Source organism: Olleya sp. AS48, from assembly GCF_038900355.1.
In the GTDB taxonomy this organism is placed as follows: domain Bacteria; phylum Bacteroidota; class Bacteroidia; order Flavobacteriales; family Flavobacteriaceae; genus Olleya.
This window is the reverse complement of the sequence record NZ_JBBMRD010000001.1, coordinates 1-57,671: the sequence shown is the minus strand read 5'-3', so window position 1 is coordinate 57,671 and position 57,671 is coordinate 1. Positions and strand designations below refer to the sequence as shown.

Below are 57,671 nucleotides of genomic sequence, written 5' to 3'. Positions count from 1 at the left end.
CTTAAGTGACCGTAATAAATTACTTCGCAATCAATAAGTTACTTCTATTTAAGGATAATTAAATTTAATATGTTAAATATTGTTTAACGTTAACTTAAAAAGGTTAAACATTTTGTATATTTGAGTATAATTAATCAGAAAACAACTTTTGTTACTAAATACAACACATACTAATAAGGAGAACAACAAACTAATTGATGACATCGTTGGTAAACCTTTTAGTCTTATACAATCTATTAAGATGAGAGGTGTAGGATCAAAAAGAATGATTGTTGACGAAGTTAGTCCTAATATGGCATCAATTTTGAATACAGTTAGTGATACTAATTATGGGAATATAGAGTTAAGACCAATTGGTATATTAATACACATAACAAAAGGCTTGAAAAATTTTACTTGGGCCATACCATATTACCAACTAGTAGTTTACAAAACAAATGGGTCTAGTATTCACTCAAACGGAAAATTTATTCATTTTAGAAATAATAAAACCTTTAAAGAGAATAAAAAGTTTTTTGATAAATTAATGAATGAGAAGATAAAATATGACGAACAATTTAATTTTTCGCCACTTTAAATGACAAAAGAATTTACAATTGAAGAATTAGATCGCATTATTGAAATGGCATGGGAAGATCGCACACCTTTTGATGCTATAACATTTCAATTTGGGTTAAAAGAGCAAGACGTTATTACATTAATGCGTCGTGAAATGAAACCTAGTAGTTTTAGATTATGGAGAGCCAGAGTGCAAGGTAGAAATACAAAACACAGCAAAAAAAGAGTGTTTGAGGATGGACGCTTTAAATGCTCAAGACAAAAACAAATTACTCACAATAAAATATCTAAACGTTAGATATTTACAAAAACTGCTTTGATTTGGCTTGATTGACCAAATACAGCATATAAAAAGATAAAATGATTAAACAAGACATAATGCCAGCCCTAAACCATCAAGACCTTAATGGTATTGACTATCAAGACATTGGAGACGATCACATGTATACAGGTCTTGAAACACCTATGAAGCGTGACGCTTTCAAGTTTTCTGATGAAGTAAAGAAAGAAAAAATTGCTATACTTTTTGAAGAAATAATGGATGTTATGGGTTTAGATTTAACAGATGATTCATTAAAAGGCACTCCAAAAAGAGTGGCAAAAATGTACATTGATGAAATATTTTCTGGATTAAACCCTCAAAATAAGCCAAAAATTGCGTTATTTGACAATAAATACAAATACAATCAAATGTTGGTGGAGAAAAACATTACCTTCTACTCCAATTGCGAGCATCACTTTGTACCCATTATAGGTAAAGCTCATGTAGCTTATATTTCTTCAGGGAAAGTTATAGGCTTATCAAAATTAAACAGAATTGTACAGTATTTCGCTAAACGTCCTCAGGTACAAGAACGCTTAACAAACCAAATAGCAGAAGAGCTAAAAGCCGCATTGCAAACTGATGATGTTGCTGTTATAATTGATGCCAAACACTTGTGTGTATCGTCACGAGGCATTAAAGATGAAACTTCTGCAACAGTGACGACTTTTTATGGTGGAAAATTTAATACGCCAGAAAAAATAGCCGAATTACAAAATTATTTAAAAGAGTAGCATTATGAGTATCGTAGAAAAAGCAATAGAGTTTACAGAAAAAAAACACAAGTTTATTACAACAAGTGATCGTATTCTTGCGTCAAGAGAAGCTAAAGATTTAATACTTGGTGTGAATGAGCTTTACAAAGAAAACAAAGATCCTAAGTTAATGGATATTATGAAAGATTTGACTGCTATCAAACAAAAGATTGAAAAACGATTAAAAGGAAGACCATCTGCTGCATAGGCACTAGATTATAATCCAAATGACATATTAAGTGGTATTAATTAATAAGAGAAATCTTATTGATACCACTTTTTTTATACCTAAAAATCAAAAAAACCATGAAAAATTTAGTAATTATAGGAGGAAGTAAAGGTATAGGTAAAGCCATTACACAAACTTTTTTAAACACGCACAAGGTAATAAACATAAGTCGCACTAAACCTGACTTTGAGCATGATAACCTTACACATCATAATTGTGACATACTAACTGAAGTATTACCTGATATAGAAGCAGTGGACACACTAATTTATTGTCCAGGAAGTATTAATCTTAAACCTATAGGTAGATTAAAATTAGATGATTTTAGAGCAGATTTTGAAATTAACGTCATTGGCGCAGTTAAAGCAATACAAAAGTACATTGACCCTTTAAAAAAAGGAAACAATCCGTCCATTGTATTATTTAGTACTGTCGCTGCAAAATTAGGTATGCCTTTTCATGCTAGCGTTGCTGCCTCTAAAAGCGCAATAGAAGGACTAGTTAAATCTGTAGGAGCAGAAATGGCTCCAACTATTAGGATTAACGCTATTGCACCAACAGTTACAGACACTGAATTAGCCTCTAAACTATTACGTAATGAGAAAATGATTGAGAACATAACAGATAGACATCCTCTTAAAAAGTTTTTAAATCCTCAAGAAGTAGCAGATATGGCCCAGTTTTTAACCTCAGACAAAGCTTTGTCACTCTCTGGTCAAGTCTTTGAAATGGATTGCGGTATAGTAAGTTTTAAAATCTAATAGCATGAATCCATTTAAAGCATTTGTTGCTACTTTTTTTTCTAGAAGTAATCCTAAAATTGATTTAAAAAATCTACCAAGCATCTACGATATTAAAATTAATAGTTTGCAAGGACAACCAATTAATTTAAGTGCTTTTAAAGGCAAGCACATCTTATTTGTTAACGTTGCTTCCAAATGTGGTTTTACACCACAATACAAAGATTTACAAATCTTACACGATACATATAAAGATAAATTACAAATTATAGGAGTGCCATGTAATCAATTTGGAAATCAAGAACCTGGAGATGCTAATGCGATAGAAGAATTTTGTGAAGTAAATTACGGAGTTTCATTTTTAATTACCGAAAAAATAGATGTTAAAGGACACAATCAACATCCTTTATATGCTTGGCTTACACAACAACAAAAAAACGGTAAAAGTAATTCATCAGTAAAGTGGAATTTTCAAAAATACATTGTTAGTCCAGAGGGTCAATTATTAGACTACCTATACTCTACTTCTAATCCAAATAGTTCAAAAATCACTAAATATTTAAAATGAAACAACTTTTACTTTTCTTAATATTTAGCGTCATTAATTTTGGTGGATTAGCCTTTGGAAGCTGGTTAATGGATAATGGTCCTTTATCAGATTGGTACACTAATTTAAATCAGGCACCTTGGACACCACCAAGATGGGTTTTTGGTGTAGCATGGACGTTAATAATGCTGTGTTTTTCGATTTACCTATCCAAATTATTTTCACTTGTAAAAAGTAAAAAATTAATTTTAGTTTATGTTTTACAAGTATTTTTAAATGTTAGTTGGAATTATATTTTTTTCAATTTACATCAAGTGTTTCTAGCTTTAATAGTCATTGTAGCATTAACTATTGTCATTTTATATCTATTTGTTAAGTATAAACAAACACTCAAAAATCTAAGTTATTTATTGTTTCCATATATCATATGGCTAATAATTGCTACTTCATTAAACGCTTATATTTTAATATATAATTAGACTAATTATTATGAAAATTTATAGATTACATAAAAAACAAAACTTACCAATTACAAAAGCGCAAGCTTGGGATTTTTTATCAGACCCAAAAAACCTAAAAACAATAACTCCAGATTACATGGGATTTAATATCTTGTCTGGAGCAGATAGACCCATGTTTGCAGGACAAATTATACAATACATTGTGACACCTGTTTTAGGTATAAAAACAAAATGGGTAACAGAAATAACACACGTTAAAGAGGGTGAATATTTTGTAGATGAACAGCGTTTTGGACCTTATGCCTTATGGCATCATAAACATTTTATTAAAGAAATTGATGGTGGTGTAGAAATGGAAGACATCATAGACTATAAAGTCCCTTTTGGCATTCTAGGACAGCTAGTACATCCCATAATAGTTAAACCTAAACTAGAAGAAATTTTTAATCACAGAACGAAAAAATTGGAAGCACTTTTTGGAAAATATTAATACATGAAAACACCTATAAACATTTTTTGGTTTAGACGCGATTTAAGGTTAGATGACAACGTTGGTTTTTTTAACGCGTTACAATCTGACCATCCTGTTTTACCAATTTTTATATTTGATAAATCTATATTAGATCAATTACCTAAAGACGATGCACGTGTAAGTTTTATATATAATACTTTACAAAACATGCGTGACACATTACAAGCAGAACACCAAAGTAGTATTGCAATGTATTATGATAATCCAAAAGATGTTTTTAAAACTTTGATGGATGAGTATACTATCGATACTGTTTTTACAAATCACGATTACGAGCCTTATGCTACAAAAAGAGATAAAGAAATAGAAAATTTATTATCAAAAAACGAGATTAAATTTAAGACCTATAAAGATCAAGTTATTTTTGAGAAAGATGAAGTTGTAAAAAAAGATGGTGACCCTTATGTTGTCTACACACCTTATATGCGTGTATGGAAAGAAAACTTTAAATCTTATAATCTAGAAATTTTTTATACAAATTCCTACCTAAACAATTTAGTAGAACATACAAGATTGCCAAACTTAAGCTTGTCCGATATTGGTTTTAAACAGTCATCACAAAAAATAGAAGACTACACAGTTACACCAACATTGATTCAAAATTACGAAGCTACTAGAAACTTTCCTGCTAAAGATACCACCTCTAAATTGGGTCCTCATTTACGTTTTGGAACAGTAAGTGTCAGAAAAATGATAAAAAAAGCTATTGCAGAAAACAATGAAATTTTCTGGCAAGAATTAATTTGGAGAGAATTTTTTATGCAAATATTGTGGCATTTCCCTCAAACACATAAAGATGCCTTCAAAGCAAAATATGATCGTATAGAATGGCGTAATAATGAAACCGAATTTAAAGCATGGTGTGAGGGTAAAACAGGTTATCCATTAGTAGATGCTGGCATGCGCCAACTAAACCAAACAGGTTTTATGCATAATCGCGTACGTATGTTAGTGGGTAGTTTTTTATGCAAGCATCTTTTAATTGATTGGCGTTGGGGTGAAGCTTATTTTGCCGAAAAACTACATGATTATGATATGTCTAGTAATGTTGGTAATTGGCAATGGGTAGCTGGATCAGGAGTCGATGCCTCTCCTTATTTTAGAATATTTAATCCAACAACTCAAATTGATAAATTTGATAAACAACATGACTATATTAAACAATGGGTTCCGGACTATCAGGAGCTTACCTACCCAAAACCCATTGTTGACCATAAAGAAGCAAGAGAGCGTTGTTTAAAAGTTTATAAGGAAGCGGTTAGCTAATATGTGTATAGGAGGTCAAAACCTAGACTGTGTAGAACAACTGTATGCAGACAATGTGGTTTGTAAAGAAATGCCAAGAATGCCAGGAGAAATAACCTCTGGAAAACAAAATATTTGGAATAAAAGTAAACAATGGCTAGAAAATCTGGAAGCGTTTCATGCCATTCCTATTAGCGATCTAGTTGTCGTACAAATTTTTTTTACTGCAAAAATGACTTTTGATTGCACATTTAAAGACAGAGGAAGATAACAAATGGAAGAAGTTTGTGTCTATGAAGTAAAGGATGGTAAAATTACTAGTGAGCAGTATTTTTATAATATATAATAAGTCTAATGCCTATTTAAAACTAAAAAAAGCTTCAATTTTTAATCGAAGCTTTTTTTAATAATTTTATTTTCTTTTGAAATAAATTTCAATAACAACGTCCTCTTCTTTATTTACTGATTTCATAATAAGATTTTCGTTATCTAATTGTACTACTTTGTATTGTTCTTCAGGAACATATTCTTCTTTTATTGTCAGTGTTTTTTCATCTTCATTATATATCCAAGTACCAGAATGTTCAGTATCAATAGTGCCTTCATTAGTTATATACGAATTGACTATACCATTTTCCAAAAATTCAATATAATTCCTGTCTTCTTCTTTTTCTTGCTCAATTGAATTGACCGTTACTTTATCAATTTCCCATTTACCTAATATCTTATCTATTGATTGAAAAGATAATAATGTAAATACTAATACTAAAATTAATGGTGTTTTCAAGCTTTTCATAGGTACTAATTTCCTTCTAAACGTTCTATTTTGGCTCCAATAGCTTGTAAACGTTCTACAATTTTTTGGTAACCTCTATCAATCTGTTCAATATTATGAATTGTTGATGTTCCTTTGGCAGATAATGCAGCTATTAATAATGATATACCTGCTCTAATATCTGGAGACACCATTGTTGTTGCTTTTAACTGAGACTTGAAGTCATGACCCATTACTGTTGCTCTGTGTGGATCGCAAAGTATAATTTTTGCTCCCATATCGATAAGTTTATCTACAAAAAACAGACGACTTTCAAACATTTTTTGATGTACTAAAACTTCACCTTTTGCTTGAGTAGCTACTACTAATACAATACTAAGCAAATCTGGTGTAAATCCAGGCCAAGGTGCATCTGCAATTGTTAATATAGAACCATCAATGTAATTTTGTATTTGGTAACCATCTTTATGTGCAGGAATGTAAATATCATCCCCTTTTCTTTCAACAGTAATTCCTAATTTTCTAAACACATTAGGTATTTGTCCTAAATCATCCCAACTTACATTTTTAATAGTCAGTTCACTTTTAGTCATTGCTGCTAAACCAATCCAACTCCCAATTTCAATCATATCTGGTAGCATGGTATGCTCTGTTCCGCCTAAGCTATCAACACCTTCAATAGTTAATAAGTTAGAACCAACACCTGATATTTTTGCTCCCATACGGTTAAGCATTTTGCACAGTTGTTGCAAATAAGGCTCACATGCAGCGTTGTAAATGGTTGTTGTACCTTGTGCTAATACAGCTGCCATAACTATATTTGCTGTTCCAGTTACAGAGGCTTCGTCTAAAAGCATGTCTGTCCCAATTAATTTATCTGCTTCTACACCGTAAAAATAGTCTTCACGATTATATCTAAATTTAGCTCCTAAATTAATAAATCCCTCAAAATGAGTATCTAAACGACGACGTCCAATTTTATCGCCTCCTGGTTTTGGGATATACCCTTTACCAAAACGTGCTAATAAAGGTCCAACCATCATGATTGACCCTCTAAGTCCACTACCCTCTTTTTTAAAATCGGCAGTTTGCATGTAGTCTAAATTAACTTCGTCTGCTTGAAACGTATAAGTTTCGTCTTTTATCTTGTTAACTTTAACGCCTAAATTACCTAATAGGGTAATTAATTTATTAATGTCAATAATATCAGGAATATTATTTATGGTTACTTTTTCTGGAGTTAATAAAACTGCACATAATATTTGTAATGCTTCGTTTTTTGCGCCTTGAGGCTGAATATCTCCTTTTAGTTGGTGACCACCTTCAATTTTAAATGTTCCCATAAATAGTATTAGTATCTTTTTCTGTTTCTGTTTTGATTATTGTTTTTCTTTTGTCCTGTTTTTTTATTAGAACTGTTAGAATACTTTTTGCCACTAGAGGCTTTCATTAATCTAGTAGAGTCTGTTAAATCTTCGTCTGTATTTTTTAAATTAATTTTACCATCAGACAATTCATATAAATGATCATAAATCACATCATCCTCTACTGTATCTTTATTCCAATTTAAAAAACACTTTTTCATGTGATTAGCAATGGTATATGTCAATGCTTCTTTCATTTCGCCATCTTCCCAAGTGTTTGCGACGTCAATCATGGTTTTTATATTATTACCATAAAATCTATATTTTGGAAAATTTTGAGGATACTTTAAAGGTTGTGGACGCTCTGACAGTTCTTCTTTTGAAGGAGCACCATAAGGTGAATCTGCATCTAGCTCAAAATTTGACATTATAAATAACTGATCCCATAATTTGTGCTGAAAATCGGCTACATCGCGCAAATGTGGTTGCATGTTTCCCATTACAGCTATTATAGATTTAGCTAGTTTATTACGCTCTTCTTTGGTCTCTTGTGCTTTAGCATGATTAATCATTTTTTGAATATGGCGTCCATACTCTGGAATAATTAAATGTTCACGCTCTGTGTTATACTCTATATCGTCTATCAAAATAAAAAAAGTGTAGAAAGTTATATGTGTTGCATTGAAGTCTCTAATGCTTGTGCAAAATACAAAAAAAAATTAAAGACTTATCACGCCTTCAACTTTTTCTGTAACTTCAAGATACTTTTCTATAACATGATCAGGGTTTTTCATTGTTACATTAATAGATACGCTTGTATATTTACCGTTACTAGACTCTTTTGTTCTAATTACTGATCCCATATTATCAAAGATAGCTTCAATTTCGGCTATTTTTTGTAAATCGGATAATACAATAAATTTATATAAATATTCATTTGGCCACATCGCTGTGTCCTGTAATTGCGCCTTTAATTTTGCGTAAAATTCTTCTGGATTTGGTGTCTTATTCATACCTTTTTAATGAGCAACAAATATACCATTTTGTTTATATTTTTTTTTAAAGAATATATTTCGGATTTTTACAAATAAATTATTTCCCTTTGAAAGCAAAAAAAATAGTAATTACAGGAGGTCCAAGCACAGGAAAATCGGCAATTATAAACGAATTAACTAAGCGTGGCTATACTTGCTACGAAGAAATTTCTCGTCAAGTGACGCTTGAAGCAAGAGAAAAAGGTATTGATCAAATGTTTTTAACGCAACCGTTATTGTTTAGCGAGCTATTATTAAAAGGTCGCGAGCAACAGTATAAAGACGCTGAAAATAGCGATAGTGAATTTGTTTTTTTAGACAGAGGTGTTCCTGACGTTGTGGCATACATGGATTATGCAAACGAAGATTATCCTGATGCTTTTATAAAATCGTGCCAAGATAATGTGTACGACTACGTATTTATATTAGCACCTTGGCAGGAAATTTACCAAAGTGATGCTGTGCGTTACGAAAGTTTTGAAGACGCCAAAATTATTCATGAAAACCTTTTAAAAACTTATAATAAATACGATTACCACTTACAAGATGTTCCGTTTGGTAGTATAGAGACTAGAGCGCAACATATAATTGATGTTGTTAAAGCATTGTAATGGCGCATCCAATAAACATATTAGAACGTTATTGGAAATTTACGGATTTTAGACCATTACAGGAAGATATTATTAATGCTGTAATTAATAACGAAGACACTTTTGCATTGCTACCAACAGGTGGCGGAAAAAGTGTTTGTTTTCAAATACCTGCTTTAGCTAAAGAGGGTATTTGTATTGTAATATCTCCATTAGTTGCATTAATGAAGGATCAAGTTAATGCCCTTTTAAATAAAGGGATTAAAGCTATTGCATTAACTAGCGGAATCCCAAATAAAGAAATAGACACCCTTTTAGATAATTGTATCTACGGAAACTATAAGTTTTTATATTTATCACCAGAGCGTTTACAGCAAGAGCTAGTGCAAGATCGTATTAGACAGATGAATGTTAATCTTATTGCTGTGGATGAAGCCCATTGCATTAGTCAATGGGGAAACGATTTTAGACCAGCTTATAAAAACATAAATATATTACGACAATTACATCCAACAGTTAACGTTATTGCCTTAACAGCAAGTGCAACACCAGAAGTGGTGGAGGATATTATAACCGAATTGGACTTTATTAGTCCTAAAGTTTTTAAACAATCTTTTTACAGACCTAATATTGCTTATATGGTTTTTGAAGAAGAGGATAAGTACTTTAGACTTGAAGCCATATTGCTTAAAAACAAACAACCCTCAATTATATATGTTAGAAACAGACGTCTAACATTAGAAATAACCCAATACCTAGAAAGTAAAAACATAAGCAGCACTTACTATCATGGAGGATTAAACAATACTATGAAAGACCTACATTTAAACGATTGGTTAAGTAGTAAAAAACAAGTTATGGTTGCCACCAATGCTTTTGGAATGGGAATTGATAAATCTGATGTAAAAACAGTAATACATATTAACTTACCTGATAGTATAGAAAGTTATTTTCAAGAAGCGGGACGTGCTGGTCGTGATGAAGCTAAAGCTTATGCTGTAATTTTAAAAAACAACAATGATAATACCACTTTAAACAATCAGTTTTTAAAAGTTTTACCAACGGTAGATTTTGTAAAAATTGTTTACAGAAAACTATTTAGCTATTTTCAAATATCCTATGGTGAAGGTGCATATCAAACCTTTGATTTTAATTTTAATGAGTTTTGCAAAACTTATAAATTTAACACTGTAACTACTTACAACGCCTTAAACATATTGGACAATACCAGTATAATAACGCTTAGTAAGCAATTTAATAAACGGATTGAGGTCCAATTTTTAATTAGTAGTCACGCCTTATTTAAATACTTGGACGCACATAAAGATTTTGAAATTATTATAAAGTCTATATTAAGAACTTATGGCGGAATTTTTGAGCATAGTACAAAAATAAATAGCAGTCTTATTTCTGATAAAGCAGGAATTAAAGAAATGAGACTTGTATATGTTTTAGAACAATTAGCTAAAGATGAAGTTATTACATTACTTATTAATAAAACAGATGCTCAAATTACCTTTATAGAACCTCGTGAAGACGAAAAAACCATAAATCGTATTGCATCAATAATTAAACAACAAAACACATTAAAACAAAAACAAGTACAAGCAGTATTGGATTATATTAATAATGACCAACTTTGCAAAAGCATACAACTACTAACTTATTTTGGTGAAAAAGATGTACAACCTTGTGGGATTTGCAGTGTTTGTATTTCCGCGAAAGCGAAACCTAAAACAGATATTAAAACAGTTAAAAATAAAATAATTGAATGCTTAGAATTTGGAGACAAAAACTCTAAAACATTATTTAAAACGTTACCTTTTACAGAAGAGGATATAAACAATACACTAAAAAAACTATTAGAAGATGACATTGTAGAACTTACAAAAACTAATAGTTATAAATTAAAACATATATGAATAAAGACATAAAAATTGTATTTATGGGTACACCAGAATTTGCGGTAACGACCCTTAAAACTATTTTAGATCAAGACTATAATGTAGTTGGTGTTATTACAGCACCAGATAAACCTGCTGGACGTGGACGTAAAATACACGAGTCTGCAGTAAAAGTATTTGCAAAACAAAATGGCTTAAATATTTTACAACCTACCAATTTAAAAAGTGACGATTTTTTAAACGAATTAAAAGCTTTGGAGGCAAACCTTCAAATAATAGTCGCTTTTAGGATGTTACCTAAAGTTGTTTGGGATATGCCAAAGTATGGCACCTTTAATTTGCATGCCTCATTACTACCAAACTATCGAGGTGCAGCGCCAATAAACTGGGCTATAATTAATGGTGAAACAAAAACAGGTGTATCCACCTTTTTTATTGACGAAAAAATTGATACTGGCGAAATGATTTTGCAAAAGGACATTGCAATCGATCCTTCTGAAAACGCAGGAAGCCTACATGATAAATTAATGATGTTAGGTAGTGACTTAATAATAGACACTATAAAACTTATTGAAAAAGGTGATGTTACAACTACACCACAGTCCGAAGATGCCATTTCTAGAACAGCATATAAGCTTAACAGAGATAACTGCAAAATAGACTTTACACAACCTATCGAAGCTATTTACAATAAAATAAGAGGATTAAGCCCATATCCTGCTGCTTGGTGCGAATTGCATAATAATGACGACGTTTTAGATATCAAAATTTATAAAGCTGAAAAAGAATTTGAAGACCATAATATAGAAGTAGGTACAATTATTAGCAATAAATCTACACTTAAAGTAGCTGTTAAAGAGGGTTTTATAACTATATTAGAATTAAAATTACCTGGAAAACGAAATATGGAAGTAAAATCTCTTTTAAATGGTTATAATTTTGACGAAGACGCAAAACTTCGCTAAACCCTTAGTATCATTGATATAACTATAAACCATTAAAAAAACGTCCTCTTTATTAACAAATGCTATAAGTTATTAACAAATGTGCGCATTTCCCTTGCTATTACTTGCATAGTAGCATAATCCGTATAAATTTGTAAAAGGATTTAACAAAAACTGTTAATCAACTATTTATTAATAATTAAAATTAAAATTATGAACAAAACAGATTTAATCGATGCTATGGCAGAACACGCAGGAATTACTAAAGCAGCTGCAAAGAAAGCTTTAGAGTGTGCGTTAATCGAAATTGAAGGATCTTTACAAAAAGGTAATAGAGTTTCTTTAGTAGGTTTTGGTTCTTGGTCAGTATCTAAAAGAGCTGCAAGAGACGGAAGAAACCCACAAACTGGAAAAACTATCAAAATCAAAGCTAAAAACGTAGTTAAGTTTAAAGCTGGTTCTGATTTAGCAAATGCTGTTAACTAGTATTTGTTTAAAATATTTCAAAAAGCCTTCAATATTGAAGGCTTTTTTTATTTTATATACATCATATACTTTGTTTATTAAATAAATAATGCTACATTTAAGAAACAAATCCTTTTAAAATGACTACAACCAAACCAGAAAAGGGTGACTTATTAATCGCAGAGCCTTCTATAATAGGAGATATGTCTTTTAATAGATCTATAGTACTGCTTACTGATTATAATAAAGAAGGCGCTATAGGTTTTATTTTAAACAAGCCCTTAAATTATACTATCAGTGATTTAATACCAGAATTAGATGCTTCTTTTAAAGTCTACAATGGTGGCCCTGTGGAACAAGATAATTTATATTTTATACATAAGCGTCCAGACTTAATCCCTAATAGTGTAGAGATTTCTTTAGGAATTTTTTGGGGAGGAGATTTTAATATTGTCGCTAATTTAATTGCTGAACAAAAAATCACAGCAAATGATATCAAATTCTTTTTAGGCTACTCTGGATGGGAAAGCAACCAATTGGAAACTGAACTTAAATCCAATGCATGGGTTGTTACAAAAAATACCTACAAGAAAGATATTATTGAAAAAAGCTATGAAACCCTTTGGAAAGAAAAAATGGTCGAGTTAGGTGGTGACTACTCCATTTGGTCTAATGCACCTGAAAACCCAAGTTATAATTAGCCTAATCTAACTTTCACATTTAGCTTTTGTAACAACATTTTTGTTGTATCATTTTTAAATACCTTTTTTCTATATTTTGTAATAGGCTGGATACCTTGTATAACGTTTGTTAGAAATAACTCATCTGCTTTTTGAAGCTCAAAAGGAGATATTGATGTTTCTTCGATGGTGTAATCTGGCAAAAGTTTAATAATATCAATTAATTGTTTTCTTAAAACACCTTTTAAACAACCATCAGATAATGGAGCTGTTTTTATGGTATTACCTTTTACTAAAAATAAATTTCCATTTAAGGCCTCTACGACACTTTTATTAGTATTTATTAATAAACAATTGTCTAATCTGTTTTCTTTTGCAAAAATGCTTCCTATTACATTTAACGCTTTATTATTTGATTTGAGTGTTGTCAATAAACTTGGAGACAAATAATGATCTTTAAACAAATCTACCTCATAATTTTCTTCGTTTAAAAGATAAAAATCACTGTCTATTTTTTTTACACTTATTACAAAGTTAATCGTATTGTTTTCAGGTAAATATAACCCACCTTCCACTCTATCAACCTGAATTTTCACACGTGCAGATTGTGTATTTAAATCGTTAGCCTTTAAGGTATTTATAATTTGCTCTTCTATAAACTCCATTGTAAAATCCATTGGTATTTGCATTCGCATAATACGCATGGATGCCATTAATCTAAAGTAATGATCTTCAAAAAACAATAATTTACCATGTACCGCTTTTATAGTTTCAAAAAGCCCATCTCCATAGGAATAGCCACGATTATTATTAGAAATTACTAAATTATTTTCTTGAATTTTACCGTTAAAATTTATCATAAAAAAAGTCCCATTTTTCAATGGGACAAATATACTTTAAATGTATTTATTTTTAGGCAGAACCTAATACTTGTTTTAAATCAGAAATTTGATTAGTCCAAAGCATTTTAGCTTCATCAACTTCATCTTCTTCAGCAAAATCAGTAATAATTATTGATACATCTTTTGTTATTTCGTCTACTTGAATTTTTATTTCGAAAAAATATGGTTCATCCTCATCCGCTAACCATTTAAACTTAATACGCTCGCCAGATTTTTTTGTAATTAATTTAGCCTGCTCCTCAGAACCATCCCAAATAAATTTATATAATTCTCCTCTAGAATTTACGTTATCAGCAAACCACTCTGACAATCCTGAAGGTGTCGATATATATTGGTATAGTAATGATGGTGAAGCATGTACAACAAACTCCATCTCGTACTTTATTTTATCTTCCATTTAATTGTAGTCTTGTAAATTTTATTTTGTCCAATATATACATTAATTAATAAGTTTAGAAAATATTTCAAATAAAAATTTTTATTTAAAATAATGTTTGCCAACAAGAATAATGTTTATATATTTGCACTCTCAAAATTATGGCGAGGTAGCTCAGTTGGTTAGAGCGTTGGATTCATAACCCAGAGGTCAGGGGATCGTGCCCCCTTCTCGCTACAAATGTAAAACGATTGTAAATAAGCGGTTTAGTCTTCTAAACCGTTTTTTTTATGCTTAATTTTAAACAGATTATTACATTTGCGTACGAAAGTGAATACGATAATGCATACGATTTGAATACTAAAAATTAAACATCTAAAATTTACGACGCTAACTATACGCTTCTAGAATCTTTAAGTATTGCTAGCTTTTTACTCCAAACTACACTCATACTGTAAAAACCAAATCTATCTGTTATTTTTCCATAACATCTATAAACACCTAGACCGTTAACAGGAAACTGATTAACAACATCTGTAAAATGTACTGCATCAAAATAGGCACCTTTTTGGTCAACAAATGTACTAAGTCGCATTAGTTTGCCTTGTGACGTTTTGTTAAAACGTGTGGTCACTAAATTTCCGTAAATAAGCATGTTTTTGCCAATAAATTGATTCATTTGATCTGCAAAAAATCCATCATTCTTAGTTTCACTTATTAAATCAAAATAATTACATAACGGAAATCCAAGTAACTCCATTTGGTCATAAGCATTTTCAATCCAATTATTATCTAGTTTGGGTAATGTAAATTGCTTATGATCTGTTTTAAATAATCTGGATTGTATGGTCTCTTTTTCTTTAGCGTTCAATTTAAAAATAGCTTCCCACAGTAATTTTACTTTAGATTTATTAGTAAACCTAAATGCATCAATCCTTATTAGAATGGTTAATTGTTCAATAGTAATCAAAATCCTATCGATAAAATCATCTAAAGATTTAAATGGACCATGTAATTGTCTTTCAGTTAAAACCCTATTAACAGTATAATCTTCTAAGTTTTTTAAATATCCAAATCCTAAGTAAATTGAGGTACCAATTAATCTATTTGGATGATCGCTTTTATTAATACATGGTAAGCAAATCGTAGCACCTTGTTGCCTAGCTTCATGAAAATAATGTTCTGCGCTATAAAAACCACCTCCATTATTAAGTACAGCAGTCATAAACTCCAACGGGAAATAGCATTTTAAATATAAACTTTGATAACTTTCTACTGCGTAAGATGCCGAGTGTCCTTTCGCGAAAGCGTAACCAGCAAAACTTTTAATTTGATTCCAAACTTCAAAAATTAAGTTGTCAGCATACCCTTTGTTTCTGCAATTAGCAATAAACTTTTCCTCGACTGCTTCAAATTCTTTTCTTGACCTAAACTTACCACTCATCCCTCGCCTAAGTACATCTGCTTCGCCTAAAGTTAAATCTGCAAACTGATTTGCCACTTTTAATACATCCTCTTGATATACCATTACACCATAGGTTTCTGGCATAATATTATATAATATTTGATGTGCCTCTTTGCGTTTTTCTGGATGACGATGTCTTTTAATAAACTCTTCTTTCATACCAGAACCCGATACGCCTGGTCTAATAATTGAACTAGCTGCGACTAAACCTAAATAATCTTGAGTTTGTAATTGTTGCATCAAGCCACGCATAGCAGGAGACTCGACATAATAAGCACCAATTGCACCACCAGATTTTAATAAATTATTAATTTTGGGATCTTTTTTAAAAGCCTCCACATTTGTAATATCTATTGGTGGTATTTCTGGTCTATTTTCTGCAATAATTTCTAGTGCTTCTTTAATTTTTGCCAAACCACGTTGTCCCAAAATATCAAATTTAAACACGCCAACATCTTCTGCAATAATCATATCAAATTGTACCGTAGAAAACCCTTTTGGAGGTAAATCTGTCGCAGAATAATAATGCACAGGCTTATCTAATATTAATATTCCTGCGGAATGCACGCTTAAATGATTTGGAAAACCTTCAATTAATTTACCATATTTTAAAACCAGTTTTGAAATATCATCCAAATCAGAGACATCATAATTATTCTTACTAAGCTTATCTATTTCTTCTTTTGGCAAACCAAAAACCTTACCTAACTCTCTAACAACTGCTCTATATTTAAACGTATTGTAGGTTGCTAATAATGCTGTGTGCTTAAATCTTCTAAAAATATAATCTGTCACATCCTCACGATCCTTCCATGAAAAATCAATATCAAAATCTGGTGGAGATGCCCTGTATGGATTTATAAAACGTTCAAAATACAAATCTAACTCGATTGGATCTACGTCTGTAATCCCAATAATATAAGCAACTATACTATTGGCACCACTACCACGTCCAACATGAAAATAACCTTTACTTTTAGCATAAGACACGATATCGTTATTGATAAGAAAAAAGGACACAAAATTCATGGATTTTATAGTCTCTAATTCGGTTTTTAAACGCGTAAATACTTTTGATGTTGGATTAGCATAGCGTTTTGGCAAACCTTGATCACATAATTTTTCTAGTAGTAAACAATCATTTTCAAACGAGTCTGTGTATAGTTTTTGATTTTGAGATTCTCTCTCATCACCAAAGCCAAAATTGATATCGCATTGCTTAATTAGGTTTTTTGTGTTTTCTATTATAAAAGGAAATTCAGCTAAAGCTGTATTTAATTCGTCCAAAGACAACATTTTATCCAATGGGTTACACTCTTCCGTTTTTTCAAGTTTACTTAATAATGTATTATTATCTATGGCTCTTAATAATCTGTGTGCATTAAAATCTTTTTTATCTCTAACGGTTACTGGTTGTAATAAAACAATTTTACTTTGTTGTTGTTTTATTTTTGAAAACCTAAGCTTACGCAAATCGTTAATTGACACGCCTACAAACTCGTTTTTAGCAAAAGTATTTTTATTTTGCTGCAATACTTTTTCAAAAGGGTAGATTATAAAAGCATTATCAAATGTTGGTGCAATATCAGGTAGTTTTATTTTTTGCTCGGAATGCTTAGACAAAAATTGGTTTAAGGCTTTAAAACCCTCATTATTTTTTGCTAAGCCTACATAATTTTGCTGTGCTCCAACCCTAAAATCGATACCAATTATTGCTTTAATTTTGCGTTTTTTTGCGTGACGTACAAAATTTAAACAAGCAGATGTATTGTTAATATCTGTCAACGCTACAGCATCCAAAGCATTAGCTTGTGCTAAATCTAAAAGGTCGGTTTCAGAAAAAGTTCCAAAACGTAAGGAGTAATATGTGTGACAGTTTAAATACATTATTGGTTACGATGTGCTAGTAAAATTGGTGGTTCGCCATTAAAAGGGTTATCAAATCTACCAATGGTTTTTGCTCCCATTGCAGACGCTCTCATGATGCTTAAGTCACCATATCTGTTTCTTATGGTATCCATAGCATTGTAAAGACTTAGCATTTCTTCGGTATCATCAAAAAGGTCAATTTGATAACTTCCTGTTACGATATCACTAATTTTTACACCAACTAATCGGATTAATAATCTACGTTGGTATAGTTTTTCAAACAGCTCTAAAACCTTAGGAATTATAACATGGTCTGCACTAGAATATGATATTTTAATTTGTTTAGAATAGGTATTAAAATCTGAATATCTAATTTTTACACTTAGTGTTCCTGCTAGTTTATTACCCTTTCTTAATTGAAATGCTAAATTTTCTGCCATAGCAAAAATGGTGGTTCTAAGCTTGACCATGTCAATGGTATCTTTTCCAAAAGTACGCTCTGTAGACAGTGATTTACGCTCATAAAAAGGAACTAAAGGTGGATTATCAATACCATGTGCACGCTTCCAAATAGTACGTCCATTTTTGCCCAATGCGCTAATCATCATCTCTAGTGGCATTTGTTGGATGACGCTAATTTTATCCACTCCTAAACCTCTTAACACCTGATAGGTTTTTTCTCCTACAGATGGTATTTTACGAATGGATAATGGTGCCAAAAAATCTTTTTCAAAACCAGAATCTATCTGTAATTGGTTATTTGGTTTAGCTTCACCAGTTGCTACTTTAGATACAATTTTATTGGCAGACAATCCAAACGAAATGGGTAATCCAGAGTCTTTAATTATTTTTTGTCTAAGCTCTGACGCGTATTTATAACAGCCATAAAACTTATCCATTCCTGATAAATCTGCGTAAAACTCGTCCACACTTGCTTTTTCAAATACAGGTACTTTTTCTTTTATAATCTCTGTAACTTGATGCGAAAATTTTGTGTAAATCGAAGCATTTCCTCTAATTACTGTAGCTTCTGGACATAAGCGTCTAGCAACTTTCATGGACATACCAGAATGTATACCAAACACTCTAGTCTCATAACTACAAGCTGCCACTACACCTCTATCTCCTGTACCTCCAACTAATAAAGGTTTTTTTTGTAAACGACTATCTATTAGTCGCTCGCATGAGACAAAAAAAGTGTCTAAATCTAGATGTAAAATATTATTTTGCATGCTACAAAATTAGCTACATATTTAAGTAATTATTGCTTATATTTGTAGTATTATGAATTATATATCTAAAAACATAAAACATTTAAGAAATCTCAAAAAGCTATCTCAAGAGGGAATTGCCGAAGAGTTAAATGTTACCAGATCGCGAATTGGCTCTTACGAAGAGAACCGATCTGCACCTACATTAGAGTTTTTAATTGCGTTTTCAGATTACTTTAAAATACCCATAGATATTTTACTGCGCAACGACTTAACTAAAGCTAAAGATTTCTCTTTTATAGAGTTAAATAATCAACGTGTCCTATTTCCAATTACTGTTGATGATGATAATGAAAATTTAATTGAAGTCGTGCCTGTTAAAGCTTCGGCTGGATATTTAGCAGGTTATGACGATCCTGAATATATTGAGCAACTTCAAAAAATAAAACTGCCTTTTCTTCCTACAGGAAAACATCGTGCATTTCCTATAAAAGGAGACTCGATGTTACCAATGAAGGATGGCTCGTTTGTTATTGGTCGTTTTGTAGAAAATAGAAGCGAAATTAAAAGTGGCAGAACCTATGTTTTAGTTACTTTAAATGACGGTATGGTTTATAAACGTGTGTATAATAATATTGATTTAAACAACTCATTATTACTAATATCAGACAATAAAACCTATAATGACTATAGTGTACCAATTAATGAAGTATTAGAAATTTGGGAATTTACATGCAGTATTAATACACAAGAATACACACAAGAAGAGTTAAAAATTAGCAGTATTCTAGGTATGTTTAACGAGTTAGGTGTCGAATTAAAAGCTTTAGAGAAGTCTATAAAATGATATATACAATTATTGATGTTGAAACCAGTGGGTCTAAAAATAAGATTACTGAAATTTCAATTTTTAAATATGATGGCAAACAGGTTATTGACGAGTTTACCTCTTTAGTTAATCCAGAGGTTTACATCCCAGATTTTATTACATCTTTAACAGGTATTGACAATGCTACTGTTGCAGACGCACCTACGTTTGCAGAAGTAGCAAATGCTATTTTAGCAATAACTGAAGGCACTACTTTTGTTGCACATAATGTTAACTTTGACTATAATGTTATTAGAAATGAATTTAAAGCTTTAGGTATTGAATTTAACAGAAAAAAACTATGCACAGTCCGCTTATCTCGAAAGCTATTACCAGGTCATAAATCGTATAGCCTAGGAAAATTATGCAAGTCACTAAATATTAATATTGTAGACAGACATAGAGCAAGAGGTGACGCAGAGGCAACCGTTGTTTTATTTGAAATGTTACTTAATCAAGAAGAAACCGAAAAGGTCTTTGCTGAATTTTTAAAAAAATCGTCTAAAGAAGCCACATTACCTTCTCACTTACCAACCACTGTTTTTAATAATTTACCAAATTCAGCAGGTATTTACTATTTTAAAAATAAAAAAGGACAGATTATATATATTGGTAAAGCAAAAGACATTAAAAAACGTGTTTTAAGTCACTTTTACAGTAAAGCACAAAAGTCCTTAGACTTATGTCGTAATACTGCAGATATAGACTTTGAGTTGTCAGGAAGCGAGATTATTGCTTTACTAATGGAAGACGCAGCAATCAAGCAGCACTACCCAGAATACAACGTCGTATCCAAACGCACTCCAAAAGCGTATGCTATTTTTAGTTATGAAGACAGACAAGGCATCACGCATTTAGCATTTAACACACTAAAAGCTACACCAAATCCAATAGAAACGTTTTCTAATATTACAGACTGTAGACAATATCTAGAGCTACTCTGTACTAAGTTTTCGTTATGCCCTAAATTTTGTCATTTACAAGATGGTGTTGCACAATGTTCGCATTACAAAATAACAACCTGTAAAGGTGTTTGCGCAAACGAAGAAAGTGTAACAAATTACAATTTACGAGTAACCTCAGCAATTGATTACATTAATAACAACAAAGAAAACGTAGTATTAAAACAACAAGGAAGACATAGTCAAGAGGAAGCTTTTGTGCTAATTAAAAATGGTATATACTTGGGATATGGCTTTATAGACAAGTCTGAACAAGTCAATAATCCAGAAGATCTAGAAACCTTTTTGATACCACAAAAAGATAATCTAGATGTTTGGAAAATATTACGAACGGTTTTGAAGTGATAATAATTAAAACAAAAAAATATCACCAAATACAGTGATTAAAAAAAGTTGAATTCCATTTATATTGCAGTCAATAATTAAGCTTTTATTTAATAAAAGCAAATAGTTAATATTAAACACTGACGTAAAGGATTACAACATATGGTTCCAATAGAAGAAGCTAATAAATACATTAAAAAACATCAAAAACCAGAAGTTGATCGTTTTGACTTTAGATTATTCTCTACACCTTATAGGATACTAGCTAAAATTTTAGGAGGTATTGAAAAAGACAAACGCATAAGATATAATGTCACAGATTTTATAGAGGCTTTTGACAATCCTATCACTGTTAATCCTTGGGCAAATCAGGAAGGCATGCGTTTAGGAATACAACTTTATGGAGTCGTACAAGCACCATATTTGTCTGCCATGTGGGATTTTATGAACACCCTTCCTTATCAAACAGATTACAAGCGTAAAGCTTTTAGATCTAAACCATCTAAAGATATTTTAATTAACAAACTAAATCATTTTACTAGGTTTTTACAGCATAGTCGTATGGGTTTTGGTGGACTATCGTTACAAGAACATTTTCAATATAGCGTGTATTATCCTAATGCCAACAGTATTTTTTTAGCTACTATTTTGCATAATGCAGGAACCATGTTTGACCCATTATTAGACGACATTATTCAAGCAGAGGATGAGATTGGTGGTGTTAGTGCAGATATTATAAAAGCGTTATTACTGTCTGAAAATAAAAACCATTGGGATATGGTTGCTAAACTATTACTTGCTGCTCAACGTCAAGAAGGTTTGCGTCAAACCATTATAGAAGCCTTAGACCAATCTAGTCTTGGTGCGCTTAAATATATAATCAATAGTATTCTAAAAAATGATCTTACGCGCTTTAGCAGTGTTACCAGAGCTGTAAGCACTTGGTTTGGATTAAATTGGGAAACACCTAAAAAATCAGTGATTAATCGTGTGCTAGAGTTAGCACAATCTTTAATCCTAAATCTAAAATCAGTTGACACATTACTTAAAAGCAAAGATAACTTAGAAGTTTTAGTCGCATTATGGTCTATCGGTATTTTGGATGTAGATACTGCAAATCTTAAAGCTTTAGACATTGTTTTTGATTCTGAAGATAGAAACAAGAAAATTTTAGCCTTATATTTTATCTGGACTACAGAAAAAACAAACGATGCATTAGTACCCTATTTTATACAACATTTAGGTAAAGATTACGCCTTAGACCATTGGATGGCTGTTAACTTACCCTCGACAACCTTAGATAATACTACTTTTGAAAAATTACTTAGCGTTGCAAAAAATGTAACAAAAAAAGCAACAACCTTTGAAAGCAAAATTTTCTCTTGGTGGTCTTTTACTCCTGGTCCAACATACTTTTTTCAGTTTTTAATTAATAGTGCCACAGAACAGCAATTAGAGCTAATGGCTACTGAATTTGAAGCGTTTCCTACTGAATATAGAGAATCTTATATACGTAAAGTATTTCCTAAACATTACAGTTATTCTTTTTACAATTATAAACAAAGCCAAGAAAATAAAGTACAATTAGATTATGATCAATATTCCTGGAAAAGAGCTTTAGCTAGAAAAGCTATTTACAACAGAAATGAGCTAGTCATGGCTACAGGCTTAAATATTTTTAGTAAAATGCACCTTTATGATGCCGATTTAGAGATTGCTGAAGATTTATTAAGACGAAAAAACAAAGGTTTACGCACAGCTTTAATACATTTAGTTATCAAACTACCTGTGGACCGTTTAAAACAGAGTACTACCAATTTAATAACTTCAAAAAATGTAGATCAACGCATTGCAGGTTTAGAAATTTTGACGCTTTTACATGATGATAATAGACAACCTGATTTTATTAAAAAGCATATTACCAACTACAATCAGCGTCCTAAAATTACTAAAAACGAACAAGTCTATTTAGATAAATTTTCTAAAAACACACAAGAATATAATCTAAGTAATGGTTTTGGTGTTATAGACTACAATAACTTAACACCACTTTATCAACCACAAGTTCATTTTAAATCAAAAACAAATTTCTTTGATAAATTAGGTATTTCAACATCTAAATCTTCTGAATTTAAATTTAAAGAATTTATAGATTCTAATAAGATTATTACCCAGATTAACCATTTAATAAATTTAGTAACCTCCAACGGAAACTATGAATATCAAATAGAAAGCTATCAAGGCGAAATTAGAACGCTATATATAGAAAAGGGACTATATGCCATGAAACGCTTAGACGACACAGCAACTCCAGAGGACCATTTACATAACATTCCGTTAGCTAATTTATGGATAGAATGGTATGAAAAAAGTCAACTTAATGATTTTGAATTGTATGCTGCAATACGTTATATCAATAACCGTAGTTATCCCTTCGGAAACTATAAAGCTTTAGAACCTTTTGTAAGGCAATATTATCCAGATTTAAATGGATTAAATTTAGATGCTACTAAAAATTATTCGCAAAGATTAAATACATATAATACTATTTTAAAACGGTTATTTAGGGTTTATTCAGACACCAAAACCATTGGATCATTCAAGTTTTCAATTTTTGAGGACATGATTGCCAATTTTCCTGATAAATATAAACTTACTTCATTTCAAGATAGCGACAAATATTATACAACTACTTACCATTGGACTACTGTTATACTGCCTTTAGCACCAAGTTTTAGTGTTAATTATCTAAATCAATTCTCTAATAAACAGCTATTAAAGTATTGGTGTCTTAACATGTATTTAATTGCTCAAAATATAGCTTATCCACATGACGCTACAGATATTAAAATCATTACAGAAGCTAACACAAAACCACGTAATTTAGAATTTCCTGATATCCAAATCACCTTAAATCTTTACAAAAAAGGCTTAATTAATGATGACGATTTACTGTTACAAGCCTTACATTCTAGAGAGCTAATGACGGTTATTGATGGTGGCTTTAATTATAGGATGAATTACAAAAATGGCTTTGAACGCAACATGGTAGCTAAACACGTTTTTCTGCCTTTAAAAACTAATTTATTAGAAACCGAATTAGAGCGTGGCGATTTAACAACTCCTGCGACAACCTATATAAATTCCATCCATAAGGTTGAAGGTGTCGCTTATGTGTTTAGAATTTTAGAACGTCTAGGAAAAGACAATTTTGAGCGTGGTTACAGCTATTATGGTGATAGTAAAAAAACAATTTTTAGTAATCTATTAAAAAAGACAACCTTTAAAGACACAGAAAGCTATGCGGATTTTGCAAGATTGGCTGACCAGGCAAAACTACCTAAAAAACGCTTGATAGAGCTTGCTTGCTACGCAACACAATGGGCTGAAGTTGTTGGCATATATCTAGACATTCAAAACTTAAACAACGCTGTTTGGTGGTTTCAAGCACACGCTTCGGATTATATGAATAGCGAAAAAGAAACCATTATCTCTCGCTATTCTAACATCCCTAAAAGCGATTTTGCATTAGGAGCTATAGATATTGATTGGTTTAATAAAGTTTATAAAACCCTAGGAAAAACTAACTGGAAAGTGCTTCACGATGCAGCTAAATACATTTCTGATGGTAATGGACACCGACAAGTCAAACTATATTCTAGTGTCATGTTAGGCGAAGTAAAAATCACAGAAACCCTTAAAAAAATTAAAGACAAACGTGATAAAGATTACGTGCGCGCATTAGGATTAATTCCGTTAAGCAAAACTATTCCTGAAAAAGATTTACTAAAACGTTATAACTTACTTCAAGATTTTTTAAAAGAAAGCAAACAATTTGGGGCACAACGTCAAGAAAGCGAAGCAGCAGCAGTGACCATAGCATTAGACAATCTATCCCGAAATGCTGGGTATCAAGATCGTGTCCGATTTAGTTGGGCAATGGAAGCTAAAGCCACAAAAGTTATTATGGGACAAGCGGTTGTCACTATTGATGATACAGTAATCCAGCTATTAATTACCAACATTGGTAAAGCCACAATTAAAGTATCTAAAGCAGATAAAGTCTTAAAAAACATTCCTGCAAAACTGCGTAAAGACAAACAAGTTATTGCTCTAAAAGACAATAAAACATACTTATCTAAACAATACAGTCGTACACGTTTATCGTTAGAAAATGCAATGGTTAATCAGGACCAATTTACAGCACTTGAAATTAGTAATATGATGCAACATCCTATAGTAAAAGCGATGTTAACTAAATTAGTACTAATTGTGCCAGAGAAAAAAATCACAGGGTTTTACAATAATGGTAGCCTGACAGACGCGACCGGAACGCAACATACTTTAGCAGAAGACGACGTATTACTTATTGCTCACGCCTGGCATTTATACCAAGCAGTACAATGGGACCTTTATCAAGAATACTTATTTGCAGCGCGTATCACACAACCATTTAAACAAGTATTTAGAGAACTGTATGTTATGACTGCAGACGAGCGTGAACATAGTAACCGATCAGAACGCTATCAAGGTCACCAAATACAACCTAAAAAAACCGTAGCACTTTTAAGAAGTCGTGGTTGGACTGTAAGCATGGAAGATGGTTTACAAAAAGTATATCACAAATATGGGTTTATTGCCACAATGTACGCTATGGCAGACTGGTACTCGCCTTCAGATGCCGAAGCACCAACTCTGGAAGACATCTGTTTTCAATCCATAGATAACTACAACCGCATTCCGTTAACAGAAATTCCGGAGGTTATCTTCAGCGAAGTCATGCGTGATATTGACCTAGTTGTAAGCGTCGCTCATGTTGGTGGTGTGGATCCAGAAGCCAGCCATAGTACCATGCAAATGCGTGCTGCTTTAGCTTTGGCTTCTGCAAAACTATTCAAACTAAAAAATATTACAATAAAACAGCGTCATATCTTTATCAAAGGGACTTTGGGTGACTATAGCATCCATTTAGGAAGTGGACAAGTTAGCAAAAACGGACTGTCACTATCCATAATTCCAGTACATAGTCAACATAGAGGTCGTTTATTTTTACCATTTGTTGACGACGACCCAAAATCTGCCGAAATTATTTCAAAAATGAAATTACTGTCCGAGGATAATACCATCCAAGATCCAACTATTTTAGCACAAATAAATAGCTAACTTTAAATTATTAGGGCGTTACCTCGCTTAGACGAGGTCAGGCTTTCTGTTGCAAGTCCTCGTGCTATCGCACTGTGGGCTTTCCACGACAATCCTTAACGCAAAAAAAATCAGCATAAAATGATATTCACGTTACAACTAAAAAGATTAGGCAAAAAAAAAGTAAAAGAAGTCCCTTTTACTTTAAATCAAACGCCAAAAAACTTAGAAGCATTACTAATTGCATGTGCTAAAAATCAAGTCGATGCCTTTAACACAAAACGTACTGCAGTAAATGTCATTGGTTTTTTAACACCTGCTCAAATTGAAGAACAAGCACATAGCGGTAAAATAGATTTTGGAGACATAACCAACACTAATTTAGCCAACCAACAACAAGCTATAGACAATGTACTACTGGCATTTAAAGACGGATTATTTGTTGTTTTTGTAGATGACATTGAAATAACTGACTTACAAACACCTTTACAATTATCCTCTGACAGCGTCATTGCTTTTATAAGATTAACATTTTTAGTTGGCACTTATTGGTAGTATTTGTTGTTTTTGTAGATGTTACTTTTTCATATGTAAAGGATAATAACTTGTATACAAAACATCTTTCAGGTAAAGGCACTTCAAATTAATTAGCACAAAAACTATGCAAATTAAAACTTAAATCAAGACTGTTTTTTTTAGCTTTCATAATACATAAACACCTAATTTTGCAAAAAACAATTAGTACTATACTTTAGCATTTATTAAGGCCAATGATTAAAATTATAAAAGCAACTCCTGAAGACTCAAAGCTTATTGCAACTTTAGGCCAACAGACCTTTAGAGAGTCTCATGGACACAGTGCGCTAAAGGAAGATATTGATCGATTTATTTTAAACACCTATAATACAGACGCTATTTTTAAAGAGTTTGAAAACAAAAAAGCAGTATACCATTTACTATATTATGATAACCAATTGGCTGGATTTTCTAAAATACAATTAGAAACGCCTAACGCTAATTTAAGTGACAAAAACATTACTAAATTAGACCGAATTTATCTTTTAGATGCTTTTCAAGGTAAACAGTTGGGTGTAACATTATTGGATTTTAATATCGCACTATCAAAGCAACATAACCAAAACGGATTGTGGCTTGTTGTTTGGGTAGAAAATAAAAAGGCTATTCAGTTTTATAACAAAAAGGGATTTAAAATAGTTGGAGCTTATGATTTTAATATTTCAAAAACACATAGCAATCCTAATCACGTTATGTTTTTAGAGTATTAAGGCCCTATTTTTAAACTAAATTTAAAAGGTGTTTACAGGCGTATTCACCTTTTTTTTATGTTCAAAAAGCAAACCATTAAATCTATAAATGGCTGAATCCCGTGATATAAAAAATACTGTTGGATTATAAATTTGTAGTAAATAATTAAACAAATAGTATTATGAGCAAAGCCATTCATGGAAAAGAAAATCCTCAAGAAGCAGTTAAAAAAATCATTGCGCAAACAAAGCAAAGTGATCAAAAAATCTATCCTATTTTAAAACCTGGAACTTGGGTTGGTCATAAAGCTGGTGCTTTAAATTCTAATTTAATAAACTCTGAAAACGGACCAAAAGTTGTTATTGGTTACGGTATAGATACGCCTGATAATTTCGTGTTTTTAACAAAAAAACATTTAGAGACAATGGATGGCCAACAAATTACACAACAAGCGTTTCAAAACTTAGAAAATTACAACACTGTGTTTGAATATTCTGAAACATTTGACAACAAAGTAGTTACCTCTAGTGGTAATGATTTTTCTTGTGAAAGAATCTTATCCGTTTCACATATGTTAAAAGCACATGAGATGCTAGAAGCAGATGAGTTGTTGGTGTCATTGGCTAGGCGTACTTGTATGATGGCTATTTCTAGAAATGCAGATCAAGAGCTACTAAATAAATTTGTATACCTACATGAATACACCTGGAATGATGATAGCTTTGGAAATGCAGCTATCTCTGACATATTATTTATTGTAAAAGAAGGACGCATTACTGGACATATCCCATTATCTGAATAAAAAAAATTACACAAAGTATTTACTGTTATTTAAACCTGATTAACGGTAAATACTTTTTTATAACTTAAAATTAAAAGATTTGAAATATTTAGACTTTAGCATAAATGGAAGAGTGCAAAATTTAATGGTTGATGTATTTGATGCCATAAGTAAATCCAACGCACCTCAACTTAAAATCAACGAGATTTTAGAAACCAGAAGTATTTTTGAGTTAGTTTTTGAAATTGTTAATTCTACAGGATTTTACAGTCAAGATGAAAATTTTAACTTGATTAAAGCCTTAAATATTGATACCGACAATGATAATTTTGAAGATGCTTTATATGCGACTTGGATTACAATGGGTAATAATTTAAATACATCAAAAACACAAGAAGAATTTAATGCTAAGTTTGCTTTATTTGTGCCTATTATCCTAAAAAAAATGGAAGCTATTAGACGTATTGCTGTTTAAATTATTTCTTATAAAATTTTAAAAATGAAGTAATAAATTAATTTGCTTTTTAAACTAAAACTTAAAAAAAAGACCAATTACAAATCTGTATTGGTCTTTTTTTTTAAAGCTTAAACTTGTTTTTTGCTTAGAACTTAATTTATTAAGAATACGCTTTAATTAATTTATTTAAAGTCCATTTAGTTTTAAACAAGCTACCATCATCATGACGAAAAATACACAAAGTTTTACTATCATGCCTATCTATAAACAACAAATCTCCTTCTGTGTTACTACCAATAGTAATACTGCTTGACAACATTAACATAGACCAGTGTTTTCCTTTTTGATCATAAACAGTTGGTCCCAAAATGGTTTTTAATGTCTTTACATAAGCTTTTAAAGCTCGTGCTTCGCTAACGTCTAGACCATCTATATTAGTTATTGCAATCATTTTTTCAAAACTATACAGCGTAAATGCTTCGTCTTGAATAGTGACCACTCTTGGTTGTACTGCAATAAATGCATTGTAATTTTTATTAAATAAGTCGCTTGCTCTTTCTCTGGTTTCTATAATTAAATCTGTTTCCATTTGGTTTATTTTAAATCTTTGTTTTTTCTAATTTATTATTGGATATAATTACAACTAATCACTAATCACTAATCACTAATCAAATCATATACATTGTCATTGTTAACCATTGATATTGGATATAAATCTTTATTTGAATAAGTCATTTTCATATAATCAATAGTAGATTTTCTGATACCATAAATAAAATTGGTAGTTACTTTTCCAACACCAATATGCATTGCATTTCCGTAGTTATTATAGTCCGAACCAATTAACATGTAATTATCATAATCCGCTTGATATTTAAATTTTAATTGGTAATCATGTCTCATGGATTGATGCTTTAAAGTAATTACGTTAGTATTTAAAACGGTCAATTGTTTTTCTACAGAAGTATAAATAAAAGCATAAGTCAAATTACCTGTTTGGCTTTTAAGTTTGAAGGTTCCGTCCTTTTGTCCTTCAAATATAGTAAGGGTTACACGTGTTGCATCAGCATAAGCATTGTGTTGAGTACCATTGGATAATAATACAGCGTAGTCATAAATATCATCTGTATTTAAATAGGCTTTAACTTTATTAAGCTTACCTCCTGTCCTAATAATCGTATAGCCTTTCGGAATAAAATGATTTAAATGTTTAGGTTTTAAATCTTGCTTATCTTGAAATGCTAAAGTTATTTTTGAGGTTGTAGAATCTATAATATGATCAGTACATGACGTCAAAAAAAATATAGTAATTAGTGTCATTAATTTGTGCATTGCTATAGATTTAAGGATAACAAAAATGATATAATAGGGTTAGAATTGGTTAATACGATTTTCTATAGATTTTATAACCAAATCGATTGTATTCAATTTTTCAGTATATTCTGCTTTAATAACTAATTGTGAAGCCTCAATAGCTTTGCTAGAATCATAGTCCAGCTGCTCTATTTCCTCTTTTGTACATGGTTGATTGTTCTGGGTTGTTGGTTTAAATAAGTTAACAGTACCTTCATTAGACTTCTCCAAATCTTTTATTGTGATAGTTTTAATAGTACCCAATTGCGATAATGATAATGAATCTGATGCTACACGAGAATCATTCAGCGAAAGCGTAAAATTTACAGTAGATAAACTACGATACGCTACACCTTCCAATGGTTTTTGAGTCGCTACTTTTGTTACGCTTTCCGTTGTTGGCATTGGTAGTTGTAAAGTCACAACATCGTTTAACGTCACGTATTCTCCAAAAAGATGATCTGGCGCAATAGTGTGATATATTTTATTGTCTTTAATGGTAGACCAATGACCTTGTTTAACGTAGCGTTTTGAAGGATCAATAATGACCGTATATTTTAGCTTAGTTTTTTTTATGTAACGCTTTTCTTTATCGTCTTTTCTAGTAGATTGCTTTTTATATAAATGCAACAATTTTAGTGCAAACTCAGCTTCATCTTTTGATGTAATTTTAGACATGTTATTCTTTATATTTAAAACGGAATTATAAGCACCAACTTCAATATTAGAATCCGTTAAAAAGGATAATGCCTTATCACTTTTTACACTATTTGCAGAAATAAAAACACTGTCTTTGGCTATACTATTTTGTGGCGTCTCACTTGTATTTACAAAAAAAGTATTTGACACTTTTTGACCTATTATATAATAGGTTTTGGACGTATCTGCTACCAACAATTTTGTAATCTTAATAGGGTCTTCAATAGTTACTTTTGCATTGTTATTTATACACTGTGTGTTCCCTTCATGTTTATCCAACTTTGGCTCGTTTAAGGTATAAACAATCTCTATTTTTAAAAGGTCTTTAGATAAATGATAAGCTACCTCATCTCCTGTTAGCACAGAATAATCATTATGCATAACCGTATAACTTTTTTTACTGCAAGACGTACTTAAGACTAATAATAGTGCGAAAAAAAATAATTTATTTTTCATAAAAATAGCGTGTTTTAAACTGTTTATTGAAATAGATAATTGGTAATAATTGATGTATTTATTAATACACGACAAAATTAGATTGTAGGATAGTGAGCTGCATCACTGAAATTAATGATATCTAGAAATACTCAATTTTAGACGCTAAAATTTTTAGTGCGTTTTAAAACAAAAAAGCACGCTTTAGTTGGTGTATTTTTATGATTGTTTTAAATGTAATAAGGTGTTTACAATCCTTAACAAGTCCTTTTATCCGATTAAAATTTTTGGACTAATTATGGTTTAAAAAATAAAAAATCACCCATTTCAGTGATAAAAAAAACTAATGATAATCTCAACTTTGTTAAAACTAATTTTTCAACTAGTTGATAGCATTAAAACAGCAAAACTGCAAATAAAGCACTACATATAATGTCAGTAATTTTTAAAACAAAAATAGAAGCTACACTAACTAATAGCACTTTAAATCCAAATGAAACAAAAGCATTAGTGACTACTTTAGAGTTACTTAACTATCAAGATACGGAAACCTACATACAAGCAAAAAACAGCATAACCAACCAATCAACAACCTCTGTTTTTACAAACGTATTGGCTCAAAAACTATATTATCATCCTGAGGTTTATGCAGACCAAAATCAGGGATTAGCGTTTGTAGCTTCATGGTTTCCTTTGATAGATTATGGCTTTTATCCTGATAAAAAAAGTAGTGATTTATTAGTTAATTTTTTAAAATTCAGCTTAAGCTTATTAACATCTAAAACGGTTAAGAAATCGCTTCAAACTCGTGTTTTTAATGTTATAAAATTACTTGTACAAAGTCCGTCGGACGCTTCACTTCCAATCTCAAAATTTTTGTTAAATACAGCTTTTGATACCAGAGATTATTTAAGCTCAGACTTTATAATTCAGCAGTGTTTAAAACATGATATATTAAATGGACAATATTTTGTTAATCAAACCAATCAAGACTATACGTCACACTCTTTTAAAATAAACCAGACGTTTGTTGATCATTTTTATTTAGGCGATTGGACACAATTAATAAGCAATATTCATCACCTCTTACCTATTTGCAAACCTTACTTACCTAATGCTTATAATATAATAGCACATTGGTTTACTGATGATTTAGCACAATTTTATGCTACTAATTTAGATTATGCAGTACAAGCACTTCAAGCTATTAAAGAGCGTTATGCATTTATTGAAGATAAAAGTGACGCTTTATTAAATATAAAAACAAATGAGGGACTATATCCTCTACTCCATACATTAGCCAATAAAACATGGGATTCTGGTGATGTGATACTATTTAAACTTAACACTAAAAATTTAACGCAAACGCAATTGGACGCCTGCTATCTAAGATTATTAGATTGGTTAACAGTAAATGAAAGCAGTAATTTTTACAACGAAACGTTTAAAGATTATGCTAAACCTTTTTTATTTGATAGTACTACTAATGCACTACCTGTAGCATGCATTCCGTTTTGGTTTGAAAAGTGCCATCCTAAAACAGGTATTGAGACTCAAAAAACAGTTTACAATGACTTATTTCTTCATGCATTAACTAAAAATCCAAAGCCCAAACTTCCTGTTTTGCGATTAGATAATAGTGATTTTCAAATTACAGGAGCATATTTAATTACAACCGTATTTAAAATTGAAGATAATTTAAAAGAATGGCTAGATCCTTTTGAAACGGCAGGTATAAATAATCCTTTAAACCAGTTTTTAATACTTATGTTTTATGATGCTCGCGAAGCGTTATTAAAACTATATAATGAAGCTGATTGTGAGGTATTACAATCATTTGCTTTAGCATTAGCACACTCTGCAACAGAAACTTCAGACACCATAAAAACTAAAAACCTACCCTTATTAGTTAGCATTTTAAGTTCATTATGCAAAACCTCTGGAAACTTTACACGCGTAAACCAAATTTGGGCACTTAAAAACATTGATCATGCTATAAAAGATCAATGCAATTTGTTTGCGCAATCACATTATATAAATATAAAAGCACCTTTAAAACTTAACATCATTCAGTCTTGGTATAACTTTTTAGGCGATTATTATTACAGTTTAACAACGGAAGCTGTTTGGGTAAGTCACATGCTAAAAACGCAAGGGTCACGCACTGGTATTTATTTTAATAGTCTTAAAGACGATGTCACTTTCTTTTTAAATAAAAGCATCCATCGTATGCTTCATTTTCATAAAAAAAGTAAACAAAAACAAGAAAGTAATAGCGTTTTTACTACAATTACCACAGAGATTGAAACATATCTAGCTGATTTTCTTCAAGAATTAAATCCAGACAAATTAGACCAACACACGACCAAGTATATTTATAATTATAGTATTGATAAAAGTTATGGTTTTACAGATAATAACACTTTAGACAAAACCATTGCAAATATTTACAACTTTCATTTTAAAGAAGAAGCAACAACAAATATCAATATCCTTAGAGAGCATGGTCTGCTAACAAAAATAGACGCAAAGGACATTCCGATAGACAATACTTTAATCACTAAAGCATTACATAATTTAGAAAATTATAAAACCGAAACTACTAATAACACTGAACTATTAGAGGTTTTAAGCACAAAAATAGTAGCTTTTAAATCTTGGTTAACACAAGATACAACAGGATTACAAGCGCGATTTATACAAGCGCTTTACATGACTTTGTTGGACACCGATTTAGCACCAGAAACACCATTAGAACCTTACGGAAACCTTTGTAGACAATTGTTTGTACAATTAGCAAAAGATTCCAACATGGCTATGACTTATGCTTTAGGATTAAAAGCTATGGCTAACTCCGGAGCTTATTCTGATCCATTAAAAACAACTTTATTACAAGTTATAAACGACTTAAATGCTTAGACAATGACAGCAGATATAACACCACAAATACAACAGCAATTAAATTTATCCGCTTTACTAATTAAAAAAGGCCATAATAACGCAAACCTAAACAGCTGGTCTGGTTTTGATAGTGAAGACCAAATGCATATCAAACAAGCTAAAAGACTACTAAAGCTACATGGTATTACATCTGGTTTGCATTTACGCAACAGCTTGCAACGTTACCAAAGCGGACAAATGGTATCCAACACTTTTACTAAACTAGCAACAGAGCTTAGAATGGATACTTCCACGACGTTTGATGGTAAATATAATGCGTTAGAAAATCCAAAACTTAAACACAAATATAAAATGGTATGGACGTATCGTTTTAGCTTAAAGTACCAACAATTTATTGGTTATGAACTAGCCTACTACATTTACCTAATGCGCTTAGCTACAGTCGTTGGTTATATAAACACTGACGAGTTAATCTTGCGTATGGAAGATGCTAACGACACCATTAAAAAAACATTTTCTAGTTGGGGAGAATTTCATCGTAATGTGTGTTTGGGTGACGAATTTGTTTTAGGAGCAACAGAGCAGGACAACAGCAAATTTCCTGGAACAAAAACCCTTTGGGAACACTACCAACGCCTTAACGTACAACATGCCAATTGGTTTAAAACATGGAAGTAATGACTAAAACAAGACAAGAACTAATACAACATATTGAGCGTGCAGAACAACTTTACGCAGCTAATCTTTACTCGCATTTATCATCGCATATTACTACAGTCCAAGAACATTTTGAACAATTAAACGAAACAGATTACGCTAGATTTTATCGTATCGTTATGTTATACATTTGTGCTTTTGAAGACCTAAATATGCCTGTAATGGAGTCTTATTTGGAAGCTTTAGAAAGTCTAAACGAAGTCCAAGCTTCGGATTACGAATTACTTTGTAGCCATTACCAATACTGTCAGGAATCTGTATACAAAAAAGCAGTCGTCGCTTTTCCATATAATGATGCGTTACATCTTCATTATGCCTTAAAACTTAAACATGAAAAACGTTTTACTGATGCTATTTTAATTTTAAAATATATTTTAGAATGTTATCCAGCTTTAACCGAAGTTAGATTTTTATTACACGAAGTACAGTCGGAATACTTACAAATATTATGTGACACTGACGAAGCTGCAGATTACAAAGCTATTTTAGGTTTAGCATCTGCCACGCATAATTTAGACATTTTAAAAGGCTTACAATTAGATGATCAATTAGATCAAGAAAGTCAAAGTTTAGTGCACATACAATTAGCCCTTTGGAATAATAAATCTGCAGAAATTGCCAAACTTTGGAAAAACGAATGGAAGTTATTAGACCTTACACCAAACACTCGTTATTTATTAGCCGATTATGCTAAAACATTTATGCGTTATGATTTAGTTGCTCAAATTTTAAGAGCACCTAAAACACCTGATTTTCCAGAGGAAAACTTCAAAAATTTTAACCAGTACAAAGCTTACATGCAAGGTTTAGCAGATTCTGGTTGGCAATTAGCACAACATCATTATTTACTGGTGGGTAATTCGGCTTATTATCACACAGGTAACGAAAAAATATTTAACATTTGTGTCACGCAAGGTTTAGCGCAAAACCCTAATAATCCTTTATTATTAGTACTTAAAGCCCAATATTTTTATGCCAAGGAAGACTACAATCAAACAGGTGCTGCTTATCACGAAGCTTTTAAAAATGGATTACGCTTAAGCGAATATCTTTTTTACCTTTTAGAAGTCAATAACCGCATAAAAAACTGGCAAGGTATTTTAAATATTGTAGAGCAATTTCATAAAGGACAAACGCCTACGCTTAAAACCTTGTTTTTTCAAGCACGAGCCTTAGTTAATTTACAGCAACATGATGCAGCATTAAAGGTTATAAATGAAGCGCTTCAAGATTTTCCGCATCCAATGCATTCTTACGCGCCTTGGTTGTATAGTATGCGCATGGACTATCATAAAAAAAATCAAAATTACACAGCCTTTTTAGAAGACTTAAATGAAGAAATTTACTTTTACAAAATAGGTGACAATGATTATTGTCAAACCATAAATAGTGGTGTTGAAGCCCTTCTAGAAAAAGGTGATTATCAAGAATGTTATAAGTACGCCATCTACAACCACGAACAAGATAAATTATACCCACATTTATATCCTGTATTGCATTGGCTATGTTTTTATGATTTTTTAATTACAAAACCAGACTATTTAAAGGATGTTACAAAAGCAGATTTAGTTGAAACACCAACCTCATTTATTGATCACCGTAATAATGGATTTTTACATTGGATTTTAGGTGATAATAAAGCAGGAGCCAATGCTTTATATGAAGCTTCTAAATTAGCATCAAACGCAACGTATTACCTAAAGTTAGCCTTAGAATGTGCTAATGAAGGCTATGATAATGCACAAAGTCTTCAACTATCTAAAACTATTAAAAATCAATTTCCTGAGATTCGGGATTGGCATTTAGATTTAAATTACGCTGAGTTATTAAAAAAAGAAAAACATTATACAGCTGCATACAATGCCTATTTAGACCTTATACAAAGCTATTTAGAAGCCTCCTTTTTTGGTTTTCCTAAAGATGAATACAACCTTTTAGCACGCGCTTTAAAAGAATGTGCCTTAGGTATGGAAAATAAAAGTGAGTACCATAAGTATAACGCTATGCTTTTAAGCAAAGATCAACCCAACAAAAACCTTTTAAAAGAACAGCAAACCTATGCAAATCAGCACTATAAAGACGACTTATTTTTAAGACATAATTTACTGGAAAGTAATAGTCGATTGGATATCGAAATGACAGAAGCAGAAAAAGATGAATTATTACAAATCAAATCAATAATAACAACCTCTTATTTTGTCTAAACATCTTAAATTTACGTTTTTTATTACATGGCATTAAAAGCAAAACATACCTTAATAGCACTATTCCTTTTTTTAGGAATTAATACTTGGGTTATTGCTCAAACATCTGCTAACACACCATTAATTGACTCGTTATCCCAAACCTACGGACAAAACTTATATACCAATCCAATAGTTGCTAAAAAGGCAGCACAGGACTGGTTAAAGGAAAGTAAACGACTAAAAATAGATTTACAAACCGTTAGAGCGCATTATGCTTTAGGTAATTTAGGTAATATTTCAGGAGATTATAAAAGTGCTATTAAAGAAACAAAAGCAGCAATTACACTTTTAAAAGCGTTAAACATTACTAATGGTCTGGCTGCTTGCTATAACATTTTAGCATTGGGCTATAAAAACCTTGGTGATTATCCCAATGCAATGGATAGTTTTATACAATGCTTAAGTTATGCTAAGGCAAATGATGATAAAGTACAAGAGGCCAATGCCTATCAAAATATAGCCACACTTTATGTGCTTCAAAAAGAATATAAAAAAGCAACCGAAAACTTAGATCGTGCAGCAAACTTATATCGTGCTTTAAAAGACGATGATGGTGTATTGGTAACCTTATTTAACTTTGCTAATATTTTAAAAGAGCAAAACAAGTTTGACCAAGCCAGAAAGCACTATCAAACGGTACTTGGATATCGAGAAAAAGAAGGCAATAAAGCTGTTATTGCGTATATAAATATCAACCTTTCGCAAATGCTTGTGGAAGAAGGTAAATGTGAAGAGGCTGTTGTGGCTTTAAAAAAAACGTTAACACAATTAAAAGCACTTAATTTTACGTCAGATATTGTTATTGTGTTAAACGACTTAGGTTTATGCGAAAGTAAATTAGGACACACAAAAGCAGCTATAAATTATTTTCAGGAAGCTTTAACTTTAGGAGAAGAACAATCTTTACTTAGCTACAAATCTGATATTTATAAAAACTTAGCACAATTATATCAAGACGAAGGTGATTACAAAAATGCGTTAACTTTTTATCGAAAAGGAATCACTACAGTAGCAGAACAAAATGCTCTTGACAAAGAAAAATATGTTGTTAAAATACAAGAACGTTATGAGACACAACTAAAAGAAACACGAATTAAGTTATTAGAAAAAGAACAAAAATTAAGTGATGCCGAGTTACAAAAAGCCGAACTTACCTTAAAACGTCAACGTTTTGTTAGAAACGCATTTATTGCTGGTTTTGTGTTAGTATTAATAACACTAATAGTTTTAAGGTTGTTGTATATACAGCGATTACGAGTACAAAAACAATTAAATCTTCAACAAGAAGAAAACGCAAAGCAAAAAATTAATCAAATGATTCAGGATCATAAATTATCTGTAATAGAGCGTTATCAAGAAGGTCAAGATGAAGAACGTGCTAGATTAGCAAGAGATATACACGATGGTATTGGAAGTGATTTAGCTGGTATAAAAATAGCTTTTGAGCATTATGTTGAAAAACACAATTCAGAACCACAAGCCAAACGTATTGGCACTGCAATAGAAAATGCTTGTATTGACATACGCAGTCTCTCTCATCAATTACATCCTTTATCGTTTTCTAAAATAGGGTTTACTAGTTTTTTAAACGATTTTGTTGCACAAATTACTAATAACACAACCTTAGCGATTCAAACTTTTTTCTTTCCAGAAGAAGACATTGATAAACTACCTGAAGACCTTTTGGCAGATGCCTATCGCATTGTACAAGAGTTAGTCAATAACATTATCAAACACGCACAAGCGACACAAGCAGAAGTACAATTGACTAAACATGAAGACTACCTAAACATTGTAATTAATGATAATGGTAAAGGGTTTAAGACCAATAAAAAACAAGGTATTGGGCTTCGTAATATAAAAGAACGTTTACAAAAAGTTAATGGTTCAATAACTATTGATAGTAGTTCTGGAAACGGAACTTCAATTACCATAGACATTCCTATAAATTAAGACATATTGAAAAAAACAAATATCATTATAGCAGACGACCATTTAATGTTTTTAGAAGGCATTAACACCATTTTAAGTGACATGGAAGAGATTGGAGAAGTACATCTAGCTACCGAAGGAAAACAAGTGGTTAGATTACTTAAGCAGTTTGAAATTGGCTTAATTATTAGCGATATAAATATGCCTAAAATGGATGGTATTGAGTTGCTAACCGAGATAAAGAAAAAGCATAGTCACGTTAAAATTATCATGCTAAGTATGTTAGACAACCACAGAACAGTACATAAAGTTATTCAAAAAGGTGCTGATGGATTTGTTCCAAAATTTACTAGTAAAGACGAATTACAAAAAGCGGTTAGAACTGTTTTAGGTGACGAACAATATTTTTCTGAAATTATCAAACAGCGTTACATGGAAAGTGTTTTTGAACGAAAAAAATATAAAAACATTGAGTTATCACCTCGTGAAAAAGAAGTCTTAGCGCTTTTAGCTGAAGAATTAACGTCTAAAGAAATTTCGGAAAAACTTTTTATTTCTGTTAATACCGTAGAAACACATCGAAAAAACATATTATTAAAAACGGGTTCTAAAACAACAACTGGTGCTGTAAAATATGCAATAGAATCTGGTTTATTTGATTAATTAATAATTAACAGCTATGTTTATTTACCAAGCTAAAACCCCTTCTGCTTGAAGCGTTTTTTTTATCAAAACAAGTTCTTCATCATAAGAGATTTTATCATTTTTTGTTGTAATTAATTCGCCTTTATATATATGACCTGTTTCTAAATCAAAATAAGTTGCATAAACCCCTTTTAGCGGGTTTTGGTATTTTACTGTGCCTTCATTATTAACTGTTTTATCGCTAAGATATTGGACACTAGCTGCTCTTGACAACGCATTTTTATCTAAATAAACCTTTTTAGAGTCATATATCTCAAAGTTTGGCTGTGACTGCTCTAAATATTTAATAAGATCACGTTTAATTCTAGATTCTATAATATTAAAATTTGTTGCTTTATCCGATAACATAAAACAGGACATACTCCATTTGTTATCGTAAACCTCCAAAGGGACTTCAATAAACCCTTCTGGATGATTAGGTGTTTTTATAATTAAAGCAATATCAGAATAGATATCTAAATCGTCATAAAAATAATTTAAACGTGTAATAAACTTATTTAGCAACAATTGTAAGGCTTCAGATTCTAAATTAACATCAGTGGTTAAATCAATACTATTGTTATTAAATACAATTAAAGAAAATTCAGTTTTAAAAATTCGTTTAATAGCTTGCCTTGTGTCGTAACGTTTAATTGCTTCTAAATAATAATCATTTATCGTTTTTACATCCAAACCACTCATCGTTATTCCTCCATCCTCTAGTATTGTTTTTAGGTTTATATGACAATAAAATTCAATTTCTGGTTTATCCGCATTATAAATACGGACACTAAACATATTTGGATTCATGTTTCCGCTATTAAAAAAACGGTTTAAATTTTTAAAGTTAAGCTCACCTTTATATTCTCTGGTTAAATACTGCACTAAATTATTTGATGCTTGCTTTTTAGAAATACCTCCAACTAGCCTGGTAAATCCTTTGGCTAATATTACTAGTACAAATAGGCAGATACCTAGTATAATTACAATCCTCATCTTTTAATTTTTTAGAGTGTAAAATTAGAGCTAATTAAAAGCTACTACCTCACGGAATTCCGTGAGTTTTAATATTCACTTAAATGAGGTGTAAAATTTATAACCTCTTAAAATACCTTTGAATCATAAATAACACCTAAAACATTTACCATGGGATTAAAAGAAAAAAAAGCAGCAAAATCAATTGAAGACCAATATTTATCAGATTATCAAAAAGAGATTAACGACATTGTTGGTAAAGCCTTACCTATTAATATTAATTGGGATACTTTTGAAATGGATTATATAAAATTTGTACCAAGCGTTTGTTTACAAAGGCTTACAGATGGATTAAAAGAAGTTTGTAGTGATGATATGGGAAAAGAAGCAGTACAAGAAAGTATTAACTCCATTGAAGTCTATTGTATACCAAACGAAGGTGCTGAAGACAAAAAATCTTTAACATTAGAAGCAGGCGTATTTGCATTAACCGCTTGTTGGGGAGGACACCATAGTGGATTTTTTACGGACTTAGTAATACGCGAGTTTTTAGAAAACAACTTATAAGCTAAATTATATTTTTTGAAAAACTATAAAAAAGCCTTTAAGGATTTAATCTTAAAGGCTTTTTATCTGATTATATAATTAGCTATTAATTAAGTGCCAAATCATTAAAGACAACACCTTTTAAATGAGCATTAAAATAAGTTTCGTTAATACTTGTATTATACTCACTAAAAGATTGATTACAACCTGTAGCAGTAGCTTTATCAAACTTTAATGACACTGCAGGTTGGTTGCTATCATCAATAAAAATGGTTATACAACCAGACCAAGTTCCTGGTTGATTAGTAATCCAAGCTATAAACAAAGGATCTAAACCGTTTTTAATTCCGGCAGATAAATTAACCTCTACAGGTCTACTATCCTCCTCTTGATAATAATTTGTCGAAAAATTATAGTCACATTGGGTAAGCTCAAACTGTTTTGTAGTCGTGTCATCTTTTTTAATTAATAATTCTATTTTAATATTACTAGCGTTTTCCATAGTTAATGCATTTATTAAATTATTGTTATACACTTATGCTACAAAATTGAGGTATTTAGCAACAAATAAACTAACGGTATTCCGTGAAATTATAAATTAATCATGCTAAAAATTGTTAATTAAACAAAAAAACAAGGTAATTGGAATACTAATTTTAGCATTAAATTCAATTGAAAAAAAGACAATAAAAAGTAAAGAAACCTCTTACTTTTTACCTAAAAATTAGAATAATTTTATGATTTCAGAACAGCTAATTATAATATTTAGTTAACAAAAAGTGCATTTTATCGAAGATTTTTACAAAAAATTACACTTTATCGATAAAAAAAGCATTTTGTAAATTACACATTTCCAACTGATTAAGCTAAAAAGATGTATTTTGTCGTGTTTTTGTGCATTTAAAAGAAGATTTTCGTAATATTTTTCCTAGTTTAGCGGTCTAATTATAAAATCCTTTATACCTCAAACCAACAACAATGAATAAAATTACATTACTTATTCTTATTACACTTACTTGTACGTTTTCTTTTGCACAAGAAAAACATTCTAGAATTAAAATCACAAATCCAGACGCTGCTACAAAACGTATCATTGCAACTGGAGGTATTGATTTAAATTGTGGCGCATCTCATGATCATGATAATTTAACTTTAGAGTTAGCAGATACTGAACTTGATATATTATCTGAAAACAATATACAGTTTGAAGTCGTGATTGATGACTTAACAAAATTTTATGCGGATAGAATTAAAAATGACACTAATAATACAACTAGTAAACAAACTTATAATAGTGATGCATCACAAGGTCAATTAAGAGCTTCGGTATCTAATATTATTAAAGACAATATTATACAATATACAGGGTGTGACGAATTTAATTGGGTAGAACCAACTAATTTTCATTTTGGATCAATGGGTAATTGCTTAACAATAAGCGAAGTATTAACCGAACTGGATAATATGAATTCCTATGATGCTACAAATAACTTAAATATAGTATCTGCTAGACAAGATGCATCATCTAATAATAAAAAAACTTGGGGTAATCCACAAAATACAATTACCAATAACGGATTAACTTATTCTGGACAAGGTACATCTAGATGGAACCCACAAACCATTAACTATATACGTATTACAGGTAACGAAAGCGCTACTGCTGAAGGTACAAAACCACAAATATTATTTACTTCTATGATACACTCTAGAGAAGTAAGTGCTTTAATGAATAACATATATTTTATGTGGTATTTAATTGAAAACTATAATACAAACGACGCGATTAAAGAGTTAGTTGATAATAACGAGTTATATTTTGTACCAGTAGTTAATCCTGACGGTCTACGTTGGAATGAACATTTAAGTCCAGGAGGAGGTGGAATGCAGCGTAAAAACTTAAGACCAAATACTGGAAGCACATCTAATTCGACTTCATTAAGAGGTGTAGATTTAAACCGAAACTTTGACTATTATTGGGATTATAACGATGTTGGATCTTCGGGATCTCCTACAAGTAATTTATATAGAGGTCCATCTGCTGCTTCTGAACCTGAGACACAAATTATGGTAGATTTTATTACTAACCGTAATTTTAAAACAGGTGTTTGGAATCACTCTTATGCTAATTCTGTTCCGCATCCATATGGTGGTGTACCAACTTTAAGTTCTGGTAGAGAAAATGAGTTTTATAAATGGCATGAAGAAATGACTAGGTATAATAGATACCTTTACGGAGCAACTATTTTTTACGAATCTAATGGTTTACCAGATGATTGGATGATGGGTGGAGCTAATGATAATAATGGGAAAAATGGTTCTGGTCAAGCTATTTTAGCAACAACACCTGAACATGGTGCAAACAGTTCTGGATTTTGGCCTAATAATGCAAACGTAAGATTAAATGCTGTAAACTCTATGCGTATCTCCTTAGCAACTGCTTATTATGGAGGTAAATATGCTAAACTACACGATTTAACTCAAAGTACAATTAGCAATGCAATTGGTGATGATATTGTATTAGGTATTGAGCGTATTGGACAAACAGCAAGTGATTTTACTGTAACTGTAACACCAATATCTTCTAACATTTCAAGTATAGCTTCTCCAATAACAGAAGTAGGCATGTCTGTACTTGAACAAAGAAATGTTAGTTTTTCTTTAAATTTAAATACTGGAATTTCTCCAAACGAAAAAATTGTCTACAACGTCGCGTTATCAAACGATAATGGAGTTATCTATGAAGCTGAATACACAAAATACTATCAACCTACTATATTATTCCAAAGCAATCCTGATACAGACGGATTAAATGGATGGACACAATCTGGTAGTTGGTCTATTACATCAAACTCTTATGATGGTAGTAGTGCAATAAGCACAGGATCTCATGAGGTAAATGCTTCAAAATCTTTGACAACAACAAATAGCTTGGATTTTACAAATTCTAATGAAGTAATAATTCAGTTTTATTCAAAATGGGATATTGAAAGAAATTATGATTTTGCAGAAGTTTTAGCTTCTCCAGATGGTGGATCAAATTGGATTTCGCTTTGCGGAAATTACACAAAACCTAACGCGACTAGTAATACAACCAGTCATGATAACAAAAGTAGTACTTATGCTAATTCTCAGGCCAATAGTTCTGGGCAGATATATGATGGTGACCGAATGGATAATTGGGTTATGGAAGAGTTTTCAATTGACAGTGATTATGCCTCAATTTTAAATTCTGACAATGTAAAAATCAGATTTAACTTCAGGACTGACGCTTTAAATGTTAATGAAAATTATACGACAACTAATGATGGTTTTTTTATTGATGACTTTAAAATTATAGGTATCACTTATGCTTGTGAACCTATTGTTCCTACCAACGTAACTGTAACAAATATTACAACTGCAACTGCGCAAGTAAATTGGGATGCAGGTGTGTTAGCAACTTACGATTTAAGATATAGAGAAACAGGTTCTGGATCTGCTGGATGGACAACTATTACAGACATTGCTACAAATACGTATACTATTTATGGCTTAGATGAGACTACAGATTATGATGTTAGAGTAAGAACAAAGTGTACTTCTAGTAATTCTAGTTACAGTGCAATAACAAATTTCACAACAACTACCTCAACGCCTTGTACAGGAACAGCAATTACTACTTTCCCATATTTTGAAAGTTTTGAAAACACATTAGGTGTTTGGACAGATCAAACCTCACCTACTGACGACTTTGATTGGACAATTAAACAGCAAGAAGCCGATGGTAATTCTACTCCATCTGCAGGCACAGGACCTTCATTAGCATCAGATGGTACTTACTTTATTTACATTGAAGCATCAAACCCTAACTTTCCAAGTAAAACAGCTAGTTTATTAAGTCCATGTATTGATTTTTCTGACAGAGAAAATGCGTCATTCAATTTTGATTACCACATGTTTGGAGACTTTATTGGTGTATTAACAGTTGATGTAAGTACAGATAATGGTGCATCCTATGCTACTTTAAGTGATTATACACTTTCTGGAAGCCAACAAGCTAGTCATACTGAGGCTTGGAAAACTCAAACTGTGGACTTATCCTCTTTTGATGGTCAAGTCATTAAGTTAAGATTAAGTGCCACTACTAGCTCAAATTCAGATAATGGATGGTCGGGAGACATTGCAATTGATAAATTAGGTATTACCTCTGATTTAGCAAGCTCTGCTCCACCTGTGGCTAATTGTCAGAATATAAATGTGCAATTGGATGCTACCGGAAACGCATCAATAACAGCATCTCAAATAGATAATGGATCAACAGACGACGTTGCCATTACAAACTATAGTATTGATATAGATACGTTTGACTGTTCTAATATTGGTACGCCTGTTACCGTAACTTTAACTGTGGAAGATGCAGATGGTCAAACTGATACCTGTACAGCTACTATAACTGTATTAGATCAAATTAAACCTGTATTTGCTAATGTTCCAGAAAATATTGTATTAACTTGTGGTGCTAATAATCCAACATGGACAGATCCAACAGTTACGGATAATTGTGATAATTCATTAACAGCTAATAGAACTGACACTACTGGATTAAATAGTGGAGATACTTTTCCTAACGGAATAACAACAATTAGTTACAACGTGACTGATAGTTCTGGTAATACTGAAACAGCTTCTTTTACAGTTAATGTAACAGTTGACGACACCAATCCTGTTGCCATAACACAAAATATAAATGTACAATTAGATCAAGACGGAAACGCAACCATTACTCCTGCTGATGTTAATAATGGATCAACAGATAATTGCGCAATTGCATCTTACAGTCTATCACAAACCAGTTTTGATTGCTCTAATATTGGCGAAAACACAGTAACACTTACAGTTACAGACACAAATGCTAATATAGATACAGCAACTGCAACGGTTACTATATTACAACAAGATGCTCCTACAACTGCTTGTTATGAAACTGCAACTTACAACTCTAGTACTTGTACTTGGGACGTTACAGGAACACCTCCAGAACCTATAATTACCAATGTTACTATTTGCTCTAACGAGACCTACACATGGTCAGTTAACAGTGTAACATATAATGGTTCAGCTGGAGATACGTCTGTTACAGTGACTGGTTCTGGATGTGATGCAGATCAGACTTTAAACATCACTGTAACAACTGCTACTAACACGTATTATGCAGATTTTGATGGAGATGGTTTTGGTGATGCAAATAATTCAATTTTAACATGTACTCAACCCGTAGACTATGTTACAGATAATACCGACTGTGATGATACTAATGACACTGTATATCCTGGAGCAACCGAAATTCCACAAAACGGAATTGATGAGGACTGTAATGGATCTGACGAAACTGAGACTTTAGGAGTTACTGACTTTGAAAATGAAAACATTGTTATTAGTCCAAACCCTTTTAATGCTTTTATAGACATTAAACTTCCAATACGCTTAAATAACGAAACCATATCTGTTTCAATATTTGATTTAAATGGTAGAGTGATATACAATAAGGTAACGCAACCTATTAATGGAAAGATTAGACTAAATCAGTTAGAAAGCTTAGAACAAGCACCTTACTTTTTACGTATTTCAGATTCTAAAAACACGTTTATTCAAACTCAAAAACTAATTAAATTTTAACCAACAAGAACCTAGAAGCAAGCAATAAATAGCCTGAAAACGGTCTAAAGCAAGAAACTATCCTTTCATCGACAGTTAATTGCTTTCTAACTAAAGTCAACCTATTTAGTGCTTGCTTAAATTTAATTTTACATCATATTAACAAAAAAAGATTCCCCTCAAATCGACCTTTTAAACTATGAAAAACATTACCCTCAACAAAACCCTACTAATTTTTTTAGCATTAATAAGTATTGCTAATAACTATTCTGCAATTGGTCAAACCGAAACGACTTTAGGATTTTATGATTTTGAATCTGGAACGCAGGGTTGGACAGAATCCTCTCAAGCATACAGAGCAACTAATACCTTTTACGCTTACGAAGGAAATACCAGTTTTTGGTTAAGAGATAATTTAGGTGACAACTCTTCAATGACTTCTCCATATTTTTATGTTGGAGCTTACGACAAAATTGATTTTAAATTTTTCTTTACTACTTATAGTATGGAAAATGGCGAAGACTTTTTTATCGAATATAGCTCAGGAGGTTTCTTTGGAGGTGGTAGTTGGCAAACCGTTGCACGATTTGTTAGTGGTAGTGTTGCTAATAAAAATGGTGACTTTCAATCAGGTAACTCAACTATATTTTATAGTAAAACAGCAACCTTAATGGCTACTGATTTTAACTTTCCTTTATTAGGAACAGGTAGATTTAGAATAAGATGTGATGCAAGTGACACTAATGATTATTTAATGATAGATAACATTACAATTACTGGTACAACATTTAACACACCAACTACTGGACCTGGAGGTGTTGTAAGTAATTTAGACTTATGGTTAAAAGCAGATCAATTAGATGGTTCTAATTATGGATTAGATGGTGCAAACGTTAGTAAATGGGTAGATAACGGAAAAGGGAACAATGCAGAAGTTGTAGTTGCAGGACAAGAACCAGTGTATAGAGACAATAGCTCTAAAAACTTAAATTTTAACCCTGTTATCGAGTTTGAAAATAACAATAATTCGTCTCAATCTGATATGACCTATATAAATAATAGAGACGAATTAAAAGGAACTGGAGGTTTTAGTACTAATGATGTTTTTGTAGTCTTAATGCCAGATCCAGAAATTACCACAAACATGAATCCTTTAGATACCTTTACTGGATCAGATCCTTTAACAGATAGTTTTACTGAGGATGTTACAGGTTTTGGATATGGTTCTTACACTGCAAGGGTTGTAAATGAGCGTCTTTCTTATTGTATTGGTACAACTAGTGAAACGCCATCAAACCCAACCGAAAATGGTTATGGATTATCCGATACAAATTCAGGGACAGATTACAATCAAATTCAAATAGTTAACGTTAGACAGAATGCAGCTAATAGTAACATGGAATTATATTTTAATGCCAAACAAGTTGGTAATCAAACTAATGACATATCTAGATATGCAACTATTAATAATGGTAGGTATTGGTTAGGAAGAAGTCAATATTGGAACGGAAGTTTTGATGGTAGAATTGCTGAGGTTATTACTTACAATTCAAGAAAATCTGACAACAACCTTACACAAGAACGTAATAGAATACAGTCCTATTTAGGTATAAAATATGGAATCACATTAGGTGTCAACGGAATCTCTCAGGATTATGTTGATAGCCAAGGAAATGTAATTTGGGATCAATCTGCAAATAATGGATACAACTATGATATTGCTGGTATTGGACGTGACGATAGTGCCGAATTAGACCAAAGACAATCAAGAAGTGTAAACTCTGAATTAGATGCTACAGGAGAAACTAGAGGATTAATTACTATTGGCTTAACTGACATTTACGACACAAACAGTTTAAATAAAGCGTCAAATCCTGTATCATTAAATAATCGTGAATACTTAACATGGGGAAATAACAATGCAAATTTAGATGCAGCTCCAGAAGTAATAAGTGTTGACATGAGTAGTGGTATTCCAGGTTTATCCACTTTAGTAAGCTTTTTAGGTATGCAACGTACTTGGAAAGTAGTAGAAAATGGTGGAGATATTGGTAAGGTAAAAGTTTCCATTCCGCAAAACGCGATTAGAAACATTTCTCCTCCAGGTAGTTACTACATGTTTATATCAGACACTCCAGTTTTTGACCCAACTGCAGATTACAGATTAATGACCATGAATGGTACAAACTTAGAAACTACATACGATTTTGATGGCACTAAATACATAACATTTGGATATGCATCACAGGTAGAAGTTATTAGATCTGTATATTTTAATGGTGCCAGTAACTATATTGACATGGAAGATAATTTGGATTTAAACCCATCTGCTTTTACAGTTTCTGCTTGGATAAAAAGAGATGCTGGAGATTCCGGAACTAAATCAATATTATCTAAACGTAACAGTGCTTTTAATGCAGGATATGATTTTCAGATTTTAAATAACAATCGTATAAGAATAGAATGGCAAAATGGTAGTAGACAACGACTAACAAGTACAACAAGAATTCCTGATAACGAATGGCATCATGTTGCAGCAATATATAATGGATCTAATTTGAAAATTTATATAGATGGTGTATTAGATAATTCTGCTAACAGGTCTGCTCCTATTGATACTGACGAGTCATTTTTAATTGCTGCTGCTTCAAAAACATCTACTAATCAATTTTTTAGAGGAAATATTGATGAAATTAGAGTTTGGAGTACCAATCTAAGCGAAGGACAATTGCGCTATTTAATGAACCAAGAAATTGAAGAAAACGGTTCGTTTACAAGCGGAAAAATAGTACCTAATACAATATCAAATAATGAAGTAGCTTCATTACCATGGAGTAACTTAAAAGGATATTATCCAATGTCAATTTACACCTATACTAATACCAACGACGCTTCAGGTAATAATATACAAGGTGCTTTAAAAAACTTAAATACTGTTGATTTCCAAACAGCACCTTTACCATACACTACTACTACATCTGGTGATTGGGCAAATAATAACACATGGACTAATGGTAATACGCATTACATTCCTGGATCTACATCAATAGTAGATGCTGATGTTACTGTAGATTGGAATATTGTTGAAATAAGTCATGACGTAACTTTAAACAACAACAACCTACCAGCTAATAACAATGATAACAGAACGGTATTAAGTTTAAATGTTATTAATAACACATTATCTGTAAATGGTGATAACGATTTAAATACAGGTAACGGAATAACAGTTTCTCACTATTTAAAATTAGACGGAAAAATAGATTTACAAGGTGAGTCGCAATTAATTCAATCTTTAAACAGTGATTTAGACCCATCAAGTACAGGATCAATAGAACGTGACCAACAAGGGACTAAAGATTTGTTTACTTACAACTTCTGGTCTTCTCCAGTTGGTGTAACAAATAATAGTACTAATAATAATGCATATACTTTACCTCAGGTATTTAAAGATGGTACTGACCCTAATAATCCGGTTGATATAAACTTTATAACAAATAGTTATAATGGTACTTCAGGATCACCAATCGGTATTGCAGATTATTGGATATGGAAATATTCTAACCAATCTGGAGCTTATGCAGACTGGCAACATGTTAGAAGCACAGGGTCACTTTTAACAGGAGAAGGGTTTACTTTAAAAGGAGTTACAAATACTGGTAATGATTTGTCTCAAGAACAAAACTATGTTTTTAACGGAAAACCAAACAATGGAGATATTAACCTACCTATTACTGCAGGAAACGAATATTTAGTTGGTAATCCATATGCATCAGCATTAGATGCGCATCAATTTATAATGGACAATGCGCCAACAATTGAAGGTGCTGGTAGTACAACCGGAACATTATACTTCTGGGAACATTGGGGAGGAGGATCTCACAATTTAGCAGATTACCAAGGTGGTTACGCAACATATAATTTATCAGGATCTACTCCTGCTGCAAGCTATGGTACCAATGATCCATTAGTCGCTACAGGTGGTACACCTGTTAAATTACCAGGTCGCTATATTCCAGTGTCTCAAGGATTTTTTGTAAAAAGCGAAAACTCGGGTAATATTAGATTTAATAATGGACAACGTATTTTTGAAAAAAAAGGAGCTTCTTCAGTATTTGTAAGATCTACTGCTGATGCTGCAACAACAGCTAATAGTTACAATGCAGATGACAGATTAAAAATTAGATTAGGCTTTAATTCTGTTAACACTGTACACAGACAATTATTAGTCACAGAAGATACTAATGCTTCTATTGGATATGATTGGGGTTATGATGGTGAAGCCAAAACAGAGCAAATGGACGATATGTATTGGATGATTAGCGATAATAAATATACAATACAAGGTACTAATGTTATTGATTACGCAACTATTTTACCTTTAGGAATTCATGTTGATACTGATGGAATAAACACAATAACAATTGATGCTTTAGAAAATGTACCTGATGACTTAGAAATTTATATCTATGACAACTTTACAAATACTTACCATGATCTTAGACAAAACGACGTCGCTTTAGACTTAGCAACAGGAGTGTATTTGGATAGATTTGATTTAAGATTTAGTCAAGTATCTAACTCATTGTCTACAGAAGATTTTGAAATAGAAACTACAATCAATTATTACTATGCAAATGGGTCTAATACTATAGTAGTAAATAACCCTAAATTAGAAAATGTAAAAACAGTAAGTCTTTATAATATATTAGGACAAGAAATTGTTTCTTTTAATGATTTTGAATCTACAGATTTAATCGAATTAAAAACGAACAAAATAAGTACTGGTACTTACGTTTTAGAAGTAATTACAGAAAATGGTAAACTATCTAAAAAAGTTTTAGTCGAATAATATAGCCCAAATCTACTTTATTCTTATTAACAAAAAACCAAGACATGATGTCTTGGTTTTTTTTATTTCACCTTAATCTAAAACAAAATACTTTACACCCTTTTTTATGCTTTTAAACCTATAAATGATTCAATAAAATCTTTAAAAGTGCATTTCATCGAAAATATTTGTATTTTACCTAATAAAGCGATAGTTTTACCTCGAATTTTGAATTAGTCCCCAAACTAAACACATTTCTGCTTATGACAACCTTTACTTTTAAAGCTTTATTAGCTAACTTATTAAGTAAGAAACATATATTACTGATAAGTCTATTTACTTTATGTAATACGTTTGCTCAGACGTCTATTGTACAAGTCTCTGTAAATTGGCCAAGTTGGTCCTCTGAAAACAGAGTTGAAATTTATAATCCTGGAGGCACATTATTAGCCACTATTGATAATGGTTTTGATGGTAGTGCTAATAACTCATACAGCACTACATTAGATTTAGGTTGTATAGCAGATGGTATTAATTATTACGCAGTGCTTTATGATACTTATAATGATGGTTGGAATGGAACGACATCTAATATAACCATTACATCTAGTGGTACCACTGTATTAACAAACTCAGGTAATGGAGCAACACCAGGAGGTGTTACTCAATTTTTCAATGTATCTGGAGGTTGTGCAACTAGTTGCTCTTCTATAGTAAGTAGTTTTCCTTATAACGAAGGTTTTGAATCTGGTTTAGGAAGTTGGACACAGGATACTAGTGAAAATTTAAATTGGACAAGAAACTCAACTGGGACACCATCTAGTAATACTGGACCTTCTAACGCTAATGGCGGAAATTGGTATTTATATACTGAAGCATCTAGCAATAACAACAGAACAGCAAACTTATTAAGTCCATGTTTTGATTTAACAGGAGCGACTTCTGCTCAATTTTCATTTTACCATCATATGTATGGTGCTAACATGGGAACTCTAAATGTAGACTTAAGTACAAATGGAGGTACAACATACCCTGTTAATCTTTGGTCACAAAGCAACCAAGTACAAACCAATAATGGATCTCCATGGGTTTTAGTTACTATAAACTTGACCGCTTATGTTGGGCAATCTATTAATATAAGATTTTCTGGAAACACAGGAAATGATTACAGAAGTGATATGGCTATTGATGATATTTCTTTAACCGCAGTTACTACGCCTCTACCTGAAATTAATATTACAGGAAATAGTACAACAATTAATAGTGGAGATAATACACCTAGCACAACAGATGACACAGATTTTGGGTCTATTAATGTTGCTTCTGGTAGTAATACAAATATGTTTATTATTAACAACGATGGTACACTACCTTTATCATTAACAGGTGGATTACCTTATGTTAGTATAACTGGAGCAAATGCTTCGGATTTTACCTTAGCTAGTATTCCAACTACTCCAATTGCCTCAGGTAGTAATACAACTTTTAGCATCACCTTTGATCCTTCTTCAAATGGATTAAGATCTGCAATAATTACTATTGCTAATGACGATTCAAATGAAAATCCTTATACTTTTTACGTTCAGGGTTATGGAAATACGCCTTTAGCACAAGGTCCTGGAGGTGTAACATCTAATCTTGAAACGTGGTTAAAAGCAAATGATGGAGCAGGACTTAGTGACAACCAACCGTTAACAACTTGGTATGATCAAGCTAATACTAATCATGCCACAGTAAACATGGCTGGACAAGAACCTACGTACAGAGATCATCCTAGTTATAATGTTAACTTTAATGCTGTTGTAGACTTTGATAGTTCTTACAGCTTAGCTCCTACAGATAATGACTACTCTTTTGATAATACTAATGGAGACTTTTTAAAGAGTGATTCTGGGTTTTACACTCAGGATATGTTTGCTGTTGTTTTACCTGATAACAACATTAACACCTCTTTTGGAAACATGGACATTTTCTGTGGTGACGAAGATTTAGCTACAGATACTGAAGACGTTACAGGTTTTGGATATGGTCGTTATTCGGCTAGATTTACTAATGAGGTTTTTGCCTATTGCGTTGGACCAACAACTAATTCGGCTCCATATACAGGTTATGGTGTCGCAGATAATAACACGACTACAAATTATAATAATGTTGGTATTTTAAATGCTAGAAACAATACTGCTGCAACTAGACAAGAGTTATTTTATAATGCTAATAATGTAGCAACAGTACACAATGACGTTGCCGATTTTTCTAATGTTAATGATTCGCGTTATTGGATTGGAAGAAGCGAAGGTTATGAGGCTGCTACTAACGCTAGAATTGTAGAAATCATCTCTTTTTCTTCAAGAAAAAATGATGCTAACTTGTTAGACGAACGTAATAAAATTCAATCCTATTTAGCTATCAAATATGGTGTTACCTTAGGTATTAATGGTACATCTCAGGATTATGTAGATTCCAATGGAAACGTAATTTGGGATGTGTCTGCAAATTCTGGTTTTAATTATGATATTGCAGGAATTGGACGTGATGATGATTCGGATTTAATCCAAAAACAATCTAAAAGCGTTAACAACTCAAGCATTGTAGCTATATCATTAACTAACACAGCTTTAACAAACAACTTAAACTCTAGCTCATTTAGTACTGACAAAGAGTTTTTAGTTTGGGGTAATGATGGTCAAAACACCAATACTTCTGGTGCTTCTGTTACAGTAAGCTTAGGACCTGCTACTATTACAACTATTACAGATGTAATGAACAGAAAATGGAAAATTGTAGAAACTGCTGGAGATGATATTGGAACGGTTGAGGTATCTGTATTTGATACTGATTTAACCGGATTACCTCCATTAACAGGAAATGACGCTTATGTTATGCTTGTATCAGATGATTCTGGTTTTACAACTAACTTACAAACGGTATTTTTAGACCCAAGTACTTTTAACGGTCAAGGCACTAGAGAAGGTACTTATGATTTTGATGGTACTAAATATTTTACTTTTGGTGTGGCACACGAAGAGGTTAAATCTAGACATTTAGGATTTGATGGTGTGGATAATTTTACTTTAGTAGGTAATAAAGTAGATTTAGCTGGTGACTTTACTGCTTCGGCTTGGGTAAAACCTGAAGGTTCTAACAACTTAGCTAGCGACAAAACAATAGTTGCAAAAAATGATGGTGTAGATGGTTACAAATTTTTCTTAACAGATAATAATACTGTAAGTTTTTCAATAGGAAACAATCCAACAGACCGAATAAATTCTATTACAACTTTACCTAACGACATTTGGCATCATGTAGCTGTAATTTACGATAACAACATTGCTAGTCTTTATATTGATGGGGTTTTAGATAATTCAAAAACCATTGTCAATCCAACGCCTAATGGTGCCGAGTTTGCTATTGGTGCAATTTATATTGATAAATTAAATATTTTAGACTTTTTTAAAGGGGATATTGACGAAATCAGAATTTGGGACCAAGCATTAACCTTGACTCAATTACGATATGTCATGAATCAAGAATTGCAAAAAGCAGGCACTGCTGTAAATGGTGTTGTAGTCCCAAATGCAATAACTAAAAATGATATTGAAGTTGTTGACTGGTCTAATCTAGAGGCTTATTACAACATGAATTCTTATATTGGAACGCATCTTAACGATGTCTCTGGTAATGGTAACAGAGGTAGTCTAACAGACCCTAATCAATTTACTTTAGAGTACCAATCCTCTCCTTTACCTTATAACACTTCAAGTGATGGTAGTTGGGATAATAACAGTACTTGGGTTAATGGAGCCGAGTTATATATGCCTGGAACAGCTAGTATTGTTAATCCTAGTGTAACTATCGATTGGAATATTGTTAAAACCAACCATAATTTAACATTAGATAACAACACGCTTCCTTCTGGAAATAATCAAAACAGAACAGTTTTAGGTTTATTTGTAGAAAGCAATAAGTTAACTGCAAATGGTGACACTAGTTTAAATCAAGGTAATGGTTTGACTATTACACACTATTTAAAATTAGATGGTAAGATAGATTTAGAAGGCGAATCACAATTAATCCAAACATTAAATAGTGATCTAGATGTTACAAGTGCAGGAACATTAGAGCGTGACCAACAAGGTACTCAGGATTTATACACCTATAACTATTGGTCGTCGCCTGTTGGAACTAGCAATGTAACTACAAATAATAACAGCTATACATTACCAACAATTTATAAAGATGGTACTAATCCTGCTGCTCCAACTAATATCAACTTTATAACTAATAGTTATAATGGTACTTCTGGAACACCAATTGGTATTGCAGATTATTGGATATGGAAATACGCTAACCAATCTGGTGCTTATGCTGATTGGCAACATGTAAGAAGTACAGGATCTTTACAAATTGGTGAAGGCTTTACAATGAAAGGAGTTACAAACACAAGCGGAAATGTAGCTTTAGAACAAAATTATGTATTACAAGGAAAACCAAATAATGGTGATATAACTTTACCTATAACTGCTTCAAACGAATATTTAATTGGTAATCCATATGCATCTGCAATAGATGCTCATCAATTTATTATGGATAATGCACCAACAATATTAGGAGCAGGTGGAACGACTGGTACATTATATTTTTGGGAACATTGGGGAGGAGGCTCTCATAATCTAGCAGATTATCAAGGTGGATATGCAACCTATAATTTATCAGGTGCAACTCCTGCTGCAAGTTATGGTACTAATGATCCTATGGTAGCAACAGGTGGTACACCTACTAAACTTCCAGGTCGATATATTCCGGTTGCACAAGGATTTTTTGTAAAAAGTGAAAACACAGGTACACTAAGATTTACTAATAGCCAACGTGTTTTTGAAAAAGAAGGATCATCATCTGTGTTTGTTAGAATGTCTTCTGAAAACTCTGTAGCAGATAATTATAACTCTGACTCTAGATTAAAAATTAGATTAGGATTAAATTCTGTTAACGGAATACACAGACAATTGCTAGTAACTCAAGACAGTCATGCGACTCCAGGATATGATTGGGCTTATGATGGCGAGAAAAAAGACGCTCAAATGGATGATATGTATTGGACTATTGATAACAATAACTATATCATACAAGGGACAAACGTTATAGACCAAAACACGGTTTTACCAATAGGTCTAATTACAGATGCAGCTGGTGATAATACACTTACATTAGATGCTTTAGAAAACGTACCAAATAGCCTTGACATTTACATACACGATGTTTTAAATGCTACTTATCATGATTTAAGACAAGGTGATTTTATAATTAATTTACCTGCAGGAGAACATAGTAACAGATTTGAATTGGTATTTAGCAACCAACAAGAAAGTTTAAGTGTAGAGGATACTGAATTAGAGAACGACATTAACGTCTACTACTCTAACAGCTTACAAAACATTGTTATTAATAATCCTAAGTTAAACACCATTACATCTGTTAATTTGTACAATATTTTAGGACAGCACATCACTAACTTTAAGGATATAAACACACAAGATTATATAGAATTAAATTCTGGCGAGTTAAGTACTGGAAATTATATCATCAAATTAAAAACGAGCGAAGGTGAAATTTCAAAGAAAGTTTTAGTTGAATAAGTATTGCCCCAAATCATTTTATAATTCACTAAAAAGAAAAGCCGAAACATATGTTTCGGCTTTTTAATTTTATACTATTTAAGCAATAAGAATAATGACTATTATCAGAATAAAAAGTACTGACAAAATATAATTATAAACACTGTTATTTAAATCTTTAAACTTAATTTTTCCTAGATAAAACAACCATCTAATAGTTTGACCTGAAAATCTAAGAACAAAATCGATAATTATGTCTAAAGAAAAATCCAAGAAACAATTATTTCAACTTAGTAATTAATACCTCTAAATTTACTTTATCCTGTTCCCCTGAA

At 31.7% G+C, this 57,671-nt stretch carries 44 protein-coding genes, 1 tRNA gene and 1 pseudogene (1 of these 46 running past the window's edge); 33 read left to right on the top strand and 13 right to left on the bottom strand.

What is annotated here, in order from left to right; genetic code table 11:
• The 11 genes and pseudogenes from WNY60_RS00230 to WNY60_RS00180 form a co-directional block, all read left to right on the top strand.
• A protein-coding gene (locus WNY60_RS00230; protein WP_342861070.1) for an FAD-binding domain-containing protein crosses the window boundary here: on the top strand, nt 1-37 show its final stretch. Its footprint begins 1,448 nt before the window's first position; 37 of the gene's 1,485 nt are visible here — the last part of the coding sequence; the start codon falls outside the window, past its left edge; it ends in the stop codon at nt 35-37.
• 111 nt (nt 38-148) lie between these two features.
• Nucleotides 149-577, top strand: a complete 429-nt coding sequence (locus tag WNY60_RS00225) for a hypothetical protein (protein WP_145002036.1) — start codon at nt 149-151, stop codon at nt 575-577.
• On the top strand, nt 578-856 hold the full coding sequence (locus tag WNY60_RS00220) for a TIGR03643 family protein (RefSeq protein WP_292948500.1): 279 nt from the start codon (nt 578-580) through the stop codon (nt 854-856).
• A 62-nt stretch (nt 857-918) separates the two neighbouring features.
• The gene (gene folE, locus WNY60_RS00215; RefSeq protein WP_145002038.1) at nt 919-1,614 is read left to right on the top strand and encodes a GTP cyclohydrolase I FolE; all 696 of its coding nucleotides are present in this window, start codon (nt 919-921) and stop codon (nt 1,612-1,614) included.
• Nucleotides 1,615-1,618: 4 nt separating this feature from the next.
• Complete coding sequence (locus WNY60_RS00210; RefSeq protein WP_145002039.1) at nt 1,619-1,843, top strand: hypothetical protein; 225 nt, start codon at nt 1,619-1,621, stop codon at nt 1,841-1,843.
• 98 nt (nt 1,844-1,941) lie between these two features.
• On the top strand, nt 1,942-2,625 hold the full coding sequence (locus WNY60_RS00205) for an SDR family oxidoreductase (RefSeq protein ID WP_342861067.1): 684 nt from the start codon (nt 1,942-1,944) through the stop codon (nt 2,623-2,625).
• Nucleotides 2,626-2,629: 4 nt separating this feature from the next.
• Nucleotides 2,630-3,172 (top strand): glutathione peroxidase, encoded by a 543-nt coding sequence (locus WNY60_RS00200; RefSeq protein WP_145002041.1) that lies wholly within the window; start codon nt 2,630-2,632, stop codon nt 3,170-3,172.
• Nucleotides 3,169-3,630 (top strand): TspO/MBR family protein, encoded by a 462-nt coding sequence (locus WNY60_RS00195; protein ID WP_342861066.1) that lies wholly within the window; start codon nt 3,169-3,171, stop codon nt 3,628-3,630. The genes WNY60_RS00200 and WNY60_RS00195 overlap by 4 nt, the downstream gene beginning before the upstream one ends.
• A gap of 10 nt (nt 3,631-3,640) precedes the next feature.
• Entirely contained in the window at nt 3,641-4,102 is a 462-nt protein-coding gene (locus WNY60_RS00190) for an SRPBCC family protein (protein WP_339809109.1), read from the top strand.
• A gap of 3 nt (nt 4,103-4,105) precedes the next feature.
• The gene (locus WNY60_RS00185) at nt 4,106-5,410 is read left to right on the top strand and encodes a deoxyribodipyrimidine photo-lyase (protein ID WP_342861064.1); all 1,305 of its coding nucleotides are present in this window, start codon (nt 4,106-4,108) and stop codon (nt 5,408-5,410) included.
• Nucleotide 5,411: 1 nt separating this feature from the next.
• A pseudogene (locus tag WNY60_RS00180) lies at nt 5,412-5,735 on the top strand (SnoaL-like domain-containing protein).
• A 66-nt stretch (nt 5,736-5,801) separates the two neighbouring features.
• Here WNY60_RS00180 and WNY60_RS00175 read toward each other — a convergent pair.
• The 4 genes from WNY60_RS00175 to WNY60_RS00160 all read right to left on the bottom strand — a co-directional run bounded on the left by WNY60_RS00175 (nt 5,802) and on the right by WNY60_RS00160 (nt 8,541).
• On the bottom strand, nt 5,802-6,185 hold the full coding sequence (locus WNY60_RS00175; RefSeq protein WP_342861063.1) for a lipocalin family protein: 384 nt from the start codon (nt 6,183-6,185) through the stop codon (nt 5,802-5,804).
• Between the two features lie 5 nt (nt 6,186-6,190).
• A complete protein-coding gene (gene murA / locus WNY60_RS00170; protein ID WP_145002047.1) occupies nt 6,191-7,507 on the bottom strand; it encodes a UDP-N-acetylglucosamine 1-carboxyvinyltransferase in 1,317 nt (438 codons plus the stop codon).
• A gap of 8 nt (nt 7,508-7,515) precedes the next feature.
• Nucleotides 7,516-8,175, bottom strand: coding sequence for a DUF4290 domain-containing protein (locus WNY60_RS00165; protein ID WP_145002048.1), 660 nt, complete (start codon nt 8,173-8,175; stop codon nt 7,516-7,518).
• A 72-nt stretch (nt 8,176-8,247) separates the two neighbouring features.
• A complete protein-coding gene (locus WNY60_RS00160) occupies nt 8,248-8,541 on the bottom strand; it encodes a DUF493 family protein (protein WP_145002049.1) in 294 nt (97 codons plus the stop codon).
• A gap of 89 nt (nt 8,542-8,630) precedes the next feature.
• Between WNY60_RS00160 and WNY60_RS00155 the strand changes: the two genes are divergently transcribed.
• The 5 genes from WNY60_RS00155 to WNY60_RS00135 all read left to right on the top strand — a co-directional run bounded on the left by WNY60_RS00155 (nt 8,631) and on the right by WNY60_RS00135 (nt 13,166).
• Nucleotides 8,631-9,173: an ATP-binding protein gene (locus WNY60_RS00155; protein WP_342861062.1), complete on the top strand. Its 543-nt coding sequence runs from the start codon at nt 8,631-8,633 to the stop codon at nt 9,171-9,173.
• Nucleotides 9,173-11,074, top strand: a complete 1,902-nt coding sequence (locus WNY60_RS00150; RefSeq protein WP_342861060.1) for a RecQ family ATP-dependent DNA helicase — start codon at nt 9,173-9,175, stop codon at nt 11,072-11,074. Before WNY60_RS00155 ends, WNY60_RS00150 begins: the two co-directional genes overlap by 1 nt.
• Nucleotides 11,071-12,021 (top strand): methionyl-tRNA formyltransferase, encoded by a 951-nt coding sequence (gene fmt / locus WNY60_RS00145; protein ID WP_342861059.1) that lies wholly within the window; start codon nt 11,071-11,073, stop codon nt 12,019-12,021. Before WNY60_RS00150 ends, fmt begins: the two co-directional genes overlap by 4 nt.
• A 192-nt stretch (nt 12,022-12,213) precedes the next feature.
• Entirely contained in the window at nt 12,214-12,486 is a 273-nt protein-coding gene (locus tag WNY60_RS00140) for an HU family DNA-binding protein (RefSeq protein ID WP_028281811.1), read from the top strand.
• 119 nt (nt 12,487-12,605) lie between these two features.
• Nucleotides 12,606-13,166 (top strand): YqgE/AlgH family protein, encoded by a 561-nt coding sequence (locus WNY60_RS00135; RefSeq protein ID WP_145002053.1) that lies wholly within the window; start codon nt 12,606-12,608, stop codon nt 13,164-13,166.
• On the opposite strand, the gene WNY60_RS00130 is transcribed toward WNY60_RS00135, so the two are convergent.
• Both WNY60_RS00130 and WNY60_RS00125 read right to left on the bottom strand, forming a co-directional pair.
• Nucleotides 13,163-14,005 (bottom strand): aminotransferase class IV, encoded by an 843-nt coding sequence (locus tag WNY60_RS00130; RefSeq protein WP_342861058.1) that lies wholly within the window; start codon nt 14,003-14,005, stop codon nt 13,163-13,165. The genes WNY60_RS00135 and WNY60_RS00130 overlap by 4 nt on opposite strands.
• A 52-nt stretch (nt 14,006-14,057) precedes the next feature.
• A complete protein-coding gene (locus WNY60_RS00125; RefSeq protein ID WP_145002055.1) occupies nt 14,058-14,444 on the bottom strand; it encodes an START-like domain-containing protein in 387 nt (128 codons plus the stop codon).
• A gap of 142 nt (nt 14,445-14,586) precedes the next feature.
• On the opposite strand from WNY60_RS00125, the gene WNY60_RS00120 reads away from it, so the two are divergent.
• A tRNA-Met gene (locus WNY60_RS00120) sits at nt 14,587-14,660 on the top strand.
• Nucleotides 14,661-14,817: 157 nt separating this feature from the next.
• Here WNY60_RS00120 and dnaE read toward each other — a convergent pair.
• Nucleotides 14,818-17,775, bottom strand: a complete 2,958-nt coding sequence (gene dnaE / locus WNY60_RS00115; protein WP_342861057.1) for a DNA polymerase III subunit alpha — start codon at nt 17,773-17,775, stop codon at nt 14,818-14,820.
• A complete protein-coding gene (locus WNY60_RS00110) occupies nt 17,775-18,989 on the bottom strand; it encodes a DNA polymerase IV (protein ID WP_145002074.1) in 1,215 nt (404 codons plus the stop codon). The genes dnaE and WNY60_RS00110 overlap by 1 nt, the downstream gene beginning before the upstream one ends.
• Before the next feature lie 52 nt (nt 18,990-19,041).
• Here WNY60_RS00110 and WNY60_RS00105 point away from each other — a divergent pair, with 52 nt between their 5' ends.
• The 7 genes from WNY60_RS00105 to WNY60_RS00075 all read left to right on the top strand — a co-directional run bounded on the left by WNY60_RS00105 (nt 19,042) and on the right by WNY60_RS00075 (nt 28,786).
• Nucleotides 19,042-19,815: an XRE family transcriptional regulator gene (locus WNY60_RS00105; RefSeq protein ID WP_145002075.1), complete on the top strand. Its 774-nt coding sequence runs from the start codon at nt 19,042-19,044 to the stop codon at nt 19,813-19,815.
• Nucleotides 19,812-21,143 carry an exonuclease domain-containing protein gene (locus WNY60_RS00100; protein ID WP_342861055.1) on the top strand — a complete coding sequence of 444 codons (1,332 nt, stop codon included), beginning with the start codon at nt 19,812-19,814 and terminating at the stop codon, nt 21,141-21,143. The genes WNY60_RS00105 and WNY60_RS00100 overlap by 4 nt, the downstream gene beginning before the upstream one ends.
• Nucleotides 21,144-21,284: 141 nt before the next feature.
• Nucleotides 21,285-26,285 (top strand): DUF5724 domain-containing protein, encoded by a 5,001-nt coding sequence (locus tag WNY60_RS00095; RefSeq protein ID WP_342861054.1) that lies wholly within the window; start codon nt 21,285-21,287, stop codon nt 26,283-26,285.
• Between the two features lie 120 nt (nt 26,286-26,405).
• Entirely contained in the window at nt 26,406-26,819 is a 414-nt protein-coding gene (locus WNY60_RS00090; protein ID WP_342861053.1) for a hypothetical protein, read from the top strand.
• Nucleotides 26,820-27,034: 215 nt separating this feature from the next.
• Entirely contained in the window at nt 27,035-27,550 is a 516-nt protein-coding gene (locus tag WNY60_RS00085; protein WP_342861052.1) for a GNAT family N-acetyltransferase, read from the top strand.
• Nucleotides 27,551-27,711: 161 nt separating this feature from the next.
• On the top strand, nt 27,712-28,332 hold the full coding sequence (locus WNY60_RS00080; protein WP_342861051.1) for a hypothetical protein: 621 nt from the start codon (nt 27,712-27,714) through the stop codon (nt 28,330-28,332).
• A gap of 79 nt (nt 28,333-28,411) precedes the next feature.
• Nucleotides 28,412-28,786 carry a hypothetical protein gene (locus tag WNY60_RS00075; RefSeq protein WP_261375336.1) on the top strand — a complete coding sequence of 125 codons (375 nt, stop codon included), beginning with the start codon at nt 28,412-28,414 and terminating at the stop codon, nt 28,784-28,786.
• 142 nt (nt 28,787-28,928) lie between these two features.
• On the opposite strand, the gene WNY60_RS00070 is transcribed toward WNY60_RS00075, so the two are convergent.
• The 3 genes from WNY60_RS00070 to WNY60_RS00060 form a co-directional block, all read right to left on the bottom strand.
• A complete protein-coding gene (locus tag WNY60_RS00070; protein ID WP_342861050.1) occupies nt 28,929-29,357 on the bottom strand; it encodes a hypothetical protein in 429 nt (142 codons plus the stop codon).
• A gap of 68 nt (nt 29,358-29,425) precedes the next feature.
• Nucleotides 29,426-30,100 carry a hypothetical protein gene (locus tag WNY60_RS00065; RefSeq protein WP_342861049.1) on the bottom strand — a complete coding sequence of 225 codons (675 nt, stop codon included), beginning with the start codon at nt 30,098-30,100 and terminating at the stop codon, nt 29,426-29,428.
• Between the two features lie 39 nt (nt 30,101-30,139).
• Nucleotides 30,140-31,276 carry a hypothetical protein gene (locus WNY60_RS00060; RefSeq protein WP_342861048.1) on the bottom strand — a complete coding sequence of 379 codons (1,137 nt, stop codon included), beginning with the start codon at nt 31,274-31,276 and terminating at the stop codon, nt 30,140-30,142.
• Nucleotides 31,277-31,687: 411 nt separating this feature from the next.
• Between WNY60_RS00060 and WNY60_RS00055 the strand changes: the two genes are divergently transcribed.
• The 5 genes from WNY60_RS00055 to WNY60_RS00035 are packed head-to-tail and all read left to right on the top strand — an operon-like array spanning nt 31,688 to nt 39,714.
• Nucleotides 31,688-34,174, top strand: a complete 2,487-nt coding sequence (locus WNY60_RS00055; protein WP_342861047.1) for a hypothetical protein — start codon at nt 31,688-31,690, stop codon at nt 34,172-34,174.
• A 3-nt stretch (nt 34,175-34,177) separates the two neighbouring features.
• Entirely contained in the window at nt 34,178-34,834 is a 657-nt protein-coding gene (locus tag WNY60_RS00050; RefSeq protein ID WP_342861046.1) for a DUF1266 domain-containing protein, read from the top strand.
• Nucleotides 34,834-37,077, top strand: a complete 2,244-nt coding sequence (locus WNY60_RS00045) for a hypothetical protein (protein WP_342861045.1) — start codon at nt 34,834-34,836, stop codon at nt 37,075-37,077. Before WNY60_RS00050 ends, WNY60_RS00045 begins: the two co-directional genes overlap by 1 nt.
• A gap of 27 nt (nt 37,078-37,104) precedes the next feature.
• Nucleotides 37,105-39,072 (top strand): tetratricopeptide repeat protein, encoded by a 1,968-nt coding sequence (locus WNY60_RS00040; RefSeq protein ID WP_342861044.1) that lies wholly within the window; start codon nt 37,105-37,107, stop codon nt 39,070-39,072.
• A 6-nt stretch (nt 39,073-39,078) separates the two neighbouring features.
• Nucleotides 39,079-39,714, top strand: coding sequence for a response regulator transcription factor (locus WNY60_RS00035; protein ID WP_145002088.1), 636 nt, complete (start codon nt 39,079-39,081; stop codon nt 39,712-39,714).
• A gap of 24 nt (nt 39,715-39,738) precedes the next feature.
• On the opposite strand, the gene WNY60_RS00030 is transcribed toward WNY60_RS00035, so the two are convergent.
• On the bottom strand, nt 39,739-40,731 hold the full coding sequence (locus tag WNY60_RS00030; protein WP_342861043.1) for a hypothetical protein: 993 nt from the start codon (nt 40,729-40,731) through the stop codon (nt 39,739-39,741).
• Nucleotides 40,732-40,881: 150 nt separating this feature from the next.
• Between WNY60_RS00030 and WNY60_RS00025 the strand changes: the two genes are divergently transcribed.
• Nucleotides 40,882-41,277: a hypothetical protein gene (locus WNY60_RS00025; RefSeq protein WP_145002090.1), complete on the top strand. Its 396-nt coding sequence runs from the start codon at nt 40,882-40,884 to the stop codon at nt 41,275-41,277.
• Nucleotides 41,278-41,362: 85 nt separating this feature from the next.
• Here the strand turns inward: WNY60_RS00025 and tssD are convergent, their stop codons facing one another.
• Nucleotides 41,363-41,758 carry a type VI secretion system tube protein TssD gene (tssD, locus tag WNY60_RS00020; RefSeq protein ID WP_342861042.1) on the bottom strand — a complete coding sequence of 132 codons (396 nt, stop codon included), beginning with the start codon at nt 41,756-41,758 and terminating at the stop codon, nt 41,363-41,365.
• 476 nt (nt 41,759-42,234) lie between these two features.
• On the opposite strand from tssD, the gene WNY60_RS00015 reads away from it, so the two are divergent.
• The 3 genes from WNY60_RS00015 (at nt 42,235) to WNY60_RS00005 (ending at nt 57,357) form a co-directional block, all read left to right on the top strand.
• Nucleotides 42,235-46,914, top strand: coding sequence for a M14 family zinc carboxypeptidase (locus WNY60_RS00015; protein WP_342861041.1), 4,680 nt, complete (start codon nt 42,235-42,237; stop codon nt 46,912-46,914).
• Nucleotides 46,915-47,092: 178 nt separating this feature from the next.
• The gene (locus WNY60_RS00010; protein ID WP_342861040.1) at nt 47,093-51,745 is read left to right on the top strand and encodes a LamG-like jellyroll fold domain-containing protein; all 4,653 of its coding nucleotides are present in this window, start codon (nt 47,093-47,095) and stop codon (nt 51,743-51,745) included.
• Between the two features lie 242 nt (nt 51,746-51,987).
• On the top strand, nt 51,988-57,357 hold the full coding sequence (locus tag WNY60_RS00005; protein WP_342861039.1) for a LamG-like jellyroll fold domain-containing protein: 5,370 nt from the start codon (nt 51,988-51,990) through the stop codon (nt 57,355-57,357).
• Nucleotides 57,358-57,671 lie beyond the last annotated feature (314 nt).

What these genes read in the sequence shown, in the direction of transcription:
- WNY60_RS00220 (WP_292948500.1), top strand. Translation starts at nt 578, where the DNA reads ATGACAAAAGAATTTACAATTGAAGAATTAGATCGCATTATTGAAATG.
- folE (WP_145002038.1), top strand. Translation starts at nt 919, where the DNA reads ATGATTAAACAAGACATAATGCCAGCCCTAAACCATCAAGACCTTAAT.
- WNY60_RS00210 (WP_145002039.1), top strand. Translation starts at nt 1,619, where the DNA reads ATGAGTATCGTAGAAAAAGCAATAGAGTTTACAGAAAAAAAACACAAG.
- WNY60_RS00205 (WP_342861067.1), top strand. Translation starts at nt 1,942, where the DNA reads ATGAAAAATTTAGTAATTATAGGAGGAAGTAAAGGTATAGGTAAAGCC.
- WNY60_RS00200 (WP_145002041.1), top strand. Translation starts at nt 2,630, where the DNA reads ATGAATCCATTTAAAGCATTTGTTGCTACTTTTTTTTCTAGAAGTAAT.
- WNY60_RS00195 (WP_342861066.1), top strand. Translation starts at nt 3,169, where the DNA reads ATGAAACAACTTTTACTTTTCTTAATATTTAGCGTCATTAATTTTGGT.
- WNY60_RS00190 (WP_339809109.1), top strand. Translation starts at nt 3,641, where the DNA reads ATGAAAATTTATAGATTACATAAAAAACAAAACTTACCAATTACAAAA.
- WNY60_RS00185 (WP_342861064.1), top strand. Translation starts at nt 4,106, where the DNA reads ATGAAAACACCTATAAACATTTTTTGGTTTAGACGCGATTTAAGGTTA.
- WNY60_RS00175 (WP_342861063.1), bottom strand. Translation starts at nt 6,185, where the DNA reads ATGAAAAGCTTGAAAACACCATTAATTTTAGTATTAGTATTTACATTA.
- murA (WP_145002047.1), bottom strand. Translation starts at nt 7,507, where the DNA reads ATGGGAACATTTAAAATTGAAGGTGGTCACCAACTAAAAGGAGATATT.
- WNY60_RS00160 (WP_145002049.1), bottom strand. Translation starts at nt 8,541, where the DNA reads ATGAATAAGACACCAAATCCAGAAGAATTTTACGCAAAATTAAAGGCG.
- WNY60_RS00150 (WP_342861060.1), top strand. Translation starts at nt 9,173, where the DNA reads ATGGCGCATCCAATAAACATATTAGAACGTTATTGGAAATTTACGGAT.
- fmt (WP_342861059.1), top strand. Translation starts at nt 11,071, where the DNA reads ATGAATAAAGACATAAAAATTGTATTTATGGGTACACCAGAATTTGCG.
- WNY60_RS00140 (WP_028281811.1), top strand. Translation starts at nt 12,214, where the DNA reads ATGAACAAAACAGATTTAATCGATGCTATGGCAGAACACGCAGGAATT.
- WNY60_RS00135 (WP_145002053.1), top strand. Translation starts at nt 12,606, where the DNA reads ATGACTACAACCAAACCAGAAAAGGGTGACTTATTAATCGCAGAGCCT.
- WNY60_RS00130 (WP_342861058.1), bottom strand. Translation starts at nt 14,005, where the DNA reads ATGATAAATTTTAACGGTAAAATTCAAGAAAATAATTTAGTAATTTCT.
- WNY60_RS00125 (WP_145002055.1), bottom strand. Translation starts at nt 14,444, where the DNA reads ATGGAAGATAAAATAAAGTACGAGATGGAGTTTGTTGTACATGCTTCA.
- dnaE (WP_342861057.1), bottom strand. Translation starts at nt 17,775, where the DNA reads ATGTATTTAAACTGTCACACATATTACTCCTTACGTTTTGGAACTTTT.
- WNY60_RS00110 (WP_145002074.1), bottom strand. Translation starts at nt 18,989, where the DNA reads ATGCAAAATAATATTTTACATCTAGATTTAGACACTTTTTTTGTCTCA.
- WNY60_RS00105 (WP_145002075.1), top strand. Translation starts at nt 19,042, where the DNA reads ATGAATTATATATCTAAAAACATAAAACATTTAAGAAATCTCAAAAAG.
- WNY60_RS00100 (WP_342861055.1), top strand. Translation starts at nt 19,812, where the DNA reads ATGATATATACAATTATTGATGTTGAAACCAGTGGGTCTAAAAATAAG.
- WNY60_RS00095 (WP_342861054.1), top strand. Translation starts at nt 21,285, where the DNA reads ATGGTTCCAATAGAAGAAGCTAATAAATACATTAAAAAACATCAAAAA.
- WNY60_RS00090 (WP_342861053.1), top strand. Translation starts at nt 26,406, where the DNA reads ATGATATTCACGTTACAACTAAAAAGATTAGGCAAAAAAAAAGTAAAA.
- WNY60_RS00085 (WP_342861052.1), top strand. Translation starts at nt 27,035, where the DNA reads ATGATTAAAATTATAAAAGCAACTCCTGAAGACTCAAAGCTTATTGCA.
- WNY60_RS00080 (WP_342861051.1), top strand. Translation starts at nt 27,712, where the DNA reads ATGAGCAAAGCCATTCATGGAAAAGAAAATCCTCAAGAAGCAGTTAAA.
- WNY60_RS00070 (WP_342861050.1), bottom strand. Translation starts at nt 29,357, where the DNA reads ATGGAAACAGATTTAATTATAGAAACCAGAGAAAGAGCAAGCGACTTA.
- WNY60_RS00065 (WP_342861049.1), bottom strand. Translation starts at nt 30,100, where the DNA reads ATGCACAAATTAATGACACTAATTACTATATTTTTTTTGACGTCATGT.
- WNY60_RS00060 (WP_342861048.1), bottom strand. Translation starts at nt 31,276, where the DNA reads ATGAAAAATAAATTATTTTTTTTCGCACTATTATTAGTCTTAAGTACG.
- WNY60_RS00055 (WP_342861047.1), top strand. Translation starts at nt 31,688, where the DNA reads ATGTCAGTAATTTTTAAAACAAAAATAGAAGCTACACTAACTAATAGC.
- WNY60_RS00050 (WP_342861046.1), top strand. Translation starts at nt 34,178, where the DNA reads ATGACAGCAGATATAACACCACAAATACAACAGCAATTAAATTTATCC.
- WNY60_RS00045 (WP_342861045.1), top strand. Translation starts at nt 34,834, where the DNA reads ATGACTAAAACAAGACAAGAACTAATACAACATATTGAGCGTGCAGAA.
- WNY60_RS00040 (WP_342861044.1), top strand. Translation starts at nt 37,105, where the DNA reads ATGGCATTAAAAGCAAAACATACCTTAATAGCACTATTCCTTTTTTTA.
- WNY60_RS00030 (WP_342861043.1), bottom strand. Translation starts at nt 40,731, where the DNA reads ATGAGGATTGTAATTATACTAGGTATCTGCCTATTTGTACTAGTAATA.
- WNY60_RS00025 (WP_145002090.1), top strand. Translation starts at nt 40,882, where the DNA reads ATGGGATTAAAAGAAAAAAAAGCAGCAAAATCAATTGAAGACCAATAT.
- tssD (WP_342861042.1), bottom strand. Translation starts at nt 41,758, where the DNA reads ATGGAAAACGCTAGTAATATTAAAATAGAATTATTAATTAAAAAAGAT.
- WNY60_RS00015 (WP_342861041.1), top strand. Translation starts at nt 42,235, where the DNA reads ATGAATAAAATTACATTACTTATTCTTATTACACTTACTTGTACGTTT.
- WNY60_RS00010 (WP_342861040.1), top strand. Translation starts at nt 47,093, where the DNA reads ATGAAAAACATTACCCTCAACAAAACCCTACTAATTTTTTTAGCATTA.
- WNY60_RS00005 (WP_342861039.1), top strand. Translation starts at nt 51,988, where the DNA reads ATGACAACCTTTACTTTTAAAGCTTTATTAGCTAACTTATTAAGTAAG.